The organism is Micromonospora sp. NPDC005686 (genome assembly GCF_042871665.1).
Lineage (GTDB): Bacteria > Actinomycetota > Actinomycetes > Mycobacteriales > Micromonosporaceae > Micromonospora.
This window is the reverse complement of the sequence record NZ_JBIAIY010000008.1, coordinates 111,894-167,610: the sequence shown is the minus strand read 5'-3', so window position 1 is coordinate 167,610 and position 55,717 is coordinate 111,894. Positions and strand designations below refer to the sequence as shown.

56 protein-coding genes (2 of these 56 only partly in view) are annotated in these 55,717 nt (G+C 72.4%); 39 read left to right on the top strand and 17 right to left on the bottom strand.

The genetic code is table 11. The annotated features are described in order from the left end of the window. The 3 genes from ACFYON_RS19740 to prfA all read left to right on the top strand — a co-directional run. Positions 1-706, top strand: partial view of a phosphodiester glycosidase family protein gene (locus tag ACFYON_RS19740; protein ID WP_355094752.1) — the final stretch only. 2,741 nt of this gene lie to the left of the window's left edge; the window shows 706 of its 3,447 coding nt (coding positions 2,742-3,447); its start codon lies off the left edge, out of view; the stop codon is at positions 704-706. 332 nt (positions 707-1,038) lie between these two features. Beyond that, on the top strand, positions 1,039-1,263 hold the full coding sequence (gene rpmE / locus ACFYON_RS19735; protein ID WP_354871341.1) for a 50S ribosomal protein L31: 225 nt from the start codon (positions 1,039-1,041) through the stop codon (positions 1,261-1,263). A gap of 87 nt (positions 1,264-1,350) precedes the next feature. Next, positions 1,351-2,439, top strand: a complete 1,089-nt coding sequence (gene prfA / locus ACFYON_RS19730; protein WP_354871338.1) for a peptide chain release factor 1 — start codon at positions 1,351-1,353, stop codon at positions 2,437-2,439. Positions 2,440-2,541: 102 nt separating this feature from the next. On the opposite strand, the gene ACFYON_RS19725 is transcribed toward prfA, so the two are convergent. Next, positions 2,542-4,095, bottom strand: coding sequence for a GGDEF domain-containing protein (locus ACFYON_RS19725; RefSeq protein ID WP_354871335.1), 1,554 nt, complete (start codon positions 4,093-4,095; stop codon positions 2,542-2,544). Positions 4,096-4,168: 73 nt separating this feature from the next. Between ACFYON_RS19725 and prmC the strand changes: the two genes are divergently transcribed. From prmC to ACFYON_RS19705, 4 genes are all read left to right on the top strand, one after another. Then, positions 4,169-5,116, top strand: a complete 948-nt coding sequence (gene prmC / locus ACFYON_RS19720; RefSeq protein ID WP_354871332.1) for a peptide chain release factor N(5)-glutamine methyltransferase — start codon at positions 4,169-4,171, stop codon at positions 5,114-5,116. Continuing rightward, positions 5,116-5,760, top strand: coding sequence for an L-threonylcarbamoyladenylate synthase (locus ACFYON_RS19715; protein WP_387188193.1), 645 nt, complete (start codon positions 5,116-5,118; stop codon positions 5,758-5,760). Before prmC ends, ACFYON_RS19715 begins: the two co-directional genes overlap by 1 nt. Further along, complete coding sequence (locus ACFYON_RS19710; protein WP_354871329.1) at positions 5,761-6,372, top strand: phosphotyrosine protein phosphatase; 612 nt, start codon at positions 5,761-5,763, stop codon at positions 6,370-6,372. Between the two features lie 116 nt (positions 6,373-6,488). Further along, positions 6,489-8,597: a transglycosylase domain-containing protein gene (locus tag ACFYON_RS19705; protein ID WP_354871327.1), complete on the top strand. Its 2,109-nt coding sequence runs from the start codon at positions 6,489-6,491 to the stop codon at positions 8,595-8,597. 10 nt (positions 8,598-8,607) lie between these two features. Here the strand turns inward: ACFYON_RS19705 and ACFYON_RS19700 are convergent, their stop codons facing one another. Continuing rightward, the gene (locus ACFYON_RS19700; protein ID WP_354871325.1) at positions 8,608-9,234 is read right to left on the bottom strand and encodes a TetR/AcrR family transcriptional regulator; all 627 of its coding nucleotides are present in this window, start codon (positions 9,232-9,234) and stop codon (positions 8,608-8,610) included. Between the two features lie 124 nt (positions 9,235-9,358). Between ACFYON_RS19700 and ACFYON_RS19695 the strand changes: the two genes are divergently transcribed. Continuing rightward, on the top strand, positions 9,359-10,138 hold the full coding sequence (locus tag ACFYON_RS19695; RefSeq protein ID WP_354871322.1) for an SDR family oxidoreductase: 780 nt from the start codon (positions 9,359-9,361) through the stop codon (positions 10,136-10,138). A 34-nt stretch (positions 10,139-10,172) separates the two neighbouring features. On the opposite strand, the gene ACFYON_RS19690 is transcribed toward ACFYON_RS19695, so the two are convergent. After that, positions 10,173-11,642: an SDR family oxidoreductase gene (locus tag ACFYON_RS19690; protein ID WP_354871320.1), complete on the bottom strand. Its 1,470-nt coding sequence runs from the start codon at positions 11,640-11,642 to the stop codon at positions 10,173-10,175. A 35-nt stretch (positions 11,643-11,677) separates the two neighbouring features. Here ACFYON_RS19690 and glyA point away from each other — a divergent pair, with 35 nt between their 5' ends. The 14 genes from glyA (at position 11,678) to ACFYON_RS19620 (ending at position 23,922) form a co-directional block, all read left to right on the top strand. Further along, on the top strand, positions 11,678-12,964 hold the full coding sequence (gene glyA, locus ACFYON_RS19685) for a serine hydroxymethyltransferase (protein ID WP_354871318.1): 1,287 nt from the start codon (positions 11,678-11,680) through the stop codon (positions 12,962-12,964). After that, positions 12,961-13,398, top strand: coding sequence for a hypothetical protein (locus ACFYON_RS19680; protein ID WP_354871316.1), 438 nt, complete (start codon positions 12,961-12,963; stop codon positions 13,396-13,398). The genes glyA and ACFYON_RS19680 overlap by 4 nt, the downstream gene beginning before the upstream one ends. Before the next feature lie 159 nt (positions 13,399-13,557). Next, positions 13,558-13,779, top strand: coding sequence for a hypothetical protein (locus ACFYON_RS19675; protein ID WP_354871313.1), 222 nt, complete (start codon positions 13,558-13,560; stop codon positions 13,777-13,779). A gap of 42 nt (positions 13,780-13,821) precedes the next feature. Beyond that, on the top strand, positions 13,822-14,601 hold the full coding sequence (atpB, locus tag ACFYON_RS19670; RefSeq protein WP_043328655.1) for a F0F1 ATP synthase subunit A: 780 nt from the start codon (positions 13,822-13,824) through the stop codon (positions 14,599-14,601). A 93-nt stretch (positions 14,602-14,694) separates the two neighbouring features. Continuing rightward, positions 14,695-14,919 (top strand): ATP synthase F0 subunit C, encoded by a 225-nt coding sequence (atpE, locus tag ACFYON_RS19665; RefSeq protein WP_018789141.1) that lies wholly within the window; start codon positions 14,695-14,697, stop codon positions 14,917-14,919. A gap of 29 nt (positions 14,920-14,948) precedes the next feature. Continuing rightward, positions 14,949-15,476 carry a F0F1 ATP synthase subunit B gene (locus tag ACFYON_RS19660; RefSeq protein WP_354871309.1) on the top strand — a complete coding sequence of 176 codons (528 nt, stop codon included), beginning with the start codon at positions 14,949-14,951 and terminating at the stop codon, positions 15,474-15,476. Beyond that, positions 15,476-16,297: a F0F1 ATP synthase subunit delta gene (locus tag ACFYON_RS19655; protein WP_354871306.1), complete on the top strand. Its 822-nt coding sequence runs from the start codon at positions 15,476-15,478 to the stop codon at positions 16,295-16,297. The genes ACFYON_RS19660 and ACFYON_RS19655 overlap by 1 nt, the downstream gene beginning before the upstream one ends. Before the next feature lie 86 nt (positions 16,298-16,383). Continuing rightward, positions 16,384-18,033 (top strand): F0F1 ATP synthase subunit alpha, encoded by a 1,650-nt coding sequence (atpA, locus tag ACFYON_RS19650; protein WP_354871304.1) that lies wholly within the window; start codon positions 16,384-16,386, stop codon positions 18,031-18,033. 4 nt (positions 18,034-18,037) lie between these two features. Further along, entirely contained in the window at positions 18,038-18,967 is a 930-nt protein-coding gene (locus ACFYON_RS19645; protein WP_354871302.1) for a F0F1 ATP synthase subunit gamma, read from the top strand. After that, positions 18,967-20,412 carry a F0F1 ATP synthase subunit beta gene (gene atpD, locus ACFYON_RS19640; protein ID WP_354871300.1) on the top strand — a complete coding sequence of 482 codons (1,446 nt, stop codon included), beginning with the start codon at positions 18,967-18,969 and terminating at the stop codon, positions 20,410-20,412. The genes ACFYON_RS19645 and atpD overlap by 1 nt, the downstream gene beginning before the upstream one ends. A 216-nt stretch (positions 20,413-20,628) precedes the next feature. Next, entirely contained in the window at positions 20,629-21,774 is a 1,146-nt protein-coding gene (locus tag ACFYON_RS19635; protein ID WP_354871697.1) for an LCP family protein, read from the top strand. 109 nt (positions 21,775-21,883) lie between these two features. Beyond that, entirely contained in the window at positions 21,884-22,162 is a 279-nt protein-coding gene (locus tag ACFYON_RS19630; RefSeq protein WP_354871298.1) for a F0F1 ATP synthase subunit epsilon, read from the top strand. A gap of 12 nt (positions 22,163-22,174) precedes the next feature. Then, entirely contained in the window at positions 22,175-22,630 is a 456-nt protein-coding gene (locus ACFYON_RS19625; RefSeq protein WP_355095242.1) for a DUF2550 domain-containing protein, read from the top strand. 713 nt (positions 22,631-23,343) lie between these two features. After that, complete coding sequence (locus tag ACFYON_RS19620; protein WP_357708294.1) at positions 23,344-23,922, top strand: hypothetical protein; 579 nt, start codon at positions 23,344-23,346, stop codon at positions 23,920-23,922. A gap of 61 nt (positions 23,923-23,983) precedes the next feature. On the opposite strand, the gene ACFYON_RS19615 is transcribed toward ACFYON_RS19620, so the two are convergent. Continuing rightward, a complete protein-coding gene (locus ACFYON_RS19615; protein WP_355096761.1) occupies positions 23,984-24,400 on the bottom strand; it encodes a VOC family protein in 417 nt (138 codons plus the stop codon). Next, positions 24,376-24,948, bottom strand: a complete 573-nt coding sequence (locus tag ACFYON_RS19610; protein WP_354871239.1) for a cob(I)yrinic acid a,c-diamide adenosyltransferase — start codon at positions 24,946-24,948, stop codon at positions 24,376-24,378. Before ACFYON_RS19610 ends, ACFYON_RS19615 begins: the two co-directional genes overlap by 25 nt. Here ACFYON_RS19610 and murA point away from each other — a divergent pair. Beyond that, positions 24,947-26,374 carry a UDP-N-acetylglucosamine 1-carboxyvinyltransferase gene (gene murA, locus ACFYON_RS19605; protein ID WP_354871236.1) on the top strand — a complete coding sequence of 476 codons (1,428 nt, stop codon included), beginning with the start codon at positions 24,947-24,949 and terminating at the stop codon, positions 26,372-26,374. The two genes, ACFYON_RS19610 and murA, sit on opposite strands and share 2 nt — an antisense overlap. Positions 26,375-26,443: 69 nt before the next feature. Next, a complete protein-coding gene (locus ACFYON_RS19600) occupies positions 26,444-27,292 on the top strand; it encodes a 3-hydroxyacyl-CoA dehydrogenase family protein (RefSeq protein ID WP_354871233.1) in 849 nt (282 codons plus the stop codon). 57 nt (positions 27,293-27,349) lie between these two features. Here ACFYON_RS19600 and ACFYON_RS19595 read toward each other — a convergent pair whose 3' ends face one another. From ACFYON_RS19595 to ACFYON_RS19585, 3 genes are read right to left on the bottom strand one after another with little or no spacing between them, the layout of a single operon-like run. Continuing rightward, a complete protein-coding gene (locus ACFYON_RS19595; protein ID WP_387257315.1) occupies positions 27,350-28,159 on the bottom strand; it encodes an alpha/beta hydrolase in 810 nt (269 codons plus the stop codon). A 17-nt stretch (positions 28,160-28,176) separates the two neighbouring features. Beyond that, on the bottom strand, positions 28,177-29,022 hold the full coding sequence (locus ACFYON_RS19590; protein WP_357708298.1) for an ABC transporter permease: 846 nt from the start codon (positions 29,020-29,022) through the stop codon (positions 28,177-28,179). Continuing rightward, a complete protein-coding gene (locus ACFYON_RS19585; RefSeq protein ID WP_354871224.1) occupies positions 29,019-29,867 on the bottom strand; it encodes an ABC transporter ATP-binding protein in 849 nt (282 codons plus the stop codon). The genes ACFYON_RS19590 and ACFYON_RS19585 overlap by 4 nt, the downstream gene beginning before the upstream one ends. A gap of 86 nt (positions 29,868-29,953) precedes the next feature. Here ACFYON_RS19585 and ACFYON_RS19580 point away from each other — a divergent pair, with 86 nt between their 5' ends. The 4 genes from ACFYON_RS19580 (at position 29,954) to ACFYON_RS19565 (ending at position 35,410) form a co-directional block, all read left to right on the top strand. After that, complete coding sequence (locus tag ACFYON_RS19580; RefSeq protein WP_334462759.1) at positions 29,954-30,478, top strand: PadR family transcriptional regulator; 525 nt, start codon at positions 29,954-29,956, stop codon at positions 30,476-30,478. Next, on the top strand, positions 30,475-31,155 hold the full coding sequence (locus ACFYON_RS19575; RefSeq protein WP_354871220.1) for an ABC transporter ATP-binding protein: 681 nt from the start codon (positions 30,475-30,477) through the stop codon (positions 31,153-31,155). The genes ACFYON_RS19580 and ACFYON_RS19575 overlap by 4 nt, the downstream gene beginning before the upstream one ends. Next, positions 31,152-33,305 (top strand): FtsX-like permease family protein, encoded by a 2,154-nt coding sequence (locus ACFYON_RS19570; protein WP_387257313.1) that lies wholly within the window; start codon positions 31,152-31,154, stop codon positions 33,303-33,305. Before ACFYON_RS19575 ends, ACFYON_RS19570 begins: the two co-directional genes overlap by 4 nt. A 101-nt stretch (positions 33,306-33,406) precedes the next feature. After that, a complete protein-coding gene (locus ACFYON_RS19565; RefSeq protein WP_354871216.1) occupies positions 33,407-35,410 on the top strand; it encodes a protein meaA in 2,004 nt (667 codons plus the stop codon). A 15-nt stretch (positions 35,411-35,425) separates the two neighbouring features. On the opposite strand, the gene ACFYON_RS19560 is transcribed toward ACFYON_RS19565, so the two are convergent. Both ACFYON_RS19560 and ACFYON_RS19555 read right to left on the bottom strand, forming a co-directional pair. Beyond that, positions 35,426-35,722 carry a DUF1540 domain-containing protein gene (locus ACFYON_RS19560; RefSeq protein ID WP_354871213.1) on the bottom strand — a complete coding sequence of 99 codons (297 nt, stop codon included), beginning with the start codon at positions 35,720-35,722 and terminating at the stop codon, positions 35,426-35,428. Between the two features lie 60 nt (positions 35,723-35,782). Beyond that, the gene (locus ACFYON_RS19555; RefSeq protein WP_354871211.1) at positions 35,783-36,400 is read right to left on the bottom strand and encodes a DUF4126 domain-containing protein; all 618 of its coding nucleotides are present in this window, start codon (positions 36,398-36,400) and stop codon (positions 35,783-35,785) included. Between the two features lie 71 nt (positions 36,401-36,471). On the opposite strand from ACFYON_RS19555, the gene nucS reads away from it, so the two are divergent. Beyond that, entirely contained in the window at positions 36,472-37,131 is a 660-nt protein-coding gene (gene nucS, locus ACFYON_RS19550) for an endonuclease NucS (RefSeq protein ID WP_354871209.1), read from the top strand. A gap of 9 nt (positions 37,132-37,140) precedes the next feature. Here nucS and ACFYON_RS19545 read toward each other — a convergent pair whose 3' ends face one another. Next, positions 37,141-38,643, bottom strand: coding sequence for an aldehyde dehydrogenase family protein (locus tag ACFYON_RS19545; RefSeq protein WP_355094105.1), 1,503 nt, complete (start codon positions 38,641-38,643; stop codon positions 37,141-37,143). A 215-nt stretch (positions 38,644-38,858) separates the two neighbouring features. Between ACFYON_RS19545 and ACFYON_RS19540 the strand changes: the two genes are divergently transcribed. From ACFYON_RS19540 to ACFYON_RS19510, 7 genes are all read left to right on the top strand, one after another. Next, the gene (locus ACFYON_RS19540; protein ID WP_354871204.1) at positions 38,859-39,305 is read left to right on the top strand and encodes an FHA domain-containing protein; all 447 of its coding nucleotides are present in this window, start codon (positions 38,859-38,861) and stop codon (positions 39,303-39,305) included. Positions 39,306-39,407: 102 nt separating this feature from the next. Beyond that, the gene (locus tag ACFYON_RS19535; protein WP_387189164.1) at positions 39,408-40,472 is read left to right on the top strand and encodes an alpha/beta fold hydrolase; all 1,065 of its coding nucleotides are present in this window, start codon (positions 39,408-39,410) and stop codon (positions 40,470-40,472) included. Positions 40,473-40,595: 123 nt separating this feature from the next. After that, a complete protein-coding gene (locus tag ACFYON_RS19530; RefSeq protein ID WP_355094108.1) occupies positions 40,596-42,386 on the top strand; it encodes a 3-hydroxybutyryl-CoA dehydrogenase in 1,791 nt (596 codons plus the stop codon). A gap of 41 nt (positions 42,387-42,427) precedes the next feature. Continuing rightward, entirely contained in the window at positions 42,428-42,922 is a 495-nt protein-coding gene (locus ACFYON_RS19525; protein ID WP_355094110.1) for a SigE family RNA polymerase sigma factor, read from the top strand. Continuing rightward, entirely contained in the window at positions 42,919-43,974 is a 1,056-nt protein-coding gene (locus ACFYON_RS19520) for a hypothetical protein (RefSeq protein ID WP_355094112.1), read from the top strand. Before ACFYON_RS19525 ends, ACFYON_RS19520 begins: the two co-directional genes overlap by 4 nt. Before the next feature lie 67 nt (positions 43,975-44,041). Continuing rightward, positions 44,042-44,368, top strand: coding sequence for a hypothetical protein (locus ACFYON_RS19515; protein ID WP_354871192.1), 327 nt, complete (start codon positions 44,042-44,044; stop codon positions 44,366-44,368). 67 nt (positions 44,369-44,435) lie between these two features. After that, positions 44,436-45,245: an alpha/beta hydrolase gene (locus ACFYON_RS19510; RefSeq protein ID WP_354871190.1), complete on the top strand. Its 810-nt coding sequence runs from the start codon at positions 44,436-44,438 to the stop codon at positions 45,243-45,245. Positions 45,246-45,249: 4 nt separating this feature from the next. Here ACFYON_RS19510 and ACFYON_RS19505 read toward each other — a convergent pair whose 3' ends face one another. The 5 genes from ACFYON_RS19505 to mce form a co-directional block, all read right to left on the bottom strand. Further along, positions 45,250-46,353, bottom strand: coding sequence for an AI-2E family transporter (locus ACFYON_RS19505; protein WP_354871291.1), 1,104 nt, complete (start codon positions 46,351-46,353; stop codon positions 45,250-45,252). Between the two features lie 370 nt (positions 46,354-46,723). Then, positions 46,724-48,805: a hypothetical protein gene (locus ACFYON_RS19500; RefSeq protein WP_354871187.1), complete on the bottom strand. Its 2,082-nt coding sequence runs from the start codon at positions 48,803-48,805 to the stop codon at positions 46,724-46,726. Between the two features lie 170 nt (positions 48,806-48,975). Beyond that, entirely contained in the window at positions 48,976-50,229 is a 1,254-nt protein-coding gene (locus tag ACFYON_RS19495; protein ID WP_354871185.1) for a DivIVA domain-containing protein, read from the bottom strand. A 263-nt stretch (positions 50,230-50,492) separates the two neighbouring features. Then, a complete protein-coding gene (gene ccrA, locus ACFYON_RS19490; RefSeq protein WP_354871182.1) occupies positions 50,493-51,848 on the bottom strand; it encodes a crotonyl-CoA carboxylase/reductase in 1,356 nt (451 codons plus the stop codon). 275 nt (positions 51,849-52,123) lie between these two features. Further along, on the bottom strand, positions 52,124-52,588 hold the full coding sequence (mce, locus tag ACFYON_RS19485) for a methylmalonyl-CoA epimerase (RefSeq protein ID WP_354871180.1): 465 nt from the start codon (positions 52,586-52,588) through the stop codon (positions 52,124-52,126). Between the two features lie 62 nt (positions 52,589-52,650). On the opposite strand from mce, the gene ACFYON_RS19480 reads away from it, so the two are divergent. Continuing rightward, a complete protein-coding gene (locus ACFYON_RS19480; RefSeq protein WP_354871178.1) occupies positions 52,651-53,844 on the top strand; it encodes an acetyl-CoA C-acetyltransferase in 1,194 nt (397 codons plus the stop codon). 12 nt (positions 53,845-53,856) lie between these two features. Further along, positions 53,857-54,858 (top strand): methylmalonyl Co-A mutase-associated GTPase MeaB, encoded by a 1,002-nt coding sequence (gene meaB / locus ACFYON_RS19475; protein WP_387188182.1) that lies wholly within the window; start codon positions 53,857-53,859, stop codon positions 54,856-54,858. 38 nt (positions 54,859-54,896) lie between these two features. On the opposite strand, the gene ACFYON_RS19470 is transcribed toward meaB, so the two are convergent. Then, positions 54,897-55,541, bottom strand: coding sequence for a helix-turn-helix domain-containing protein (locus ACFYON_RS19470; RefSeq protein ID WP_354871175.1), 645 nt, complete (start codon positions 55,539-55,541; stop codon positions 54,897-54,899). A 143-nt stretch (positions 55,542-55,684) separates the two neighbouring features. Between ACFYON_RS19470 and ACFYON_RS19465 the strand changes: the two genes are divergently transcribed. After that, positions 55,685-55,717, top strand: partial view of an ABC transporter permease gene (locus tag ACFYON_RS19465; RefSeq protein ID WP_354871173.1) — the beginning only. The gene runs 2,106 nt beyond the window's last position; the window shows 33 of its 2,139 coding nt (coding positions 1-33); it begins with the start codon at positions 55,685-55,687; its stop codon lies beyond the right edge, outside the window.

Sequence of the window (55,717 nt, the reverse complement as noted above, 5' to 3'; positions counted from 1 at the left end):
CGACCGCTCGGTGGGTTCGGTGGCGGTGTTCTTCCACCACCCACCGCGCGATCCCAGCCCCGCCAAGGCCAGCCAGCTCGGCGACCGCAAGGAGGCGGCACTCGTGGAGCAGTGGCTGGCCGACTTCCAGCACCGCACGGGCAAGGGCGCCCTGATGGTCAACGGCCACGTCGGCACGTTCCACGCCGACCGGGTGGACGGCGTGCCGTACGTGATCAACGGCAACTCGGGCAAGGACCCGTCCACCCCGGCCGCGCTCGGCGGGTTCACCGGCTGGACCGAGTTCGGCGTGGACCCGGTGACGCCGGGGGAGGCCGAACGGGCCCGCCGTGACCCGCTGGCCGAGGGGCCGACGTGGGTGGCGGCGGAGACGCACGCGCACGTCGACCGGCTCGCCCTGACCGCGCCCGCCGAGGTGCGCCGGGGGACGCCGGTGGAGGTCACGGCCACGCTCACCCAGCCGGGTGGGCGGCAGGTGCCGGTGGCCGCGCCGGTGAGCGCCGACTGGTCCGGGTCACCGAACCTGCACGTCGGTGGCGCCCTGGGCGTACGGCCGTGGCACGTGGCCTGGTTCGACCCGGCCACCGGCAAGCTCACCGCGTTGCGCGCGGGTGCCCAGGTGCTGCTGGCGGTCACTGTGAACGGCGTGAAGGCCGAGGCGACGGTGACCACCGCCGCCGCCGCGGTCCACGCCCCCGCCGCCTGACCCCGGGCCGGGGCTCCGCACCTGGGGGACGGAGCCCCGGCCCTCCCGCCTCCCGGCCCGCCCGGCCGGGTGGCGGTCAACGTCATGATCGTCGGGCTCAGGGCTCGGGCTCGGGTGGGGGGCGAGAGTCGGGTGGGGGAGTGGGCGGGGTGGGGGTGGGAATGCTGAGCGGTGGGCCGGCGTTGGAGGTGGCGGACCTCCTGTGCCGGGTGGAAGACGCCCGTGGCAGACTGGTCAATCGGCCACCGGTTCCGGTTCACGCCCGAGCCCGTCGTGACGACGGGAAGCACCGACGGCGACCCGGCGACCACCGACGAAAGGACCGAGGCGACATGAAGCCCAACATCCACCCGGAGTACGCGACCACCGAGGTCCGCTGCTCCTGCGGCAGCTCCTTCACGACCCGCAGCACCGCCAAGGGCGGCGCGATCAGCGTCGAGACCTGCAGCGCCTGCCACCCGTTCTACACCGGTAAGCAGCGCGTGCTGGACACCGCCGGCCGGGTCGCGAAGTTCCAGCAGAAGTACGCCAAGGTTCAGGCCAAGAAGGCCAAGTAGCTCCGTCGACGACGCCCGTGTCCGGCTCCTGCCGGGCACGGGCGTTCGTCCGTTTGCGCCGCCTTCATCCCAAGGAGCATCCGCAGCATGAGCAGTGAGCGCCTGGCCGCCCTCCTCGACGAGTACGCCGAGCTGGAGCGGCGGCTGGCCGACCCGGCCATCCACGCCGACCAGGGCACCGCACGGCGGGTCGGCCGTCGGTACGCCGAACTGGTGCCGCTGCACAAGGCGGCCGGCGAGCTGGAGCAGGCCCGCGCCGACCTGGCCGCCGCCCGGGAGCTGGTTGCCGAGGACGCGTCGTTCGCCACCGAGGCGGACGCCATCGCCGCCTCCCTGCCGGCCCTTGAGGAACGGCTCGCGGAACTGCTCATCCCGCGCGACCCGCACGACGCCAAGGACGTGATCGTCGAGATCAAGGCCGGTGAGGGCGGCGAGGAGTCCGCGCTGTTCGCCGGGGACCTGCTGCGGATGTACACCAGGTACGCCGAGCGGCACGGCTGGGTCACCGAGGTGATCGACGCGCAGGACTCCGACCTCGGCGGCGTCAAGGACGTCTCGCTGGCGATCAAGAGCAAGGGTGTGCCCGAGGGCGGCAACGGCGTCTGGTCCCGGCTCAAGTGGGAGGGCGGCGTGCACCGGGTGCAGCGCGTACCGGTCACCGAGTCGCAGGGCCGCATCCACACCAGCGCCGCCGGGGTGCTGGTGCTGCCCGAGGCGGAGGATGTGGACGTCACCATCGACCCGAACGAGCTGCGCATCGACGTGTTCCGCTCGTCCGGCCCCGGTGGGCAGTCGGTGAACACCACCGACTCGGCGGTCCGCATCACCCACGTGCCGACCGGCATCGTGGTCTCCTGTCAGAACGAGAAGTCGCAGTTGCAGAACCGGGAGCAGGCCATGCGCATCCTGCGCGCCCGGCTGCTCGCCGCCGCCCAGGAACAGGCGGACGCGGCGGCGTCGGACGCCCGTAAGGCGCAGATCCGCACCGTGGACCGGTCCGAGCGGATCCGCACCTACAACTTCCCGCAGAACCGGATCACCGACCACCGTATCGGCTACACCGCGTACAACCTGGACCTGGCCCTGGCCGGCGAGCTGGACGGGGTGCTCGACGCGCTGGCCGAGGCGGACCGCGCGGCCCGGTTGGCCGGCGAGACCGAGCTGTCCCGCCGCTGACCGCACGCGGTCGCCGCCAGGGCCTCGCCGTCCGCGCGAGGCCGGCGTGCGATCCGCGCGGGTCGCGGCGTCCGCGCGGAGGGCCGCAGGAGCGGCACGGCCTCAGCTCGCCCGCAACCGCGCCTTGGCGCGCAGCATCTCCCGGTCGGCCAGCTCGAACGCGGTGCCGAGCGCCTCCCGGACGCTCACCGTGGTGCTGCCGTCGACCTCGGCGAAGCCGATGGTCACCCCGACCGGCGTGCCCGGCACCAGGGACTCCCAGTCCTCGGTGTGGACGGCCGCCTCGATCCGGCGGGCCACCTCGACCGCCTCCGACATGACCGTGTCGGGCAGCACCACCACGAACTCGTCGCCGCCGTAGCGGGCCACGAAGTCGCCCCGCCGCATCACCCGGTTGATCACCCCGGCCACCCGTTGCAGCACCAGGTCACCGGAGTGGTGGCCGTGGCGGGTGTTCACCGCCTTGAACCCGTCGAGGTCGCAGACGCCGATCACGACCCGCTCGCCCCGGGACACCACGGCGCCCAGGTAGCGCTCCAGCCGGCGCCGGTTGGGCAGGCCGGTGAGCGGGTCGGTGAGCGCCTCGCCCTCGTACCGGGCCGCCTCGCGGCGCATCTCCTCGTGGTCGATCCGGGCGGCGATGCCGTCGATGTAGACGTCCCGCAGCCGGTCGCTGCGCTGTGCCGCCAGCCGGAACGCGTGCCGGTCGGCCCGGTGCGCGCCCGCGTGGTCACCGGCCCGGGCCAGCGCCACGCTGCGCAGCCGGGGCGCCTCGGCCGCGCCGAGCGTCTCGGCGGAGACCCGGAGCGAGTCCAGCCGGGTGACCGCCTCGATCGGGCGGCCGTCGGCCACCGCGAGGCAGACCTGACCGAGCTGGCGCAGGTCGCGGGCGCGGGCGCTGTCGGCGCCGTGGCCGAGCAGCCGGTTCGGGTCGGCGTCTCCGGCGGACTCCACCCGGTCGCCGAGCGCGGCCCGGCGGGCGGCGGCGTAGCCGTACGCGGCCAGGCTGCTCGGGCGCAGGTTGCCGGCCCGCCCGCCGCGCAGGAACCGGGCCAGGTCGCCGGCCACGTCGCGCAGTACCCGCAGGCAGCCGTCGCTGTCGCCGTTGTGGTCGAGCGCCACCGCGTTGCGCAGCCGGATGCCCGGCGCGGCGAACGTCTCCTCCGGGATGCCGGCGCTCAGCCCGACCTCCCGGGCGCGCTCGATCGCGCCGAGAGCGTGGCCGTGGAAGCTGAGGTACGAGTACGCCATCGCCAGGTCGTGCCAGCCCCAGGCGGTGTCCCGGTCCGGGGTGTCGTCGGCGCCGAGCGCGCGGGCGGCCCGGACCAGGTGCGTCACGCACCTGTCGAGTGCGCCCTGGTGGTGGGCGGCGAGCGCGGCCAGCGCGTGGAGGTGCCCGTGCAGGTAGGGCTCGGCCAGATCGCGTACGGCGGCGGAGGCGTCCTCGATGGCCCGGGTGAACTCCGCGGTCCGGCCGAGGTTGATCAACGCGGACAGGCGTTGCACGAGCGCGTCGGCGCGGGCGTACGGATCGGCTGTGGTGCGGATGACGCGGTCGAGCAGGGCGCACGCCTCCGCGGACCGGCTGGCTTCCTGGAGGGACCGAGCGCGTCGGAGAGCGTCAACCTGGTCCTCGACCTGGTCGAGCCAGCCCACTCGCGACCTCCCTGCGGTGTGTGCCCGGACGCACCCGTTCGTGAGGTGGGCCGCGACGCCTCATGATTATTGCGTGACAGCACTCCCGCAACACCCGTCCGAAGGGACAGAACGCGAACGTCCGTCGCTGGTGATCAACCGGGTGGCGCGTGCGCTCGCCGCGGCGGGCGTCGAGGCGCCCCGCGCCGAGGCCGAGCAGCTGGCCGCGTACGTCCTCGACGTGCCGCGGGGCCGGCTGGCGCTCGCCGACGGCTTCACTCCGGCGCAGCGTGACCGCCTGGACGAGCTGGTCGGGCGGCGGGTGACCCGGGAGCCGTTGCAGCACCTGCTCGGCCGGGCCGGTTTCCGGCACCTGGAGCTGGCGGTCGGGCCGGGCGTCTTCGTGCCCCGTCCGGAGACCGAGCTGCTGGCCGGCTGGGGGATCGAGCGGGCCCGGGAGCACGCCGCGCCGCTCGTGGTCGACCTGTGCAGCGGTTCCGGCGCGATCGCCCTCGCCGTCGCGCAGGAGGTGCCCGCGGCCCGGGTGGTGGCGGTGGAGCGGTCCCCGGCCGCGCTGGCCTGGCTGCGGCGCAACGCGGCGGACCGGGCCGCCGCCGGGGACCGGCCGGTCGAGGTGGTGGCCGCCGACGTGACCGACCCGGAGCTGCTGGCCGGCCTGGCCGGGCGGGTCGACGTGCTGCTCTGCAACCCGCCGTACGTGCCGAGGTCGGTGACGGTGCCGCCGGAGGTGGCCGGGCACGACCCGGACGAGGCCGTGTTCGGGGGCGCGGACGGGCTGGACGTGATCCGCCCGGTGGTACGCCGGGCCGCCGCGCTGCTGCGCCAGGGCGGCGTGATCGGCGTCGAGCACGACGACACGCACGCCGAGGAGGTGCCGGCGCTGCTGCGCGGTGACGGCCGCTACGACCGGGTCGAGGAGCACCGGGACCTGGCCGGGCGGCCCCGCTGGGCGAGCGCGTCCCGGCGGGCGGACGGCACCCACCCCGACCCCGGCCGGGCGTGGCAGACTGACTCCTCGTGATGCTCTACGACTGTCGGTCGCTCGCCGACCGGGACCGCGGCATCGCCGCTGCCATCGAGGCCGTCAAGAACGGGGAACTCGTCGTCCTGCCGACCGACACGGTCTACGGCGTCGGGGCGGACGCCTTCACCCCGTACGCGGTGAAGGCCCTGGCGGACACCAAGGGGGGCGCCCGGCAGGCGCCCCCGGTGCTCATCGGCTCCCGGCACACGCTCGACGGCCTGGTCTTCTCGCTGCCCGGCGTGGCCCGCGACCTGGTCGAGGCGTTCTGGCCGGGTGCGCTGACCATCGTGGTGGAGCACTCGCCGAGCCTGGCCTGGGACCTGGGCGACAACAGCGGCACGGTGGCGGTGCGGATGCCGCTGCACCCGGTGGCGCTGGAGGTGCTGCGGGAGACCGGGCCGATGGCGGTCGCGTCGGCGAACAAGGTCGGTCAGCCGGCCGCACTCACCGCCGAGGAGGCGCGCGACCAGCTCGGCTACGGCGTCCGGGCGTACCTGGAGGCCGGGCCGGCGGTCGACCCCGTGCCGAGCACCATCGTCGACCTGACCGGCGACGTGCCGCGGGTGCTGCGCCAAGGCGCGGTGACGCTGGCGAAGCTGCGGGAGGTCGTGCCGGACATCCTCGACGAGCGGGGGATCTGAGTGCCGCCCTTCACCGTCCTGCACGTCTGCATGGGCAACATCTGCCGGTCGCCGATGGCCGAGCGGCTGCTGCTGCTCGCGGTCCGGGAGCGACTGGCCCGCCTCGACGTCGACCCGGCCGGGTCGGACGCGCTGGTGCACAGCCACAGCGCCGGCACCGGCGGCTGGCACGCGGGGGAGGAGATGAACCCGCCCGCCGCCCGGCAGGTGGCCTCGCGCGGTGGTGACACCGAGGGGTTCGCCGCCCGGCGGCTGCGCTCCGACCTGATCGACGCCGCCGACCTGGTGCTCACCGCCACGGCCGACCAGCAGGAGTACGTGGTGGCGTTGCGGCCGGACGCCGCCGCGCGCACGTTCGTCCTCGGTGAGTTCGGCCGCCTGCTCGGCGGGCTGGACCGTTCTGCCCTGCCGCCGGCCGAGCCGACGCCGGACGCGGTCCACGCGCGCGGCATCGCCCTCGTCGCGGCCGCCGACGCGGTCCGGCAGAACGCCTCCGCGCTGCCCACCGACGATCTGGACGACCCGTGGGGCCGGGGCGACCAGTGCTTCAGCCGGGTCGCGGACGAGATCGAGGAGACGGTGCAGCCGCTGGCTGCCGTCCTGCTGCCCTGATCGCGGTTCATCCTTTCCCGCGAACTTTCTGCGCATTTCGCGGAAGGTGGCGGCGAAAGCGGCCATTCCGGTCATTCTGAACGGGTCCGTACGGCCGGCTCCTGCGGGGAGAGCTGATGAACCGGGCCTATCTCGACAAACTGTTCACTGTTGTGCTCGCTGGCGTGCTCGCCGGACTGGCCCTGGCCGCCGCCGCGCTGCCGGCCGCGCTGGTCTTCGGGCTGGGCGTGAAGAACCTGATGCCGTACACCGCGTTGCCGGAGGCGCTCAAGACGCCGCAGCCGGCGCAGCGCTCCAACCTGTACGCGAGCGACGGGCGGACGCTGATCACCTCGTTCTACGTCGAGGACCGGGTGGACGTGCCGGTCGGCGAGGTGGCGCCGGTGATGCGCGACGCCATCGTGGCCGCCGAGGACGTGCGCTTCTACGAGCACCACGGCGTCGACGTGCGCGGCGTGGCGCGGGCGTTCACCGCCAACCGACGCGAGGGCACCCGCCAGGGCGCCTCCACGCTGACCATGCAGTACGTGCGCAACGCGCTCGCCGGTGACACCCGGCTGACCGAGGAGCAGCGTGCCGCCGCCACCGAGATCACCGTCGGGCGCAAGATCCGCGAGATGCGGTACGCGCTGGCGCTGGAACGGCAGGTCGGCAAGGACGAGATCCTCGGGCGCTACCTGAACATCGCGTACTTCGGCGCCGGGGCGTACGGGATCGCCGCCGCCAGCAAGCGCTACTTCTCCACCACGCCGGACCGGCTCACCCTGGCCCAGGCCGCGCTGCTCGCCGGGCTGGTCCGCTCCCCGGCCGACGACCCGATCAACAGCGACGCCGACTCGGCGCTGCAACGCCGGGCGTACGTGCTGGACCGGATGGTGGAGACCGGCCGGGTCGGCGCGGCCGATGCCGAGGCGGCGAAGGCGGAGGAGCTGGCCCTCCAGCCGAACACCACCCCCAACGACTGCGCCGCGGTGTCCGCCGAGCACAACGACTGGGGCTTCTTCTGCGACTGGTTCACCCAGTGGTGGAACGCCCAGCCGGCGTTCGGCGAGACCGCCGACGAACGGCAGCGCACGTTGCGCCGTGGCGGCTGGAAGATCGTGTCCTCGCTCGACCCGGACGTGCAGGCCAAGGCGAGCGAGCAGGTGCGGGAGATCTACCCGGAGACGATCGCGCGCGCGGCGCCGACCGCGGTGGTGCAACCGGGCACCGGCCGGGTGCTGGCCATGGCGGTGAACCGCACGTACGGCACGGCCGCCAACCCGGACGGGCAGAAGAACTACCCGAACACGGTCAACCAGCTCGTGGCCGGCGGTGGCGACATCACCGGCTACCAGGCGGGCTCGACGTTCAAGCTGTTCGCGCTGCTGGCCGCGCTGGAGTCCGGGCTGCCGCTGGACACCGAGTTCGACGCCCCGCGCGTCTACGTGACGGGGTACCCGGTCGGCGCCGGCCCGGCGAGCTGCGGCGGCCGGTGGTGCCCGGAGAACGCCAACGCCTCCTGGATGGACGGCGACCGGGACATGTGGGATGCGTTCGGCCGCTCGGTGAACACGTACTTCGCCTGGCTGACCGAGCGCGTCGGCGCGGACCGGGTGGTCGAGATGGCCCAGCGGCTGGGCATCGCGTTCCGCGCTCCGGCGGACGCCCGGATGGCCCGCGAGGGCGCCAAGAGTTGGGGGCCGTTCACGCTCGGCGTCTCCGCCACCACGCCGCTGGACCTGGCCGGCGCGTACGCCACCGTGGCCGCTGAGGGCAACTGGTGCCGGCCCACGCCGGTCACCTCGATCACCGACCCGTCCGGCCGGAAGATCGCGGCCGGGAACACCGACTGCCGGCAGGTGCTGGACACCGAGGTCGCCCGCGCGGCGGCCGACGCCGGCCGCTGCCCGGTCGGCGACCAGTCGATGTACCGGCGCTGCGACGGGGGCACGGCCGAGGAGCTGGCCCCGGGCCTGCGCCGGCCGGTGGCGGGCAAGACCGGCAGCTCGGAGCGCAACGCCACGGAGACGGTCGTGGCGTTCACCCCGCAGCTCTCGGTGGCGACGATCGCCGCGAACCCGGACGACCCCCGGGACGCGGTCGGCGGCGGAGTGCAAAAGCGGCAGATCGCCGCGGTGGGACGCATCCTCGCGTGGTCGCTGCGCGACGAGCCGGTACGCGACTTCGTCCCGCCCGGCCAGGCGGTCGCCTTCCAGCACACCAGCCCTCGCACCGGCAACTGAGAGACGTCCGTCAGCTTGTCGATCTGCCGTACCGCGCGACCATGGTCCGGACGGCTTCGTCCACTACTGCGGTCGTGCGATCGGGAGTCACCGTCCAGTCCGGGAGGACCAGGCTCGGCCAGAACAGGTAATTGGAGATCATGCCGAGGAAGTGCGTGGCGGCCATCTCCGGGTCGGCGATGTCGGCGACTCCCGCGTCGTGCTCGGCCGAGAGGTAGATCCGGACGGACTCGAAGTACGGCAGTTTGCCCTGTGCGAAATGCGCTCTGGCCAGTTCGGGAAAGCGGGGCATCTCGGCGATCACGATGCGGAACAGGTCGGTCATCTCCGGCCGGCTCAACAGCGTCGCGTAGTGCCGCCCGAGAACCGTCAAGCCGGCCGTCAGGTCACCGGCGGGCGGCACGTCGGCGACGTCGTTCCGGGCCCACGAGTCGATGACGATGGCATCGAACAATGCCGCCTTCGTCGGAAACTGCTTGAACAGCGTCGCTTTCGACACGCCGGCACTGGCGGCGACACGCGCCAGCGAGGCCCGGTCGTAGCCCAACTCCAGGAAGAGCTCGGTGGCGGCCTGCACGATCAGCGCGCGCTTCTCCTCCGCCACGCGCTGGTGATAGGCCGACGGTGCTGGGGTCATGCGCCCATCGTAGCGAGGTGAGTGGGTTGACTCACCATGTGCGGGGGCGTAGCGTCGGCATGGTGAGTCGATCGACTCACCACCTGTTTCCCGGGTTGTCGTCTCGTACGTACCGGAGGATCCGATGTCCCGATTCGCCAATCAGACCGTTCTTGTGACCGGCGGCACCGGCGGGCAGGGGGCCAGCCACGTTCGCGCCCTGCACGCCGAAGGCGCCAACGTCGCCATCGGTGCGATCGACGCCGGGCGCGGCGCCGACCTCGCCGCCGAGCTGGGTCACCGGGCCCGTTCCGTCTCCCTGGACGTCTCCCGGGAGGAGTCGTGGGCCGCCGCCGTCGCGGAGACCGAGAAGGCATTCGGTGCGCTCACGATCCTGGTGAACAACGCCGGGGTGCAGAACCCGCCGGCCCTCATCGAGTCCACCGACCAGGCCACGTGGGCTCGCATCCTCGACGTCAACCTCACCGGCACCTTCCTCGGCATCAAGGCGGCCGCCCCGGCGCTGCGACGCGCGGGAGGAGGATCGATCGTCAACATCGGCTCCACGATGGGCCTCGGCGGTACCGCCTTCTACGCGCCCTACGTCGCCGGCAAGTGGGCGGTACGAGGACTCACCCGGACCGCCGCCCTCGAGCTGGGCCGCGACAACATCCGCGTCAACGCGATCCACCCCGGCGTGGTCGCCACTCCGTTCATCACCGAGCCGGCGGCCGGCAGCGACGCCCCGATCGCCGACTTCTACTCGCCCGAGCCGTTCGCCGTCCCGCGACTCGGGCAGCCCGCCGACATCACCGCGCTGCTGTTGTTCCTCACGTCGCCGGACGCGGCCTTCATCACCGGCGCCGAGTACGTCATCGACGGAGGGCTGCTCCTCGGCCCCGCACTGCAGAAGGACGCCGCATGAATCCGGCAGGCCGGCCCACCGTGCCCGGCGTTCCTCACCGACCGGCCGGGTGCTCGGCGCCCCGGGCGATGTTGCGGGCCATGCCGCCGAAGACCACGGCGTGGAACGGGGCCACCGAGGCCCAGTAGAGGTGGCCGGGCAGCCCGCGCGGGAGGAACACGGCCCGCTGGACGTAGCGGCTGCGGCCGTCCCCGTCCGCCTCGGCGCGCATCTCCAGCCAGGCCCGGCCGGGCAGCCGCATCTCGGCGCGCAGCCGCAGCAGCTCACCCGGGACGATCTCCTCGACCCGCCAGAAGTCCAGCGCCTCGCCGACCTGGAGCCGGTGCGGGTCGCGCCGCCCCCGGCGCAGCCCGACGCCGCCGACCAGCCGGTCCATCCAGCCGCGCACCGACCAGGCCAGCGGGAACGAGTACCAGCCGTGCTCGCCGCCGACACCCTCGATGACCCGCCACAGCGCCGCCGGCGGCGCGTCCACCGTCCGCTGCCGCACATCGGTGTACGCCGTGCCACCGGACCAGTGCGGGTCCGACGGCAGCGGCTCGGCGGGGGCGTCCGGCCCGCTCGCGTTCGACCAGCGCGTCTCCACCTGCGCGTCGCGCACCTTGGTCAGCGCCAGCGCGACCGCCTGGTCGAAGCCGGTCAGCCCGCCCGGCGGGTCCGGCACGTACTCGGCGATGTCGTGCTCGTGCGCCACCGCCTCGTGCACCAGGCTCTCCACCAGCGGCCGGGCGATCGCGTTCGGGACCGGGGTGATCAGGCCGACCCAGTGCGAGGAGAGCGACGGGGTGAGCGGGCGCACCGGCAGGATGACCCGGGGCCGCAGTCCGGCCACCCGGGCGTACCGCTGCATCATCTCGGTGAAGGTCAGCACGTCCGGGCCGCCGATGTCGAAGGCCCGGTTCACCCCGGCCGGCAGGTGCGCGCAGCCGACCAGGTAACGCAGCACGTCCCGGACCGCGATCGGCTGGATCCGGTTGCGCACCCAGCGCGGGGTGACCATCGCCGGCAGCCGCTCGGTCAGGTAGCGCAGCATCTCGAACGAGGCCGAGCCGGACCCGATGATCACGGCGGCGCGCAGCACCGCCGTCGGCACGCCGCTGTCCAGCAGGATCCGCGCGACCTCCGCCCGGGAGCGCAGGTGCGCCGAGGGCAGGCCGTCTCGCTCCGTCGGCTCCGGCCCGCCGAGATACACGATCCGGCGTACGCCGGCGGCACGCGCCGCCGCGGCGAAGTTCGTCGCCGCCTCCCGGTCGGCCGCCTCGAAACCGCGCTGACCCAGCGAGTGGACCAGGTAGTACGCCACCTCCACGCCGGCGAACGCGGCCGGCAGCGTCTCCGGGCGGCGCAGGTCACCCTCGACGACCTCCGCGTCGGCCGCCCAGGGCACGTCCCGCAGCCGCCCGGCGGTACGCGCCAGGCAGCGTACGGTGTGCCCCTCGGCCAGCAGCCGGGGCGCGAGGCGCCCGCCGATGTAGCCGGTCGCACCGGTGACGAGGCATCTCACGGCATCCAGTCTGCGGCTCCGTAGACTCCTTCGCTGTGGAGAACGCGAGGGACACCTTCTGGGGGCCGGACTTCCAGCAGCTCAGTACCGTCGACCCGGAGATCGCCGAGGTGGTGCTGGGGGAACTGGACCGGCTGCGCGGCGGACTGCAACTGATCGCCAGCGAGAACCTCACCTCGCCCGCGGTGCTGGCCGCGCTGGGCTCCACGCTCACCAACAAGTACGCCGAGGGCTACCCGGGCCGGCGCTACTACGGCGGCTGCGCCGAGGTGGACCGGGCCGAGGAACTGGCCGTGTCCCGGGCGAAGGACCTGTTCGACGCCGAGCACGCGAACGTCCAGCCGCACTCCGGGGCGAGCGCCAACCTGGCCGCGTACGCCGCCCTGATCCAGCCAGGGGACACGGTGCTGGCCATGGACCTGCCGCACGGCGGGCACCTGACGCACGGCAGCCGGGTGAACTTCTCCGGCAAGTGGTTCCACCCGGTCGGCTACACCGTCCGGCCGGACACCGGGATGATCGACTACGACGAGGTACGCGACCTGGCCCGGGCACACCGGCCGAAGATGATCATCTGCGGTGCGACGGCGTACCCGCGCCTGATCGACTTCGGCCGCTTCCGGGAGATCGCCGACGAGGTCGACGCGTACCTGATGGTGGACGCCGCGCACTTCATCGGCCTGGTCGCCGGCGGGGCGATCCCGTCCCCGGTGCCGTACGCCGACGTGGTCACCGCGACCACCCACAAGGTGCTGCGCGGCCCGCGCGGCGGCATGATCCTCTGCCGCGAGCCGCTCGCGGCCCGGATCGACAAGGCGGTCTTCCCGTTCACCCAGGGCGGCCCGCTGATGCACGCCGTCGCCGCCAAGGCGGTGGCGCTGCGCGAGGCCGCGCAGCCCGAGTTCCGCACGTACGCCGCCCAGGTCGTCGCCAACTCCCGCGCGCTCGCCGACGGGCTGGCCGCGGAGGGGCTGCCGCCGGTCTCCGGCGGCACGGACACCCACCTGGCGCTGCTGGACCTGCGGGAGACCGGCGTGACCGGCGCCGAGGCCGAGGCCCGCTGCGAGGCCGCCGGCATCACGCTCAACAAGAACGCGATCCCGTACGACCCGCAGCCGCCGTCGGTGGCCTCCGGCATCCGGGTGGGGACGCCGAGCGTCACCACCCAGGGCATGCGCGAGGGGGAGATGCGCCGGATCGCGGGGCTGATCGCGCGCGCGGTACGCACCGATCCGGAGGCCCTCGGTGGCGCCGACGCGCTGACCGAGGTGGCCCGCGAGGTCGCCGAACTGGTCGCCGCCTTCCCGGCGTACCCCCGATGACCGCGCCACGGGCGGGCGAGCCCGGCGCGATCCGGGCCCGGCTGACCCACCTGCGGCTGCCGCTACTGGCGTGCGCGGCGCTCGCCGTGGTGGGGGTGCCGGTGGCGGCGCTGCTGCGCGGGCCGACCGGGGCGGCGGGGTTCGCGGCCGGCGTGGCGCTGGTGATCGTCAGCTACCTGATCTCCAGCCTCTCGGTGGCCTGGGCGGACGCCATCCACCCTCGGATGATCATGTCGGTGGGACTGGTCACCTACGCCACCAAGATCGTGATCCTGGGCGTGGTGATGGCCGCCGTGGCGGCCACCGGATGGCCCGGCCTGCCGGACATGGGCGTGGCGATCATCGCGGCGGTCGTGGTGTGGACCGGAGCGCACCTGACCTGGGCGATGAGGTCCCCGCTGCCCACCTTCCAGCGCCGTGACGACATCGAGTGACTTCGCCGAATTCTGTCCGGTACGGCGGGTCCCCTCACGGGCGCGACAGGAGTAACGTGGCGCCAGGTTGACGCGCCCGCAGTACGGCCCGCACGCTGCCCGCAGTGTGGGGGGTGCCGCACATCCCCGCGCGCCCCTGCTGATATTGTTCGCCACGTCATGGCCGATGACCCCCACTCCCGCAAGTCCGACGAGCACTCGTCGGAGGGTGCGGCAGGCGCCGTCGTGGGTTACCTTCTCGCCGGCATTCTGATGTGGGGTGGCCTCGGCTGGTTGGCAGAGCGGTTCTTCGGTCTGCCAGCCGGCATCGGGGTCGCCGTCGGCATGATGCTCGGCGCGGCCGGGGCGATCTACCTGATCATGAAGAGGCTCAGTGCCTGAGTTCCGGCACACGCGGGTCTGTTGAGTGCGGAGGATGACACGGTGAGCGGACAGCTGGTCGTCGCCCAGGACCTTCCCTGGCCCCCCAGCGTCGGGGATTTCTACCCGCCGGACGTGGCCGGCCCCTGGGTCACCAAGTTCAGCATCATGATCTGGATCGCCGTCGCGTTGCTGATCATCTTCTTCGTGGCCGCGTACCGGAAGCCGAAGCTGGTGCCGGGCAAGGGCCAGTGGGCGGCGGAGGCGGTCTACGGGCTGGTCCGGGACAACATCGCCCGGGAGCAGATGGGCAACGCGGGCATCCGCTTCGCGCCCTACCTCACCGTGCTGTTCAGCTTCATCCTGCTGACCAACATCTTCAGCATCGTCCCCGGCCTGCAGATCTCGCCGAACTCGCACATCGCGTTCCCGATCGTGCTCGCCGCCATCTCGTACGTCATGTACAACTACGTCGGCGTTCGCAAGCACGGCCTCGGCAAGTACCTCAAGCAGAGCCTCATCCTGCCCGGCGTGCCGTGGCCGATGCACTTCCTGCTGATTCCGATCGAGTTCCTGCAGAACTTCGTCGTCCGGCCGGTCACCCTGGCACTGCGGCTCTTCGCCAACATGTTCGCCGGCCACCTGCTCCTGCTGGTCTTCACCGTCGGCGGCTTCGTGATGCTCGGGTCGAGCAGCGTCTTCGTCCAGGCGACCTCGGTCTTCTCGTTCGCGATGGCGATCGTGATGGCCTTCTTCGAGGCGCTGGTGGCGGTGCTGCAGGCATACGTCTTCGTCACGCTGAGCGCCAACTACATCGGCACGTCGCTGGCCGACGAGCACTGAGATCCGGCTCGGCGGGCACCCGGCCCGGCCAAGCATCTGGTACCGACCGCGTACACGTGAGCCCTCACGTGTGAACTAGGAGGAATACCCGCAATGAACGTTCTTGCCGAGATCGGTGGCAACGTCAACACCATCGGCTACGGCCTCGCCGCCATCGGCCCCGGTATCGGTGTGGCCCTGGTCTTCGCGGCCTACATCCAGTCGAGCGCTCGCCAGCCCGAGTCGGCCGGCTACAACCGCACCTGGCTGGTGCTGGGCTTCGCCCTGGTCGAGGCGCTGGCGCTGTTCGGCCTGGTGCTCGCCTTCGCCGTTAGCTGACGCGAGCTCCCCCGACCCGGAGGTCTGACATGTATCTCGCCGCCGAAGGCGCGCACAATCCGATCCTGCCGATCTGGCAGGAGATGGTCGTCGGAACGATCTCCTTCGCCCTGCTCGTCTTCGTCCTGCTGAAGTTCGTCATGCCCCGCATGGAGGCGATGTACCAGGCGCGGGTCGACGCGATCGAGGGCGGCATCAAGCGCGCCGAGGCGGCCCAGGCCGAGGCGAACCAGCTCCTCGAGCAGTACCGGGCCCAGCTCGCGGAGGCGCGTACCGACGCCGCCAAGATCCGCGACGACGCGCGGGCCGACGCCGACGGCATCCGGCAGGACATCCTCGCCAAGGCGCGTGAGGAGTCCGACCGGATCATCGCCGCCGGCAAGGAGCAGCTCTCCGCGGAGCGGGCCACCATCGTGCGCGAGCTGCGCACCGAGGTGGGCACCATCGCTGTGGACCTGGCCAGCAAGATCGTCGGTGAGTCGCTCGCCGACGAGGCGCGTCGCAAGGGCACCGTCGACCGGTTCCTGAGCGGTCTCGAGAGCACGGGGGCCCGCTGATGCAGGCCGCCAGCCGGGAGTCGTACCGGGCCGGGGCCGAGCGCCTCGACGCGTACGTCCGCGGCGCGGAGCCGTCGGCGGTGACTGCCACCGCCGACGACATCCTCTCCGTCGCCGACCTGCTGCGGCGCGAGCCGCGGCTGCGCCGGGCGCTCTCCGACCCGGCCCGGGCCGGGTCCGACCGCTCCGGTCTGCTCGGTGACATGCTGCGCGGCCGGATCGGCGCGGAAGCGTTCGACCTGCTCGCGTCGCTGGTGTCCGGCCGCTGGTCGAACTCGTCCGAGCTGCTCGACGGCGTCGAGCGCCTCGGCGTGGAGGCGCTGCTGGCCAGCGCCGACCTCTCCGGCGACCTGGGCGAGGTCGAGGACGAGCTGTTCCGCTTCGGGCAGGTCGTCTCCGGCTCCGCCGAGCTGTCCAACACGCTCTCCGACCCGATGGCCTCGGTGGAGCGGCGGGCCGAACTGGCCCGGCAGCTACTCGCCGGCAAGGCCCAGCCGGTCACCGTCCGCCTCGTGGAGGCCGCGCTCGCCGGCTTCGGGGGACGCTCCTTCACCGGTGCGCTCACCCGGCTGGTCGAGCTGGCCGCCGACCGGCGGGACCGTCAGGTCGCGTACGTGACCGTGGCGTCCCCGCTGACCGAGGAGGAGGAGCGACGCCTCGGTGCCCGCCTCTCGGAGATGTACGGTCGGGAGGTCTCCGTCAAGCAGACGGTCGACCCCGACGTGCTCGGGGGGGCACGCGTACGGGTCGGCTCCGACCTGTACGACGGCACCGTCCTGCGCCGCCTCAACGAGACCCGCAACGCGCTCGCGAAGCGCTGACCAGCGTCTTTTGCAGCCCTGATTCGACGCCATCGGACCGGTCGGTACTAGGTATCCCGGGCCCCTGAACTTTAAGGAAGCAGAGGATGGCCGAGCTGACCATCTCGACGGAGGAGATCCGCGGCGCCCTGGAGCGCTACGTCTCCTCCTACACGGCCGACGTCTCCCGCGAGGAGGTCGGCACCGTCGCCGACGCCGGTGACGGCATCGCACACGTCGAGGGGCTGCCCTCGACCATGACCAACGAGCTCCTGGAGTTCGAGGACGGCACGCTCGGTGTGGCGCTGAACCTCGACGTCCGGGAGATCGGTGTCGTCGTCCTCGGTGACTTCGGCGGGATCGAAGAGGGTCAGCGCGTCAAGCGCACCGGCCGGGTGCTCTCGGTGCCGATCGGTGACGCGTTCCTCGGTCGCGTGGTCAACGCGCTCGGCGAGCCGATCGACGGCCTCGGTGACATCGCCAACGAGGGCTACCGCGAGCTGGAGCTGCAGGCCCCGAACGTGATGTCCCGCAAGTCGGTCGACGAGCCGCTGCAGACCGGCATCAAGGCCATCGACGCGATGACCCCGATCGGCCGCGGCCAGCGCCAGTTGATCATCGGCGACCGGAAGACGGGCAAGACCACCGTCGCCCTGGACACCATCCTCAACCAGCGCGAGAACTGGCGCTCCGGCGACCCGAAGAAGCAGGTCCGCTGCATCTACGTCGCGATCGGCCAGAAGGCCTCCACCATCGCCTCCATCAAGGGGACGCTGGAGGAGGCGGGCGCGATGGAGTACACCACCATCGTCGCCTCCCCGGCCTCCGACCCGGCCGGCTTCAAGTACCTCGCGCCCTACACCGGCTCGTCCATCGGGCAGCACTGGATGTACGGCGGCAAGCACGTCCTGATCGTCTTCGACGACCTGAGCAAGCAGGCCGAGGCGTACCGCGCCGTGTCGCTGCTGCTGCGCCGCCCGCCGGGCCGTGAGGCCTACCCGGGTGACGTCTTCTACCTGCACTCGCGCCTGCTGGAGCGCTGCGCCAAGCTCTCCGACGAGCTGGGTGGCGGCTCGATGACCGGTCTGCCGATCATCGAGACCAAGGCGAACGACATCTCGGCGTTCATCCCGACCAACGTCATCTCCATCACCGACGGCCAGATCTTCCTGGAGACCGACCTGTTCAACCAGGGCGTCCGGCCGGCCATCAACGTCGGCACCTCGGTCTCCCGGGTCGGTGGCGCCGCGCAGGTGAAGCCGATGAAGAAGGTCGCCGGCTCGCTGCGGCTCAACCTGGCCCAGTACCGCGAGCTGGAGGCGTTCGCCGCCTTCGCCTCCGACCTGGACCGGGCCTCCCGGGCCCAGCTGGACCGCGGTTCCCGGCTGGTCGAGCTGCTCAAGCAGCCGAACTACTCGCCGTACCCGGTGCAGGAGCAGGTCGTCTCCGTCTGGGCCGGCACCGAGGGCAAGCTGGACGACGTCCCGGTCGGTGAGGTCCGCCGCTTCGAGTCGGAGTTCCTGCAGTACCTCCGGCACAAGCACGAGGGCGTCCTGGCCTCGATCGCGGACCACAAGTGGGGCGACGACATCATCTCCTCGCTCGACTCGGCGATCACCGAGTTCAAGCAGCTCTTCCTGGGCAAGGAGGACGAGGTCCGGATCAACGAGGCGCCGGCGAAGCCGCTGGAGGGTGAGCAGTCCCGCGAGACGGTGACCCGCCTGCGCGACGGCGCCGACCGCCCGGCCGAGAGCTGATCCGATGGCCGCCCAGGTACGCGTTCTCCGGCAGCGGATCCGTTCCGCCAAGGGGATGAAGAAGATCACCAAGGCGATGGAGCTCGTCGCGACGAGCCGCATCGCCAAGGCCCAGGCCAAGGTGGCGGCCTCGCTGCCGTACGCCGAGGCGATCACCGGCGTGCTGACGGCGCTGGCCTCGAACGCGCGGATCGACCACCCGTTGCTCACCTCGCGCGAGCGGGTGCGGCGGGCGGGCGTCCTGCTGGTCACGGCCGACCGGGGTCTGGCCGGTGGATACAGCTCGAACGCGATCCGGACCGCCGAGTCGCTCATCGCCCGGCTGCGCGCCGACGGCAAGGAGCCGGTGCTCTACGTCATCGGCCGCAAGGGCGTGGCGTACTACCGGTTCCGCAGCCGGGAGATCGCCGGAAGCTGGACCGGCTTCTCGGAGCAGCCGACGTTCGCCGACGCCCGCGAGGTCGGTGACACGCTGATCAAGGCGTTCACCGCCGGCGCGGACGACACGGACGGGGACGCCGGCGCCGACGGGATCCTCGGCGTGGACGAACTGCACATCGTCTACACCGAGTTCAAGTCCCTGATGACGCAGAACCCGGTGACCCGGATCATCGGCCCGATGCAGGTCGAGGACCGGCCGCGGTCCGAGGGCGCGCTGCCGGCGTACGAGTTCGAGCCGGAGCCGGAGTCGCTGCTCGACGCTCTGCTGCCGAAGTACATCAACACGCGGATCTTCGCGGCGTTGCTGGAGTCGGCGGCCAGCGAGTCGGCCGCCCGCCGGCGGGCGATGAAGAGCGCCACGGACAACGCCGAAGAGATGATCGAGAAGTACACGCGCGAGATGAACTCGGCCCGTCAGGCCGGGATCACCCAGGAGATCAGTGAGATCGTCGGCGGCGCGAACGCGCTGGCCGCATCGGGAAGTGAAGTGTGATGACTGTATCCGCAGTTGAGACCAAGACGGCCACGGGTCGCGTGGTCCGGGTCATCGGCCCGGTCGTCGACGCCGAGTTCCCGCGCGACGCCATGCCGGGGCTGTTCAACGCTCTGCACGTCGACGTGACGCTCTCCGGTGGCGAGAAGACGCTGACCCTGGAGGTCGCCCAGCACCTGGGCGACAACCTGATCCGCGCCATCTCGATGCAGCCGACCGACGGCCTGGTCCGCGGCACCGACGTGCGCGACACCGGGGCGCCGATCAGCGTGCCGGTGGGCGACGCGGTCAAGGGCCACGTGTTCAACGCGATCGGCGAGTGCCTCAACCTCACCGAGGGTGAGACCATCGAGGCCGACGACCGGTGGGGCATCCACCGCAAGGCCCCGGCCTTCGCCGACCTGGAGCCGAAGACCGAGATGCTGGAGACCGGCATCAAGGTCATCGACCTGCTCGCCCCGTACGTCAAGGGCGGCAAGATCGGCCTGTTCGGCGGTGCCGGCGTGGGCAAGACGGTGCTCATCCAGGAGATGATCACCCGGGTGGCCCGGAACTTCGGTGGTACCTCGGTCTTCGCCGGCGTGGGTGAGCGCACCCGCGAGGGCAACGACCTCATCGCCGAGATGACCGAGTCGGGCGTCATCGACAAGACCGCCCTGGTGTACGGCCAGATGGACGAGCCGCCGGGCACCCGGCTGCGGGTCGCGCTGTCCGCGCTCACCATGGCGGAGTACTTCCGTGACGTGAAGAAGCAGGAGGTGCTGCTCTTCATCGACAACATCTTCCGCTTCACCCAGGCCGGTTCCGAGGTCTCCACGCTGCTCGGCCGCATGCCGAGCGCGGTGGGTTACCAGCCGACCCTGGCCGACGAGATGGGCCAGCTCCAGGAGCGGATCACCTCCGTCCGGGGCCAGGCCATCACCTCGATGCAGGCGATCTACGTGCCCGCCGACGACTACACCGACCCGGCGCCGGCCACCACGTTCGCCCACCTCGACGCGACCACCAACCTGGAGCGGTCGATCTCCGACAAGGGCATCTACCCGGCCGTGGACCCGCTGGCGTCCTCGTCCCGGATCCTCGCCCCGGAGTTCGTCGGCGAGGAGCACTTCGCCGTCGCGACCGAGGTGAAGCGGATCCTGCAGCGCTACAAGGACCTGCAGGACATCATCGCCATCCTCGGTATCGAGGAGCTCTCCGAGGAGGACAAGCTCACCGTCGGCCGCGCCCGCCGGATCGAGCGGTTCCTCTCGCAGAACACGTACGCGGCGGAGCAGTTCACCGGCGTCCCCGGCTCGACGGTCCCGATCTCCGAGACCATCGACGCCTTCCGCCGGATCAGCGAGGGGGAGTTCGACCACTTCCCGGAGCAGGCGTTCTTCATGTGCGGCGGCCTGGAGGACCTCAAGGCCAAGGCCAAGGAGCTGATGGGCGAGGAGGGCTGAGAGCCCGCTCACATCCCACGAGGGCCGTCCCGGCGAAAGCCGGGGGGGCCCTCGCCTGTTCGGGGCGCCGCTCTATCAGATGCCCGGTTCTCCGGCAAGCGGTTCACCGGATCACGCGCTACCGTTTCTGACACGACTTCACATCCCGGCCGTTGCTCTCTGCAACGAAACGGATCCCCGTGCCCGTCTTCCTACCCGAGGGCGCGACGATTGGAGATGCTCGTGGGCGGTAAGGGCGGCACGGATCGCGGCAAGCGGTCCATGTGGCGCGGCGTGCCCCGGTGGGCCCGCGTCTGCACCATCCTCGGCATCGTCATGGTGGTGCTCAGCGGCTCCGTGCTGGTCGGCTCACGTGCCCTTGTCGCCCGCTACGAGGGATCGGTGGGCAAGGCGGACCTCTTCGGTGACCAGGCCGCCGGCGCCAACGAGAAGAAGAGCGACATCAAGGGCCCGCTCAACGTCCTGCTGGTCGGCGTGGACCCGCGGACGTCGACCGCCCGGCCGCTGGCCGACTCGATCATGGTGCTGCACGTGCCCGCCACCATGGACCGCGGATATCTCTTCTCCCTCCCGCGCGACCTGCGCGTGGACATCCCGGCCTTCCCCAAGGCCGAGTACGCGGGCGCCAACGACCGGCTCAACGCGGCCATGTCGCACGGCAGCAACGTGCCCGGGCAGAACCCCAGCACCGCGCAGGGCTTCGAGCTGCTCGCCAACACCGTGCAGGAGGTCACCGGCATCAAGCGCTTCGACGCCGGCGCGATCATCAACTTCAGCGGGTTCAAGAAGATCGTCGACGCCATGGGCGGTGTCGACATGTACATCGAGCGGGAGGTGCGCTCCGAGCACCTCCAGCCGGACGGCACACCCCGCGAGCTGCGGCCCGGCGGCGGGGGTTACCTCGGGCCGCAGGCGGTGTACGAGAAGGGCAGCGCCCACCTCAAGGGCTGGCAGGCGCTGGACTACGTCCGGCAGCGCTACCCCAAGAACGGCGTGCCGGACGGCGACTACGGCCGGCAGCGGCACCAGCAGCAGTTCGTCAAGGCGATGGCGAGCCAGGCGTTCAGCGCCGACGTGGTGACCAACCCGGTCAAGCTGGACCGGGTGCTGCGTGCGGCCGGCAAGTCGCTGGTGTTCAACGGGCGCGGCAACAGTGTGGTGGACTTCGGGCTGGCGCTGAAGGACATCCGCCCCGACGCGATCGAGACGATCAAACTGCCGGCCGGGTCGGTCGGCACCGGCAGCAACTACCGGGGCGAGCAGCTGCTCGAACCGGCGGAGGACTTCTTCACCGCGCTGCGTACCGAACAGCTCGACGCCTTCCTGCTGGAGCACCCCGACTTCATTCAGAAGACCAAGTAGCCTGAGCGGGTGCGGGGCCGAGGTGGTAGGGCTCTCACCACCCGCGTTGGGTGGGCTGCGGGGGCGCGACTAGACTTTCGGCAATCCGCCGCCGCAGCAAGGAGACAGCGTGGCAAAGCAGCTTCACGTCGAGCTCGTAGCCGTCGAGGAGAAGGTCTGGACCGGCGAGGCCGAGATGGTCGTCGCTCGGACGACCGAGGGTGAGCTCGGTGTGCTGCCAGGGCACGCACCCCTGCTCGGCCAGCTCGCCGAGCCCAGCCAGGTACGCATCAAGCAGGCCGGTGGCCAGCAGATCGCGTACGACGTGGCCGGCGGCTTCCTGTCGGTGACCGGTGAGGGCGTCACAGTCCTGGCCGAGAGCGCAACCCCCGCCACCCCGGCCCGCTGAGCCGATCCGCCGATGGAGATCGTCGAAGGGATCGGAATCGGCGTCGCGGTAGTCGTCGTCGCGCTTCTGGTCCTCTTCATCCGGCGGGCCCTGTTCACCCGTACCGGTGGCATCATCCGGCTGAGCGTCCGGGTCAACACGATCCTCGACGGTCGTGGCTGGTCACCCGGGTTCGGTCGCTTCGTGGGCGACGAGCTCCGCTGGTATCGCATGTTCAGCTTCGCGCTGCGCCCCAAGCGGGTGCTCTCGCGCAAGGGGCTGGCGGTCGAGCGCCGCCGGCTGCCCGAGGGGCAGGAGTGCATGTCGATGCCCGCCGAGTGGGTGATCCTGCGCTGTACCTGCCACCACGCCCCGATCGAGATCGCCATGGCGCGATCCACGGTCACCGGATTCCTGTCCTGGCTCGAGGCCGCCCCACCTGGGGCGGCCTCGCCGCGTCTGGCCTCCCAGGACTGGCCCGCCGCCTGACTCCCGCTCCCCGTCACGGGTCGCGACGAATGCCCTAGCTGCCGCCGATCGTGGACTTCTGGAACCCAGGATGCCCGCTTCGCGCCCTTCGCGAGGCACCACAACTTCAAGATCGCCGAGACGTCCCTCGCGGCACCCGCGATCTTGCACTTCGGGACCCCGCAAACCGCGCAGACAGGGCACGCGGAGGACTCAAGCTGCAAGATCGCGGGTGACCCGAAGCGCTCGCTCCCGCTCCGGGCCAGCCCTGCCCTGGGTGGGTTGATCATGAGGTTGGCGGCGTTTGTTGTCCGGTTTGTCGCCGCTAGCTTCATGATCGACGCGGGCGGGCGGGCTGCCGTGGGGGTGCGAGGGCGCTTCGAGGTGCGCGAGCCGGCATCGCGAGCCCGTGTGGGCGGTGTGTCCGGTTCGGGGGTGGTGGGCGGCACTCTGGTGGCGGAATCGTGGGCGGGTGGGTGGCGTTGTAACCGGGTGAACGACCGAGCACCACGACGACGTGACGGCCCGCGCTGCTCCCCGGTGGTGTGTAGCCCTCCTCGGGAATGATGCCGGGTGGTGGGTCGTTGGACATGTCTCCGGCGCCGCGACGTGGCATCCCCTTGCCCCGCGAGCGGCCGGTTCCCCCCGAAGACCTTTTGAGCGCCTGACGGTGCTCGCACCCGCGCCGATCCCCCGTCGGTGTGGGCGTCGATCCCCCGAATGGAGCCCTCATCATGAACACGATTCTGCGGAAGAGCGTTCTGGGTATTGCTGGTCTGGCTTTCACCGGTGGCGTGTTCGCCGGTCCGGTGGCCGCTCACGCGGCCGACACCACCGCCCACGCCGCGAAGCCGGTGAGCGTGAGCGTGCAGGGCGACAAGCTGATCCCGCACGGTGTGCAGGGCGAGCAGTCGCGCATCGACCTGAACGACGAGCAGACCGCGAATGTGAAGGCGATCATCGCGGCGACGAAGAAGGCCGGCATGGACGAGCGTGCCGCGGTCGTGTCGATCGCCACGGCGTTGCAGGAGTCGAAGCTGGAGAACCTGGGCCACCTCGGCGACCGTAACGACCATGACTCGCAGGGCCTGTTCCAGCAGCGGCCGTCCAGTGGTTGGGGCACGGTGGAGCAGATCACCGACCCCGAGTACTCGACCACGGCGTTCCTGAAGGGTCTCAAGCAGGTCGACGGCTGGCGGGACATGCCGCTGACCAAGGCCGCCCAGACCGTCCAGGTGTCGGCCTACCCGGACCACTACGCCCAGTGGGAGCAGCAGGCCGCCGACCTCGTCGCCCAGCACTGGACCAAGTAAGACCAACAAGCAAGACACAGCGTGAAGGCCGGCACCCCGAACCAACGGGGTGCCGGCCTTCTCACGTCTTCGCGACCAGCTCGACCTCGTACCCCTGCCCGTCGGTGAGGTAGGCGGCGTAGCTGTCCGGGCCGCCCGCGTGCGGGTGCCGGTCCGGGAACAACAGCGTCCAGCCGTACCCGGAGGCGGCATTGACCAGCCGCTCGACGGCGGCCGGTGGGCCGGCGTGGAAGGCCAGGTGGTTCAGGCCGGGCGCGCGCCTGTCGTGGGCGCGGCCGGTGAGCGCGGGTGACTCCTCCAGCACGATGTACGTCGCGCCGAGCCGCCAGGACCGGCCGGCGGGCCAGTCCTGGTAGAGCGTCCAGCCCAGCTCGCCGAGAAGCCAGCCCCAGGAACGACTGGCCGCCGCCAGATCGGGTACCCAGACCTCCACGTGATGGAGGCCGCCGATGGTCAGCGCTTCCCGCCCGGCACCCATAGCACGTCGCCGTCCGGATTTGCCGTTCTCGTCAGGATAAAGAGCAAATCGGAGAGTCGGTTGAGATACTTTGCCGGGAGGGGACTGGTCCGATCGGGGTCGTGTGCGACCAGTGCCCATGCCGCACGCTCGGCGCGCCGGGCGGTCGTCCGTGCCACGTGCAGCAGTGCCGCACCAGCGGTGCCGCCGGGGAGGATGAAGGAGTCGAGCTTGCTCAGGCGCGCGTTGTACTCGTCGCACCAGCCCTCAAGGCGCTCGACGTACTCCTCGGTCACCCGCAGCGGCGGGTACTTCGGGTCCGGCTCCACCGGCGTCGCCAGGTCCGCGCCGACGTCGAACATGTCGTTCTGCACGGACTGCAGCACGGCCCGCAGCTCGTCGGAGAGCTGCCCCAGGGCGAGCGCGACGCCGATCGAGGCGTTGCACTCGTCCACGTCCGCGTACGCGGCGATGCGCGGATCGGTCTTCGGCACCTGCTCGTTGTTGCTCAGCCTGGTCATGCCGGCGTCGCCGGCCTTGGTGTAGATGCGCGTGAGGTGGACGGCCATGACGCACAGCCTACGGATACCGGACCTGACGATCCCGGCCCGGCCGAGCCCGAGCCCGGTGGGGCCGGGGGACGCGGGAGATTCGGCGCTCAACGACGTCGACGTCATCCGGGTACGCGGTGACGCCCGGCTCGCCGGTGCCGTGCACGTGGTGGGTGCGAAGAACTCCGCGCTGAAGCTGATGGCCGCCGCGTTGCTCGCGCCCGGCCGCAGCCTGATCACCAACGTGCCCCGGATCACCGACATCGCGATCATGGGCGAGGTGCTGCGGCGGCTCGGCTGCGGCGTACGTTTCGGCCCGGACGACCCGGTCGACCCGATGGTGGCCCACGGCGGTGTGGAGCGGTCCCGCTCGGTGCTCATCGACGTGCCGGAACGGCCGGGCGCGGAGGCCGACTACGACCTGGTGCGGCGGCTGCGCGCGTCGATCTGCGTGCTCGGTCCGCTGCTGGCCCGCCGGGGGTACGTCCGGGTCGCCCACCCGGGCGGCGACGCCATCGGCTCGCGCGGCCTGGACATGCACATCGCCGGGCTGGCCCGGATGGGCGCGGAGATCTCCGGTGAGCACGGCTTCGTCATCGCCGAGGCGCCGGACGGGCTGCACGGCGCCGACATCGTGCTGGACTTCCCGAGCGTGGGCGCGACCGAGAACCTGGTCATGGCGGCGGTGCTGGCCCGGGGCGCCACGACGATCGACAACGCGGCCCGGGAGCCGGAGATCGTCGACATCTGCACCATGCTGAACCGGATGGGCGCCCGGATCTCCGGCGCCGGCACGTCGACGCTGCACATCGTCGGCGTACCCGAGTTGCGCCCGGTCCGGCACGCCACGGTGGGGGACCGGATCGTGGCCGGCACCTGGGCGTTCGCCGCCGCGATGACCCGCGGCGACGTGACGGTGACCGGCCTGGACCCGGCGTACCTGGAGGTCGCGCTGGACAAGCTGGTCGCGGCCGGCGGCCTGGTCGAGACGCGAGGCGACGCCTTCCGGGTACGGATGGACGACCGCCCCCGGGCGGTCGACGTGGTCACGTTGCCCTACCCGGGTTTCGCCACCGATCTGCTGCCGATGGCGATCGGGCTGGCGGCGGTCAGCGAGGGCGGCTCGCTGATCACCGAGAACATCTTCGATGGCCGGTTCATGTTCGCCAACGAGATGATGCGGCTGGGCGCGGAGATCCGTACCGACGGTCACCACGCCCTGGTGTGCGGCCGGGAGCGGCTGTCCGGCGCCCCGGTACGCGCCACCGACATCCGGGCCGGCGCCGGCCTGATCATCGCCGGGCTCTGCGCCGACGGGCTCACCGAGGTCTCGCACGTGCACCACGTCGACCGGGGCTACCCGGACTTCGTGGCCGACCTGCGCGCGCTCGGCGTCGAGGTGGAACGCGGCACCGCGCCGGAGGAGCCGGACCTGGCCATCTGACGGCCGACGCTTATCCCTCGTTAAGTAGGGTTCTGGCAGACGTTGCAGAACACGGCGAGGGAGAAGCAGATGGCGGGTCGACTCGCGGTCGTCGGTGCCGGGCTGATGGGCTCGGGCATCGCCCAGGTGGCGGCGCAGGCGGGCTGGCAGGTGACGCTGCGCGACATCGACGACGCGGCCACGAAGCGCGGCGTGGACGGCATCCGGAAGTCGCTGACGAAGTTCGCCGAGAAGGGCAAGATCGAGGCGTCCGACGTCGAGGCGACGCTGGGCCGGATCACCCCGACCACCGACCTGGAGGCCGCCGCCGACGCGGACATCGTGGTCGAGGCGGTCTTCGAGAAGATCGAGATCAAGCACGAGGTGTTCCGCGCGCTGGACAAGATCTGCAAGGCGGACGCGGTGCTCGCCACCAACACCTCCGCCATCCCGGTGACCCAGATCGCCACCGCGACCGAGCGTCCGGAGTCGGTCGTCGGCACGCACTTCTTCTCGCCGGTGCCGATGATGAAGCTCTGTGAGCTGGTGCGCGGCTACAAGACCAGCGACGCGACGATGGACGCCGCCAAGTCGTTCGCCGAGGAGATCGGCAAGACCGTGGTGGTGGTCAACCGGGACATCGCCGGTTTCGTCACCACCCGGCTGATCTGCGCGCTGGCGATGGAGGCGGTCAAGCTCGTCGAGGCCGGCGTGATCTCCGCAGAGGACCTGGACACCGCCTGCAAGCTGGGCTTCGGCCACGCCATGGGCCCGCTCGCCACCGTCGACCTGACCGGCGTGGACGTGCTGCTCAACGCCACCCGCAACATCTACACGGACACCGCCGACGAGAAGTTCTTCCCGCCGGAGCTGCTCCAGCGCATGGCCACCGCCGGTGACCTGGGCCGCAAGACCGGCCAGGGCTTCTACTCGTACTGATCGGCCCGTCCCGCCCCCGGCCCGCGCGGCCGGGGGCGGTTCACGTCCGGGCCTGGTTCACGTCCGGGGCGGGCTGAGCGCGGCGCCGATCAGCGCGAACGCGTCCGGGATGACGGTGCCCCAGTAGCCGAAGTTGTGCCGCCCGTCGGCCCAGGCGGCGCGTACCGGCTCCTCGGGCAGCGCCCGGGCCAGGGCGCGGACATCGGAGAGGAAGTTGTCCTGCCGCCCGCACCACAGCCCGACCGGGGTGCCGCGCAGCTTCTCCACGCCGGTGAAGACCGCGTCGCCGGGGCTCACCGCGGGGGAGAAGGCCGCCGCCATCCGCAGCCACTTCGGGTACGTCTCGGCCAGCAGCAACGCGCCGAAGCCCCCCATCGACCAGCCCCACACGGCCAGCCGGCTGCTGTCGAACCCGCGCCGGGCGCACCAGGTGGGTACCTCCTCGCGCACCATCCGCTGCGGGTCGTCGTTACCGGCGGCCCGCCAGGACAGCCGCCCGCCGGTGGCGCCGGCGAGCGCGAACGGCGGGGCGCCCCGGCGTACCACGTCGGTGAGGAAGCGGGCCAGCCCGAACCGGCCGTAGTCGCGCGGGGTGGCCGACGCGCCGTGCAGCACCAGGCAGACGGGCAGGCCGCGGCCGTCGCCGTACCCGTCGGGCACCGCCGTCCAGAAGTCCACCTCGCGCCCGCGCGCGGCGGACGCGATGCGGATCAGCCGCTCGTCGCCGGGCGGCGCGTCCGGCAGGGCCGGGGCCGGTCCCGGGCGGGGGCCGGCCAGTTGCCGGGCGGCCAGGCCGCCGACCAGGCCGACCCCGGCGAGCCCGGCGGCGGCGGTGAGCACCGCTCGCCGGGTCAGCGTGTGTGCCATGCCGGCGAGTGTGCCACTCAGCCGTCGCGCTTGGTGGTCCAGCGGAACGTGGTCAGGCAGAGCACCAGGCCGATGACGCACCAGGCGCCCAGCACCAGCGCGACCGTGCCCAGCTCGAACGACCCGCCGGGCTCCCGGGCGCCGAAGCTGTCCGGCAGGAAGACCGAGCGCAGCCCCTGGCACATCCACTTGAGCGGGAAGATCGCCGCTACCTGCTGCATCCAGGTGGGCAGGCTGGTGAAGACGAAGAACACGCCGGAGATGAACTGGAGCACGAGCGCGACCGGGGTGACCACCGCCGAGCCGCTGCGGGCGGTGCGGGCCAGGGACGAGATGGCGATGCCGCACAGCGTGCAGGCGGTGACGCCGAGCACGGAGACCCAGCCGAACGTCAGCCACTTGGCGGTGGTCTGCGGCAGGTCCAGGTCGAACATCGCCACCGAGACGGCGAGCAGCAGCACGGTCTCGGCGATGCCGATGGCCACCACCATGATCACCTTGCCGGCGAACCAGACCCACTTCGGCATCGGCGTGCCCCGGTAGCGCTTGAGCACGCCCCGGTCCCGCTCGATCGGGATCCAGATGCCGAGGTTCTGGAAGCTGACGGTCATCAGGCCGGTCGCGATCATGCCGGTGATGAAGTACTGCGTGTAGCTGACCCCGGGCGCGATCTCGTCACTGAAGATCGCCGCGAAGATCAGGATCATGATGATCGGGAAGCCCATCGTGAACACGACGGACTCCCGGCTGCGCAGGAACTGGGTGATCTCCAGCCGCCCCTGGCGCAGCGCCAGCGCGCCCGCGCCGGGCCGCCGGCCGGAGGCGGCGGCGACCGGGGCGGCGGGCTTCGTCGTGGTGCTCATGAGTGTCCGATCATCCGCAGGTAGACGTCTTCCAGGGTCGGCCGGGTCACGGTGAGGCCGGGCACCTCGCCGCCGAAGCGCGCGGCCAGGTCGGCCACCAGCGCCGTCGGCGTCGCGGTCTCCGCCGAGGCCGGCGTCCCGTCCGGGGTACGCCAGGAGACGGTCGCCAGCGACTCCTGCCGGTTGCCCAGCGCGTTCGGCGGCGCGACCTCGATCACCCGGCCGGCGGCGATCACGCCGACCCGGTCGGCGAGCGTCTCGGCCTCGTCCAGGTAGTGGGTGGTGAGCACGATCGTGGTGCCGGCGGCGGACAGGTCGCGGATCAGCTCCCAGAACTCGCGCCGGGCCTCCGGGTCGAAGCCGGTGGTCGGCTCGTCGAGAAAGAGCAGCTCGGGGCGGCCGATGATGCCCAGCGCCACGTCCAGGCGGCGCTTCTGCCCGCCGGAGAGCGTGTGCGTGCGCGCCCTGGCCTTGGCGCCCAGCCCGACCCGCTCGACCACCTTGTCCGGGTCGTCGGCGCCCGGGTAGAAGCCGGAGAAGTGCCGGACCACCTCGATGACGCTGAGCTCGTCGAACTCGCCGGTGCCCTGGAGCACGATGCCGACCCGGGAGCGCCATCCGGCGTCGGGGTGGGCCGGGTCGGCGCCGAGGACGCGCACCTCGCCGGCGTCGCGCTGCCGGTAGCCCTCCAGGATCTCGACGGTGGTGGTCTTGCCGGCGCCGTTGGGACCGAGCAGGGCGAACACCTCGCCCCGGTGGACGTCCAGGTCCACCCCGGCGACGGCGACGTTGCCGCCGTACGCCTTGCGCAGCCCTCGCACGGAAATCGCGAGCTCGTTCTCCATGCCGTCAAGTGTGCGTCGTGCGGTCGCCCGTTCCACTGCCGGGTCAGCTATATACGCGAGGTATACACCCGGTGTAGTCTCTGGTCATGACGGTTCCCCTGACCCTGCTCGGGCTGCTCGAACGCGAACCGAGCCACGGCTACGACCTCAAGCGCGACTACGACACCTTCTTCGGGCGCGGCAAGCCGCTGCCGTACGGGCAGGTCTACTCGACGCTGAGCCGGCTGGCCCGCGACGGCAAGGTGGTGGTCGGCGACGTGGCTCCCGGCGCCGGGCCGGACCGCAAGCGCTACGTCATCACCGACGTGGGTGCCACCGAGGTGGAGCACTGGCTGACCGAGCCGGTCGAGCCGGAACCACACCTGCAGACGCTGTTGTTCACCAAGGTCGTGCTCGCGCTGATGCTCGACCGCCCGGCCGAGGAGTACCTGGACACCCAGCGCGCCGCCCACCTGCGCCGGATGCGCGAACTCACCGAGATCAAACGCAACGGCGAACTCGTCGACGTGATGCTCGCCGACCACGGCCTCTACCACCTGGAGGCCGACCTGCGCTGGATCGAGACGACAGGCGCCCGGCTGGACGCCCTGAGAAAGGCGGTACGCCCATGAGCGCGATGATCGAGGCACGGGACGTCACGTACGCGTTCGGCGAGACACCCGCCCTGCGCGGCGCGAGCCTCGCCGTGGCGGCCGGTGAGGTCGTCGCCGTGATGGGACCGAGCGGCTCCGGCAAGTCGACGTTGCTGCACTGCATGGCCGGGATCCTGCGCCCCGACTCCGGTGAGGTCCGGTTCGACGGGACGCGGATCGACACGCTCGGCGAGGCCGACCGCAGCGCGCTGCGCCGCGACAGCTTCGGCTTCGTCTTCCAGTTCGGCCAGCTCGTGCCGGAACTCACCGCGGCGGAGAACGTGGCGTTGCCGCTGCTGCTGCGCGGTGTCCGCCGCACTCCGGCGCTGCGCGCCGCGCGGGGCTGGTTCGAGCGGCTCGGCCTGGCCGGCCTGGAACACCGCCGCTCGGGCGAGCTGTCCGGCGGGCAGGCCCAGCGGGTCGCGCTGGCCCGCGGCCTGGTCGCCGAGCCCCGGGTGCTGTTCGCCGACGAGCCCACCGGCGCGCTCGACTCGCTCACCGGCGAGGAGGTGATGACGCTGCTGGTGGACGCCGCCCGCGAAAAGGGCACCACAGTCGTCCTGGTGACGCACGAGGCGCGCATCGCCGCGTACGCCGACCGGGAGGTCATGGTGCGGGACGGCCGGGTCAACGCCCCCGCCGGGGTCGCCTCGTGATCGGGCTCGCGCTCCGGCTCGCCGTCGCCGGTGGCCGGGAGGCGCTGCTCCGGCTGGTCGCCATCGCCGCCGCCGTCGCGGTCGGCACCGGGCTGCTGCTCACCACGCTCGCCGGTGTGCACGCCACCGACGCCCAGCTCACCCGCTACGCGTCGATGTACCCGCAGGGGACGGCGGACGGGTCGGCGGATCCGCTGCTCTGGTCGACCCGGAGCGACTTCTTCCGGGGCGACCAGATCGTGCGGATCGACGTCGCCGCCACCGGGCCGGACGCGCCCACGCCTGTCGGCGTGCCCCGCGTGCCCGGACCCGGCGAGTACTACGCCTCTCCGGCGCTGCGCAAGCTGATGGCGACCGCCCCGGCCGACCAGCTCGCCGACCGCTACCCGGGCCGGGACCTCGGCGTCGTCGGCCCGGCGGCGCTGACCTCGCCGGACACCCTGCTCGTCCTCGTCGGCGGCACCCAGGAGCAGGTGGGGAGCCTGGACCAGGTCCGGAAGGTCACCAGCGTCGACGACAACGGCGCTGCCCTGCCGAGGGCGGCGGTCGACCTCATCCTCGGCGTGGTGGCCGGCGGGCTGCTGTTCCCCGTACTCGTCTTCATCGGCACGGCGACCCGGCTCGGCGCCGCCCGCCGGGAGCAGCGGTTCGCGGCCATGCGGCTGGTCGGGGCGACGCCCCGGCAGATCTCGGCGGTAGCGGCCGTCGAGGCCGCGCTCGCGGCGGCGGCCGGTGCGGCGGCCGGCTTCGCGGTGTTCTTCGCGTTCCGCGGGCAGCTCGCCGGCATCCCGTTCACCGGCATGCCGTTCTTCCCCGAAGACATGGCCATCGGGGCGCCGGAGGCCCTCCTGGTGGCCCTCGGCGTGCCGGCGGGTGCGGCGGCCGCGGCCTGGGTCGCGCTGCGCCGGGTCCGGATCTCCCCGCTCGGTGTCAGCCGCCGGGTCACGCCCCGGCCGCCCCGGGTGTACCGGCTGATCCCGCTCGCGCTCGGCCTGGTCGGGCTGGGCTTCGCCCTGGTGTACCGACCCCCCACGTCGGACGGCCAGGCCGCGCTGTTCCTGCCCGCCCTGCTGCTGGTCATGGTCGGTCTGATCACCGGCGGCCCGTGGCTGACCATGGTCGGCGCCCGGGCGATGGCCGCCCGGGCCAGCCGGCCGGCCGCGCTGATCGCCGCGCGCCGGCTCGCCGACAACCCGGCCGCCGGGTTCCGGGCGGTGAGCGGCGTGATGCTCGCGCTGTTCGTCACGACCGTGGCTGTGGGCGTGATGGGGACGATCGCGCACGAGCGCGGTCCGGCGCCCCGGGGTTCGCTGGAGGCCGGTCGGCTGTCCCTTTCGTTGGCGGGTGACTCGCCGGTGCCCGGCACGCTGCTGGCCGATCTCGCGGCGATTCCCGGCGTCCGCAACCCGGTGCTCGTCCGGGAGAACCCGGTACGCGGGAACGGCCGCGACTCCGGGGTGATCGCCTGCGCGGCCATCCCGCCCGCCTACGGGCGGTGCGCAGCCGGGGCGAGCGTGGCCGAGGTGCCGCCGGGCCTGATCCCCTGGCGGGAGTCCGCCTCGGCCGACCGGGTCTGGCCGTCGTCCCCCGTGGACCCGGCTGCCCTCGCGGGACTCCCGGCTGATTCGGTGGCGGTCGACGCGGCGGACCCGGTGGCGGTGGAGCGGGTCCGGACGGTCCTCGAAGCCGCGTTCCCGACCTTCTTCGTGGCCCCGAACGTGCCGGGCGACTTCGAGGCCGACTTCGCCGACACCATGCGGGGCTGGCAGCGGCTGGCCGACCTCGTCGTGGTGGCCGGTCTCGCGCTCGCCGGGTGCAGTCTGGCCGTGGCGGTGGCGGCCGGTCTCAGTGAACGGAGGCGGCCGTTCAGCCTGCTGCGGCTCAGTGGTGCCCCGGTGCGGCTGTTGCGCCGCGTGGTGACGCTGGAGAGCGTGGTGCCGCTGCTGACCGTCGCCGTGGTCGCGGTCGGGATGGGACTGGCCGCCGCGCACCTGTTCCTGCGCGCGCAGATGGGCTACGACCTGCGCCTACCGGGGATCGGGTTCGCGGCGGTCATGGCCCTCGGCGTACTGGGCTGCCTCGCGGTGATCGCCGCGACCCTGCCGCTGCTGGAACGGATCACCGGTCCGGAGACCGCCCGCAGCGAGTGACCCGTACGGTGGGCCGGCCGCGCGCCGGCCCACCGGCGCGGGCACCGGGTTGTGTGGTTTTCCACACTCTCTTTTACTGAACGGTAACTTAAACTCCGGCCATGGACGACGCGATGCCGGGACGGCTGCCCGAGCGGGACCGCCCGTGGGTGATGCGCACGTACGCCGGGCACTCCTCCGCCGCGGCCACCAACGCGCTCTTCCGCCGCAACCTGGCGAAGGGCCAGACCGGCCTGTCGGTCGCCTTCGACCTGCCCACCCAGACCGGGTACGACCCGGACCACGAGCTGGCCTCCGGCGAGGTGGGCCGGGTCGGTGTGCCGGTGGCGCACCTGGGCGACGTGCGGGCGCTGTTCGAGGGCATCCCGCTGGCCGAGATGAACACCTCGATGACCATCAACGCCCCGGCGATGTGGCTGCTCGGCCTCTACGGCACCGTCGCCGCCGAGCAGGGCGCGGAGCTGAGCCGCTGCGCCGGCACCACGCAGAACGACATCATCAAGGAGTACCTGTCCCGGGGGACGTACATCTTCCCGCCGGCCGCCTCGCTGCGGCTGACCGCCGACGTGATCGCGTACACGCTGCGCGAGATGCCCCGGTGGAACCCGGTCAACATCTGCTCGTACCACCTCCAGGAGGCCGGCGCGACGCCGGTGCAGGAGGTCGGCTTCGCGCTGGCCACCGCCGTCGCCGTGCTGGACACCGTGCGCGACTCCGGCCAGGTGCCGCCCGAGCGGATGGGCGACGTGGTCCAGCGGATCTCGTTCTTCGTCAACGCCGGGGTGCGCTTCGTCGAGGAGATCGCCAAGATGCGCGCGTTCGGTGCGCTCTGGGACGAGATCACCCGCGACCGTTACGGCGTGACGGAGGAGAAGCAGCGTCGGTTCCGCTACGGAGTCCAGGTCAACTCGCTGGGCCTGACCGAGGCGCAGCCGGAGAACAACATCCAGCGCATCGTGCTGGAGATGCTCGGCGTCACGTTGTCCCGCGACGCGCGCGCCCGCGCCGTGCAGCTACCCGCGTGGAACGAGGCGCTGGGCCTGCCCCGCCCGTGGGACCAGCAGTGGTCGCTGCGCATGCAGCAGGTGCTGGCGTACGAGTCGGACCTGCTGGAGTACCCGGACCTGTTCGCCGGCTCGCACGTGATGACCGCGCTGGTCGACGACATCGTCTCCGGCGCCCGGGTCGAGCTGGAGAAGGTGCTGGAGATGGGCGGCGTGGTCGCCGCCGTCGAGACCGGCTACCTCAAGAGCGCGCTGGTGGGATCGCTCGCCGAGCGGCGCCGCCGGATGGAGTCCGGCTCGGACGTGGTGGTCGGCGTCAACCGGTACACCGAGACCGAGCCGTCGCCGCTGACCGCCGCCGGCGCCGAGGCGATCGAGCAGGTGGACCCGGCCGTCGAGGAGGCGGCCACCGACGGCGTACGCCGGTGGCGGGCCGACCGGGACGCGGCGGCGGTCGAGGCGGCGCTGGACCGGCTGCGCGCCGACGCCGCGACCACGGCGAACCTGATGCCGGCGACGCTCGACTGCGTGCGGGCCGGCGTCACCACCGGCGAGTGGGCGGGCGCGCTGCGCCAGGTGTACGGCGAGTACCGCGCACCGACCGGCCTGGCCGGGGCGGTCGGGGCAGCCGGTGACGCGACCCTCGCCGGGGTGCGGGAGCGGGTCGCCGCGACCGCCCGGGAGCTGGGCAGCGGCCGGCTGCGGCTGCTGGTCGGCAAGCCGGGCCTGGACGGGCACTCCAACGGCGCGGAGCAGATCGCGGTGCGCGCCCGCGACGCCGGCTTCGAGGTGGTCTACCAGGGCATCCGCCTGACCGCCGGGCAGATCGTGGCGGCGGCGGTGGAGGAGGACGTCGACCTGGTCGGGCTCTCCGTGCTCTCCGGCTCGCACCTGGCCGCCGTGCCGGCGGTGCTGGACGGGCTGCGCGCGGCTGGGCGGGGCGACCTGCCGGTGGTGGTGGGCGGGATCATCCCGGCCGCCGACGCCGAGACGCTGCGGGCCGCCGGGGTGGCCCGGGTGTTCACGCCGAAGGACTTCGCGCTCACCGGCATCATCGACGAGCTGGTCACGGTGATCCGCGAGGCCAACGCGCTGGCGTGAGGGGAAGGGCCCCTTTCAGCGGCTCTCGTAGGTCATGCAGTCGGCCATGTCCATGTCGGGGCCGACCGTGATGGCCGGGGCGTGACACTCCAGGTCGGAGTTGTGCCGGCAGTCGTCGCGTGAGCACGCGCCGACCTGGGCGACCAACTGGTCGATGCCGCCGCGCACCGGCATCTCCACGAACGTGTGGCAGTGGGCGTGGTCGCTGCTGCCGATCGTGATGGCGAACGCGTGGCAGTCGTTCGTGTGGTTGTAGGCGCATGAGCGAACGGCGCACTCCTGCACCCGGGGCATCTCCAATGACGCGGTCATCTTCCCGTACCTCCTTGGGTGTCTTGCCCCGATTTTAGAGGTTTCGGGAGCCGGTGCGGGTCAGACGCGGAAGCCGGCCGCGCGGGCCGCCGCGCGCTCCCGACGCCGACTCCGGCGACGGCGGAACAGCCAGGGTACGAAGATCACCAGGGCGGCCAGGAACACCAGCACCAGCACCGGCAGCAGCAGCGCCACCACCGACATGACCACGCTGGTCGCGTCCTCGGCGGTGCTGGCCACCGGCGCGCCCACGCCGGCGGTGGTCGCGTTGATGACCGGCCGGGCCGCGGCTTTGAGCAGGTGCACGCCGAGCGCGATGACCACGCCGGCCACCACCGGCACCCACTGGTGGGACGAGAAGAACGTGTCCGGGTCGCTCACGGTGACCGTCTCCGAGCCGGCGCCCGCGCCGAACGCCAGGCCACCGGCGGTCGGCCGGACCACCGTCTGCACCACGTCGTTGACGTGGTCGACCACCGGAACCTTGTCGGCCACCACCTCGACCACGAGCAGGACCGCGAGGATCAGCACCACCCAGCCGTTGCCGAGCCACTGCCAACCGCTCGGCAACTCGACCAGGTCGGTGTAGCGGGACAGCAGCCCCATCAGCAACAGCGGGATGTAGGCGTTCAGGCCCGCCGAGGCGGCCAGACCGGAACCGGTGAGGACTTCGAGCACGATCTCAATATGACACTGCCGTGCCAGTGGCGCTCGTCGGCGCCCGCCGGGGCCTCCGCTACCCTCGGCGGGTGCGGTTGGTCATTGCGAAGTGCTCGGTGGACTATGTCGGACGGCTCTCGGCCCACCTGCCCCCGGCGACCCGGTTGCTCATGGTGAAGGCGGACGGGTCGGTGTCGATCCACGCCGACGACCGGGCCTACAAGCCGTTGAACTGGATGAGCCCGCCGTGCCGGCTGGAGGAGGCGCCGGGCGTCTGGCGGGTGGTGAACAAGGCCGGCGAGGAGCTGCGTATCACCCTGGAGGAGATCTTCCAGGACACCTCGTACGAGCTGGGCGTGGATCCGGGCCTGCGCAAGGACGGCGTCGAGGCGCACCTGCAGGAGCTGCTGGCCGCGAACCCGGCGACGCTGGGGGAGGGCTTCACGCTGGTCCGGCGCGAGTACATGACCGCGATCGGGCCGGTCGACCTGCTCTGCCGGGACGCGACCGGCGGCGCGGTGGCGGTCGAGGTGAAGCGGCGCGGCGAAATCGACGGCGTGGAGCAGCTCACCCGCTACCTGGAGCTGATGAACCGCGACCCGCTGCTCGCGCCGGTCGCCGGCGTGTTCGCCGCCCAGGAGATCAAGCCGCAGGCGCGGGTGCTCGCCACCGACCGGGGCATCCGCTGCGTGGTGGTCGACTACGACAAGCTGCGCGGCATCGAGCGTGACGAGCTGACGCTGTTCTGAGGCGCGGCCTCAGCGGCCCCGGCCGTACATCAGCTTGGCGATCTTGACGATGCGGGCGATGTCGGCCGGGGTGCGCTCGAACGTCATCGCCGGCAGCAGCGACCGGGCCCGGCGGCGGGTGACCGACTTGGGCTGGCCGAACTCGCGCAGCCCCTCCTCGCCGTGGATGCGGCCGATGCCGGACTCGCCGGTGCCGCCGAACGGCAGCGTCGACATGCCGGCGAAGGTCAGCGCCGAGTTGACCGAGGCCATCCCGGAGCGCAGCCGCCGCGCCACCGCCACCGCCCGCTTCCGGCCGAAGACCGAACCCCCGAGCCCGTACGGCAGCGCGTTGGCCCGCTCGACCGCCTCGTCCACGTCGCGGACGCGGTTGACCACGAGCGTCGGGCCGAACGTCTCCTCCCGTACGGCGGCCGAGTCCTCCGGCACGTCGACGAGCACCGTCGGGTGCACGTACGGCGGCTGGACCGCCTCCGGACCGCCGAGCACCGCCCGGCCGCCCCGGCTGAGCGCGTCGTCGATGTGCCGCCGGATGATGTCGATCTGCGACGGCATGGTGATCGGGCCGAGGTCGCTCCCGTCGGCGCCCACGGTGAGCCGCCCGGCCTTCGCCACCACCTTCTCCACGAAGGCGTCGAAGACCTGGTCGACCGCGTAGACCCGTTCGATGCCGATGCAGGTCTGGCCGGCGTTCGTCATCCCGCCCCACACGCACGCCTCCGCCGCGGCGTCCAGGTCGGCGTCGCTGTCCACGATCATCGCGTCCTTGCCGCCGGCCTCCAGCAGCACCGGCGTGAGCGTCTCCGCGCAGGCGGCCATCACCCGCTTCGCGGTGGCGGTCGAGCCGGTGAAGGCGACCTTGCCGACCCCGGAGCGGCACAGCGCCGCGCCGACCGCGCCGAAGCCGTGCACCACCTGGAACACCGGCTGCTCCGGCACCACCTCGGCGAACCTGTCGACCAGCCACTGACCGGCCGCAGGGGTGTACTCGCTCGGCTTGAACACCACGGCGTTGCCGGCCGCGAGCGCGTACGCGGCGGAGCCGATCGGGGTGAAGACCGGGTAGTTCCACGGGCCGATCACACCGATCACGCCGAACGGCTGGTATTCCAGGTGACCGGTGAACTCGGCGAGGACCAGGCGGGAGCGGACCCGGCGCGGCCCGAGCACCCGCTGGGCGTTGCGGGCCGCCCAGTCGATGTGCTCCAGCGCGGTGAGGATCTCCACCACGGCGTCACCGACCGGCTTGCCGCCCTCGGTGTGCATCAGGTCGGCCAGTTCCTCGATCCGCCGGGCGAGCACGCCGCGCCAGCGCTGGAGGCGGTCGCGCCGCCCGGCGAAGCCGAGCGCGGCCCACCAGTCGCCGGCCGCCCGGGCACGGTCGACGGCGGCGCGCACGTCCGCCTCGGTGGCCAGCGGGAAACTGCCTGCCTCGGCGCCGGTGGCCGGGTTGGTCGACACCAGCCGGCCCTCGGAGATGAGCGGGGCGCCCGGCACATGCACAGCGGTCATGGCCGAAGTCTAGACCTGAGAATTACTCGCCGGTAGGTGCGGAACGCGCCGTACGCTGCGCGGACGATCAGTCGGCGCATCGACGGAGGTGCCGTCCGAAACGGCGAACGGGAGATGACCGCCCGGGGTCGCGGGGGTAACCGCGCGGTGGTGTGAGCCACTACGGTGAGGTGGCAGGCTGACGCCACGGGGCGATGTGGGGTGGAGGACTGTCCATGGAGGAGCATCCTGAGCTGATGCCGTTGCTGACGGTGTCCGGCGGGGCGATGCGCGGGCTCACGTTCCGGGTCGGCCAGGACGCGCAGGTGATCGGGCGGGCGCCGACCGCCGACATCGTGCTCGCCGACCCGCATCTGAGCCGGCGGCACGCGAGCGTCCGGGCCACCCCGGAGGGCGTGCTGCTCACCGACCTCGGCTCGACGAACGGCACCTGGCTCAACGACACCCGGGTCACCGGCAGCGTGGCGATCTCCGACGGTGACGTGGTCCGGCTGGGCCGCACCGACCTGCGCCTCTACGACCCGGGTGTGGCCCGGACCGACCCGGTCGGGATGAGCTTCGGCGCGATGCGCCGCGACCAGCGTCCCACCCTGCCGTTGCCCGTCCCCGGGCCGCGCCAGCCGATCGAGGCGCGCGAGGCGCAGCCGGCCGACGTCGGCTGACGCCGACGGCCGAGCGCCGGGGAGCCGGCGCCCACCTTCGGTAGGCCCGCTGTGTCGGCAGGCCACATGGACCGGGCCGGCCGTCCGTGCCAGCATGCGCGGATGCGCAGCGCACGGCTCACCGTCCAGGCCAACGGCATCACCCAGGCGGTCCGCGTGGCCGGCCCACCGGACGGCGTGCCGGTGCTGCTGGTGCACGGCAACGTCTCCTCCTCCGCCTTCTGGGAACCGCTGCTGGCCCGGCTGCCGGAGACGCTGCGGGCGGTCGCCCCCGACCTGCGCGGCTACGGCGAGACCGACACCGCGCCGGTCGACGCCACCCGAGGGCTCGACGACTTCGCCGACGACGTGGCCGCGCTGCTGGACGCCCCGGAGCTGTTCCGGCCCGGCGCCCGGCCGGTGGTGGCCGGGCACTCGCTGGGCGGCGGCGTGACGATGCGGCTGCTCGTCGACCGCCCCGAACGGATCGCCGGGCTGTTGCTGGAGGCGCCGGTGTCCCCGTACGGCTTCGGCGGCACCCGGGACCTCGACGGCACCCCCGCCACGCCCGACTTCGCCGGCACCGGCGCCGGAGGCGCGAACCCGGACTTCGTGGCCCGGCTCGCCGCCGGTGACCGGAGCGCGGACGGCCCGACCAGCCCGCGCGCGGTGCTGCGCGCCGCGTACGTGGCCGACCCGGCCTCGCTCGGCGACGACGAGGACCTGCTGGTGGAGAGCATGCTGACCACCGCCACCGGGGACGACAACTACCCCGGCACGGCTGTCGCCTCGCCGCACTGGCCGGGGACCGCCGCCGGGCCGCGCGGCGTGCTCAACGCGCTCGCCCCGGCCCACTTCCGGCTCGCCGACGAGCTGGCCGCCGCGCCGGTCAAGCCGCCGGTGACCTGGGTACGCGGCGACGCCGACGTGATCGTCTCGGACACCTCGCTGTTCGACCTGGCGTACCTCGGTCAGCTCGGCATGGTGCCCGGCTGGCCGGGCGAGCGGGAGTGCCCGCCGCAGCCGATGGTGGGGCAGACCCGCGCGGTGCTGGACCGGTACGCGGCGGCCGGCGGGACGTACCGGGAGGTGGTGCTGCCGGGCTGCGGGCACAGCCCGCACCTGGAACGGCCGGCGGAGTTCGTCGCCGAGCTGCTGGCGCTGGCCGGGGAGAACGCCACCGGGTGAGGCGCGGTGCGTGAAATATCCCACCGCGTCTCGACAACACAGCGTCACGTGGCAGACTCCGGCGCATAACCTTAGCGGCCGTTCATGTCGCGGACGGCGGAGTCGAGCCAGGGGAGGCCGGTCGTGGCGCGGGAGTTCACCAGGGTGGGCGTGGTGGGTCTGGGCACCATGGGTGCCGGCATCGTGGAGGTGTTCGCCCGCAACGGCATCGACGTGACAGCCGTCGAGATCTCCGAGGGGGCGCTGGAGCGCGGCCGGGCCACGCTCACCGCCTCCACCGACCGGGCGGTGGCCAAGGGCAAGCTCGCCGAGGCCGAGCGGGACGCGCTGCTGGCGCGGGTCGACTTCCGGGTCGGGCTGGACGCGCTGCACGACGTGGACCTGGTGATCGAGGCGGTGCCCGAGCACCTCGACCTCAAGCAGCGGATCTTCGCCGAGCTGGACCGGGTCTGCAAGCCCGAGGCGATCCTGGCCACGAACACGTCCTCGCTGAGCGTCACCGAGATCTCCGTCGCCACCACCCGGCCCAACCAGGTCATCGGCATCCACTTCTTCAACCCGGCACCGGTGATGAAGCTGGTCGAGGTGGTCCGTACGGTCGTCACCTCGGCCGACGTGGTCGCCGACGTGGAGGCGCTCTGCGAGCGGCTCGGCAAGGTCGACGTGACGATCAGCGACCGGGCCGGCTTCATCGCCAACGCGCTGCTGTTCGGCTACCTGAACCACGCGGTCGGCATGTTCGAGGCCCGCTACGCCACCCGCGAGGACATCGACGCCGCCATGAAGCTCGGCTGCGGCCTGCCGATGGGCCCGCTGGCGCTGATGGACCTGATCGGCCTGGACACCGCGTACGAGATCCTCGACACCATGTACCGGCGCGGCGGCCGGGACCGCCGGCACGCCCCGGCCCCGCTGCTCAAGCAGATGGTCACCGCCGGGCTGCTGGGCCGCAAGTCCGGTCGCGGCTTCTACACCTACGAGCGGCCGGGCTCGCCGAAGGTCGTACCCGACGAGTTCACGCCGCTCGCCGCGGAGGCCGCGATCGCCGACGGCGCCCGCGCCACCGCGAAGGTCGGCGTGGTCGGTTCCGGCACCATGGCCACCGGCATCATCGAGGTGTTCGCGAAGGCCGGGTACGAGGTCATCTCGGTGACCCGGGGCGCGGAGAAGTCCGCCAAGGTCTGCGAGGCGGTCAAGACCTCGCTGAACAAGGGCGTGGTGCGGGGCAAGCTCAGCGAGACCGACCGGGACGACGCGCTCGGCCGGATCACCTGGTCCGCGACGCTGGAGCACCTGGCCGACGTCGACCTGGTGGTCGAGGCAGTGATCGAGGAGCTGAGCGTCAAGAAGGCGCTGTTCGCCAGCCTGGACGAGATCTGCAAGCCCGGCGTCGTGCTCGCCACCACCACCTCGTCGCTGCCGGTGATCGACGTGGCGATGGCGACCCAGCGCCCGGCCGACGTGATCGGCCTGCACTTCTTCAACCCGGCGCCGATCATGCCGCTGGTGGAGATCGTGCAGACCATCCGCACCTCCGCCGAGACGTCGGCCACCGCCCGCGCGGTCTGCGCGAAGCTCGGCAAGACCGGCGTGGTCTGCGGCGACCGGTCCGGCTTCATCGTCAACGCGCTGCTGTTCCCGTACCTGAACGACGCGGTGAGGATGCTGGAGGCCAGCTACTCGACCGCCGACGACATCGACTACGCGATGAAGCTCGGCTGCGGCTACCCGATGGGCCCGTTCGAGCTGCTCGACGTGGTCGGCCTGGACGTCTCGCTGGCCATTCAGCAGGAGCTGTACCTGGAGCTGCGCGAGCCCGGCTTCGCCCCGGCGCCGCTGCTGGAGCACCTGGTCACGGCCGGCTACCTGGGCCGCAAGAGCGGGCGCGGGTTCCGCGACCACACCCGGCGCTGACCGCTGTCAACAGCCGGGCCCGGTGACGGCGTCTTCGAGGTGTGACATTCGAGGAGTACGTCGGCAGCCGCGGCCCGGCTCTGTTGCGTCTGGCCCGGTTGCTGACCGGCGACGCGCACCGCGCCGAGGACCTGACGCAGGACGTGCTGGCGCGGGCGTACGTGCACTGGCGGAAGATCGCCCGCGCCGACCGGCCCGACGTGTACGTGCGGCGGATGCTCGTCAACGCGAACACGTCCTGGTGGCGGCGGCGGTCCAGCCGCGAGCTGGCGGTGGACACGTTCGCCGACCGGCCCGAGCGCGGCGACCTGAGCGGCGAGGCGGCCGACCGGGACGAGATGTGGGGGCTGATCCTCGCCCTCCCGGACCGTCAGCGCGCCGTGCTGGTGCTGCGTTACTACGAGGACCTGGACGACGCCACCATCGCCCAGATCCTCGACTGCTCCCCGGTCACCGTCCGCACCCACGCGATGCGGGCGCTCGCCCACCTCCGGGAGCGCTGCGGCGTCCCGATGACGAAGGGGAGCCGGCCGTGACCGACCTCGACCAGCGGATCGCCTCGGTGCTGCGGGAGCACGCCGAGGGCGAAGTGGACCTCGACCGGCTGACCGCCGGGGCGGTGACGGGTGGCCGCCGTCGGCTACACCGTCGCCGGGCCGTGTTCGGTGGTGGTCTCGCCCTGGTCGCGCTGCTCGGCGGCCTCGCCGTCGTTCCGGGCCTGCCCGGCGTGGACCGGCCGCTCACCGGCCCGGCAGCCCCGGCCGCCCCGGCCGCCGGGGCGGTGCCACCGCTGATGCGGGCCGAGCCGGGAGCGGCGGGCGCGCCGGAGGCCGTCGGCACCGACGCCGGGGTGCTGCACTTCGGCGTCGACCCCACCCGGGCCCGCTACCTGCGTTGGGAGACGTGGCGGAGCGTGGAGAGCATCCGGCTGGACGTCGGCGGCGGGCGGATCGTCACGGTCGAGCTGGCGCGCTCGGCCGAATCGCTACGGCAGTACGCCGCCGATGGGGTGCCCTTCGAGGTCAGCGCGTTCGCCGAGGAGGCGGCGTTCGACGGCCGGACCAGCGGCCTGACCGTCGACGGGCTGCCGATCCGGGTCCGGCAGTGGAAGCCGGTGCCCGGCCTGTACGCGCGGGCGAGCGCGTCGGACCAGCCGGACACGGCGTTGACCGCCGCTGTGGAGGCGTTGCGGCTGACCGAGGCGCGCCGGTGTGGCGCCCCCGTCCGCCCCACGAGCCTGCCGGACGGCGCCCGCGTCGTGGGCTGCCGGGTCGACGCGAGCGGTTTCCCGCGGCTGGTGACCGCCCGGTTCGTCATCACCGGCCCCGTCGACCAGCAGATGGCCGTCTCCTACCGGTACGCGGCCGAGGTGTCGACCTCGACCGCGGGCGCCAACATGGAGATCAACGGGCGGCCCGCCCGCCTCTATCCGGAACAGGGCCGGATCGAGCTGCTGGGTCTGCCGAAGTCGCAGCTGCTCGCCGATTACGGCTGGCCCGAGCAGGGGTTCGACGAGCGCGACGCGGCGCTCGTGCTCGGTGGCGTACAGGTGGCGCCGGACCCGACCCGCCCGGAGACCTGGGACTGAGCGGTCGTCCGCCGGCCGGCTGCCCGACGCGGGCCGGCCCGGTCGGCGGACCGTACGCTTGGTGACCGTGAGCCCTCGTCGCAACCGCCCCCGCCGGGACGACATCGCCGCCGTGGACACCGAGCGTGCCCGCCACGGCGTGCCGACCGTGCAGCAGTGGCGCGACGGCGACTGGCAGGTACGCGGGATCAGCGGCGGCGCATCAGTCAAGACGTACCGTTGTCCCGGCTGTGAGCAGGAGATCCGCCCCGGCGTGGCGCACCTGGTGGCCTGGCCGGCCGACGACCGGGGCGACCTGACCGACCGCCGGCACTGGCACTCCGGCTGCTGGCGGGCCCGGGACCGGCGTGGGCCGAACCTCCAGCGCGGCCGGGGCGCTCCGCGCTACGGCTGAGCGATCTGGATCACCAGGTTCCCGTCCCGGTGGGCGGCGGGGCCGCCGACGCGGGAGACTGGCAGGCGTGAGCACTCCGATTCGCGCGTCGTCGATCCTGCCCGGCCGCCGGGAGGACATCGAGCTGCACACCGCCGATGGGCTGACGCTCGTCGGCGAGCTGGCCCGGCCACTGGACCGCGAACCGGCCGCCACGCTGGTCTGCCTGCATCCGCTGCCCACCCACGGCGGGATGATGGACAGCCACGTGTTCCGCAAGGCGGCCTGGCGGCTGCCCGCGCTGGCCGGCCTGGCCGTGCTCCGGTTCAACACCCGGGGCACCACCAGCGTCCGCGGCACCAGCGAGGGCGCGTTCGACGGCGCGGTCGGTGAGAAGTTCGACGTGGCCGCCGCGATCGAGTACGCCGAGTTCCACGAGCTGCCGAACATCTGGCTGGTCGGGTGGTCGTTCGGCACCGACCTGGCGCTGAAGTACGGCTGTGACCCGGCGGTGGCGGGCGCGATCCTGCTCTCCCCGCCGCTGCGCTTCTCCGCGCCGGAGGACCTGGCGGTCTGGACCGAGTCCGGCAAGCCGCTGACCGCCCTGGTCCCCGAGTTCGACGACTACCTGCGCCCGGAGGAGGCCCGGCAGCGTTTCGCCGCCGTGCCGCAGGCCGAGGTGGTGGGCGTGGACGGCGCCAAGCACCTCTGGGTCGGCGACGCGGAGAAGGTGCTGGACGAGATCGTCCGGCGCGTCGCCCCCGGCGTGCCGCTGCCGCTGCCGACCACCTGGGACGGCCCGATGGAGACCGGTGACGTCAGCGCGTACGCCGACCGTACGGTCGCCGCGTTCGCCGACACCCCGGTGCCCGGTCCGGCTCAGCGACGCGCCGAGTAACGGGTCAGCGCGCGTCCTGGCGGGGCAGCACCACCTCGCGCAGGATCAACTGCAACGCGGCGACGGTGGGGATCGCGATGAGCGCGCCCACCACGCCCAGCAGCGCCGCCCCGAGCAGCGCGGCGAGCAACGCGGCCACCTCGTTCACCGACACCGCCCGGCGCATGATCTTCGGATAGATCAGGTAGTTCTCGACCTGCTGGTAGAGCACGAAGAACACCAGGCAGGCGATGCCCACCGGCAGGTCCGTGGCGAGCCCGACGAGCGTCACCACCACCGCGCCCAGCGTCGCGCCGATCTGCGGGATCAGGTCGGTCACCGCGACCACCACAGCCAGCGCGAACGGGTACGGCAGGCCGACCACCAACGCGAACACGTACGTGGTCAGCCCGGCCAGCACCGCGATGGCGAGCGCGCCGACCATGTACGCGCCGACCCGGGTCAGGATCTCGTCGCCGATCAGCCGGACCCGCTCCCGGCGCGAGCGCGGCGCCAGCGCGTACCCGAGTTCGCGCAGCTTGTCGAAGTACGCCAGGAAGTAGATCGTCAGCACCAGCACGGTGAGCAGGCGGAAGATCGTCCCGAAGACCAGTTGTGCCCCGCCGAGCACACCGCCGAGCGCCCGCCCGATCGTGTCCGCGTTCGCCGCCGCCTGGACCCGCTCCATCACGTCGTACCGGATCACCAGGTCGTTGACTGTGGGGTTGCGGCGCAGCTCCTCGACATAGCCGGGTAGCTGCTGGACGAACTGGCCGGACTGGGTCACCACCGGCGGCACCAGCGCGAGCAGGCCGGCGACGATCAGCAACAGCAGGGTGAGCGTCACCACCGCCACCGCCAGGCCGCGCGGCAGACCCCACTTGCGCAGCCGGACCACCGCCGGGTGCAGGCCGACCGCGAGGAACAGCGCGATCACCACGAGCACCAGGATGCCGGCGGCATTGCGTATGCCCAGGAACAGCGCGTACGCCAGCAGCACGCCGAGCGCGCCGGTGAAGCCGATCAGGAAGGCGCTGCGCCGCAGCGGCCGCCCCGGCACACCGAAGCGCCCGCTCGGCTCGAACTCACCCGGCTCGACGTCGGCGGGTCGCTCGCTGCTCGTGTCGATGCCGGTTCGCGGGTTTCTCGCGGTGCCCGTGGTGTCGCTCGCGGCGGTGCGCGTGGTCTCGCCCGCGGACTCCACCGGGCCGGCGGTGTGCACGTCCGGGGTCTTGTCCTCGTGGGCGGCGGAGCCCTCCTGCGACACCCGTGCCTCCCGGCTCTCCCCACTGCCCGGCGGGCCCCGCCGGTGACGTCCCCGGCCGACGCGCGACCCTCTGCCCGCAGGGTAGTCGCCGCCGCCCCGCCCCGGCCATCCCACCACCGCTGCCCGCAATGCTTGCCGGGTCGGCCGCCGGGCGGCTCGGGGAGGTGGTGCGGTCCGGGCGGGCCGGATGCCGCCGCTTCGGCCGAAGCGGCGGCATCCGAGGCGGTGTGGATCAGTCCTTGTCGACGGTGACGGCGCTGGGCTTGGCGCTGCGCTCGTCGGTGGTCGGCTTGGTGGGGCGTTTGCCGTTCTCGCCGGTGCTGGTGATCTTCGTCGGGGTGGCGCCCCGGCCACCCTCGCCCGGTACGGCGGCGACCGTCGGCTCCCCGTCGACGCCCGCGCCGGCGGGGGAGTCCATGGTGGTCACCGGCTCGCCGACCGGCTTGGCCCTGCCCGCCTCGGCCGGTTCGCCGTCGGCCCGGCCCTCGCCCTTGGCCGGCCCGGCGCCCTTGGGAGCAGCCTTCGTGGCCACCGGCGCACCGCCGCCGACCACGGTGCCGGCCCCAGCCGGGGTGCCGCTGCCCTCCGGCTCGCCGTCGCCGGTCGAGCGGCCGGCGGACGCGGTTGCAGCGAGCTCGTCCGGGTCGACCGGGGTGGCCGCGATCCCTGCCGCGTCGGCGTCGTGCCGCAGGCCTGTGAGCTGCCGTTGCAGGTCGTCGGACTCCTGCCGCGACCTCCAGGTCTCGGTACGCAGGTCGGCCAGCTCCTGCTGGGCCTTGGCGATCTCCAGCATCACCGAGGCGAGCTGCTGCCGCCCGGCGGCCACCTCCTGCTGGGTCGAGGCCAGGTGCTGCTGTGTGGTGGCGAGGTGCTGCTGGGTCGTGGCCGCGTACTCCTCGAACTGGCGGCGTGAGGCCGCGACGTGCTCGTCGGCCTTGCGGCGCTGCGCGGTGGCGTCCGCCTCGGCGCGGCGCAGCAGCTCGGCGGTCTCCAGCTCGGCCTGCTGCCGCATGCTCAGCGCGTCGGCCTCGGCGGCCTGCCGGACGTCGGCGGCGGTGCGCTCGACCTCCTCGCGCCGGGCGGTGTACGCCTGCTCCAGCTCCTCCTGCCGCTTCGCGTGCTCCTTGTCCAGCTCGTCGCGGCGCTTGGCGAACTCCTGCTCGGCGGCGGCCCGGCGCTGGGCCAGCTCCTTCTCCGCGCTGTCCCGCCGCTCGGTGACCTCCTTCTCCACCCCGGCCCGCCACGCGCCCAGTTCCTGCTGGGTCTGAGCGCGGGACTGCTGCACGTACGCCTCGGTCTCGGTGCGCATGCGCTGCACGTACGCTTCGACCTCGGCGCGGTTGCGCTTGCCAGCCTCGGTGGCCTCGGTGGTGAGCCGGCTGGCCTCGGCGCGGGCCCGGCCCCGGGTGGCCTTGGCGGCCTCCTCCGCGTCGTCCACGATCTTCTTGGCCTCGGCCAGCGCCTTGGCGTGCGTGGCCCGGCCGGCCCCGGCGGCGGCGTCGGTGAGCCGCTTGGCCTCCTGCTGGCCCTTGGCGTGCACCTCCTTGGCCGCCTCGCGGAGCTGGTTCGCCTCCTGCTGGGCCTTGGCCAGCACCTCCTTGGCCGCCTCGCGCAGCCGGGCGGCCTCCTGCTGGGCCCGGGAGTGGATCTCCTTGGCGGTGTCGCGGAGCTGGGTGGCCTCCTGCTGGGCCTTCGCCAGCGCGTCCTGGGCGGTGCGGCGCAGCTTCTCGGCCTCGTCCTGGGCGGCCGTACGCAGCTTCACCGACTCGTCCTGCGCGGCCTTGCGCAGCGTCGCCGCCTCGTCCTTGGCGGTCTTGAGCGTGGCCTCGGCCTCGGCCTTTCGGGCAGCGGTGTGCCGCTCCTCCTCGGCGCGGCGGGCGGCCAGCGCGATCTCGAAGTCCTTGAGCGCCTGGGCGGCCTGCTCCCGCGCCTCCTCGACGATGTGCTCGGCGGCGGCGCGGCGGGCCTCGATCTCCTCGTTGGCGGCGCTCAGGATCTCGTCGGCCTGCTCCTCCGCCATCGTGAGGATCTGCTCGACGCGGGGGCCCAGGTGCCGGAACGAGGCCCGGTCCACCACCCCCACCTGCTTGCGTACCTGGGCCAGGTCGCGCTGGAGCACCTCGACCTGGCCGGCCAGCTTGTGGATCTGGGTGTACGCCTGTTCCCGCTCGGTGGTCAACGCCGCGATCTCGTGCTCCGCGCGAGCGACGTAGCGGTCGACCTGCCGTTTCTCGTACCCCCGAAGGGCGGACTCGAAGCTGGGCTCCGTCGTCACGTCCCCGCCGAGCGCGAACAGTTCCTCGCCGTGCGACATGCCCCCATCCTCACACGCAACCGGCTCTGCTGGGGCGATACGGACGCCCCTTCTGGGAGCTACTTCACCCTCCTGGCGAAACGGTCCGCACAAGCATGACGGCGCGGGGTGACACCGGTCACCCGGGTCACCCCGCGCCGTGGCTCATGCCCCCGACAGCGGGTGTTCGATCAGCCGGCCGACTCGGCTGTCACCTTCTGTCCGGAGGCGTCGGCGGCCTTCGGCGTCTCGGTCTTGCCGCCGGCCGGCACGCCCGGCACGATGCCGGCCAGGCCGGAGAGCATCTGCCCGAGCTGCGAGGTGACGGCGTCCTTCTGCCGGGTGAGGTCGTCGACCTCGCGGCGGGCCGCCTGCGTGGTCAGCTCGGCCTCGGTGCGGGCCTCGTTGAGCACCCGCTGCGCCTCGGCGCGCGCCTCGTTGAGCGTCTTGTCGGCGAGCGCCTTGGCCTTGTCCACGGTCTCGTTGGCGGTGCGCTCGGACTCGACACGCCGGGCCTCGGCCCGCTGCTCGATCTCCTTGGCCCGCTCCTGCGCGGCACGGGCCCGCTGCTCGGCCTCGCTCACCAGCTTCTGGGTCTGCGCGACCTGGGTGGCGTGCCGCTCCGACTCCTCGCGCTCGGCCTTCTCGCGCCGCTCGGCGAGCTGGAGCTCCAGGGCCTGGAGGTCCTTGTCGCGCTTGTCGCGCGCGTCGGTGAGCAGCTTGGTCGCCTCGGCCCGCTTCTCCTCGGCCTCGCGGCCGGCCTTGGCCCGCTGCTGGGTGATCTCGCGCTCGGCGGTGGCACGCAGCGTGGCGACCTCGCGCTCGACCGTCGACTTCAGCTCGGCCACCTCGTGCGCGGTGACCGTACGGAGCTGCTTGGTCTCCCGGTCGGCGTCGGCGCGCAGCGTGTCCGCCTCGCGGCGGGCCTGCACGCGGACCTCGGCGGCCTCCCGCTCGGCTGCGGTACGGACGCTGCCGGCCTCGCGCTCGGCGGTGGCCTTCATGGCGGCGGCCTCGGCGCGCGCCTTGTCGGTGATCTCACGCGCCTCGAGGCGGGCGGCGGAGAGAATGCCCTCCGACTCGCGCTTGGCCTCGTTGCGGTGGTCGTTGGCCTGCTCCTCGGCCAGCCGCAGGATCTGCTCGACGCGAGTGCCCAGGCCGGACAGGGTCGGCCGGCTGTTCTCCTCGAGCTGCTTGTTGGTCTCGGTGAGCTTCTGCTCCAGCGCGCTCTGGCGCTGCTCGGCCTGCCGCAGGCGGCGCTGCGCGTCGTTCATCCGCTGTTCGGCCTCGGCGCGGGCCTGCTCGGACTGGCTCAGGGCGGCGGCGAGGCGGCCGATGAAGTCGTCGACCTGGTTGGTGTTGTAGCCACGCAGGCCAACGGTGAAATCGGGCTGTGAGTTCGCGTTATCGAAGAACGCAAGAGGGGAGGACTGCTGCTGGGGCATTGGGACATACTCGCAGACCCCCCAGGGTGGTTCGCAAGAGCGGTCGGCACCTTTCGCGTCCTGTTTACATGGTCAACTCCCACGGCAGGTGAGACCGGACCAACTGGCGATCTTGCCAGCTCCCGGGCGGGTGGGGCGGGTCGGGCGTCCGCGGGGAAGACGGCGCGAAAAGGGCCGCGGGTGGGTACCCGCGGCCCTTTGTGCGTACGCCGGTCGAATGGCGCCCGGATCGGCCGGAAAGGCAATCCGGGGCGACCGTACGGTCAGTGACCGCGGAACCGGTTGATGGCGCTTTCGTGGCGCGAACGCATCTCGGTGTCGCGGACGCCGAGCCCGTCGGCGGGGGCGAGGCACCGGACGCCGACCTTGCCCTGGTGCGCGTTGCGGTGCACCTCGTACGCGGCCTGGCCGGTCTGCTCCAGCGCGTAGGTCTTGGACACGGTCGGGTGCACCTTGCCGAGCGCGACCAGCCGGTTGGCCTGCCACGCCTCGTGGTAGTTGGCGAAGTGGCTGCCGACGATGCGCTTGAGGTGCATCCACAGGTAGCGGTTGTCGTACTGGTGCATGTAGCCGCTGGTCGAGGCGCAGGTGACGATCGTGCCGCCCTTCTTGGCGACGTAGACGCTGGCGCCGAACGTCTCCCGGCCCGGGTGCTCGAAGACGATGTCCGGGTCCTCGCCGCCGGTCAGCTCGCGGATGCGCTCACCGAAGCGACGCCACTCGTCCTGGTCCTGGGTGTGCTCGTCCTTCCAGAACTTGAACCCTTCGGCGGTGCGGTCGATGACCAGCTCGGCGCCCATCTTGCGGCACAGCTCGGCCTTCTCCGGCGAGGAGACCACGCAGACCGGGATCGCGCCGCCGTTGAGGGCCATCTGGGTGGCGTAGCCGCCGAGGCCGCCGGAGGCGCCCCAGATCAGCACGACGTCGCCCTGCTTCATGTTCGCGCCGTGGTGCGAGACGAGCTGCCGGTACGCGGTGGAGTTGACCAGCCCCGGGCTGGCCGCCTCCTCCCAGCTCAGGTGGCGCGGCTTCGGCATCAGCTGGTTGGCCTTGACGATCGCCAGCTCGGCGAGGCCGCCGAAGTTGGTCTCGAAGCCCCAGATCCGCTGCTGCGGGTCGAGCATCGTGTCGTCGTGGCCGGCGGAGTCCTCCAGCTCGACCGACAGGCAGTGCGCGACCACCTCGTCGCCGGCCTTCCACTTGGTCACGCCCGGCCCGGTACGCAGCACCACGCCCGCGGCGTCCGAGCCGACGACGTGGTACGGCAGGTCGTGACGGCGGGTCAGCTCGGAGAGCCGGCCGTAGCGCTGGAGGAACTTGAAGGTGGGCAGCGGCTCGAAGATGCTCGTCCACACCGTGTTGTAGTTGATCGCGCTGGCCATCACCGCGACCAGCGCCTCGCCCGGGCCCAGCTCCGGGACCGGCACCTCCTGCACGTGCAGGGCCTTGCGCGGGTCCTTGTCGCGGGTGGCCATGCCCTCGAACATGCGGGTGTCCTCGGCGCGCACCACCACGCCCCGGTAGCTCTCCGGCACGGGCAGGCCGGCGAGGCCGGCGAGCTCCCGCTCCGGCTGCGACGAACCCTCCGCCGCCATGATCGCTTCGAGGATGTCCTGCACGGTGACCTCCCGTTAATCCGCACCCGCACAACGCGGGCAGGGGTGCTGCCATCGTCGGCGCCGGTGCGACGGGACCGCCATGTCGGCAATCGACACAGTCCGGCACCGGTCGCGCTCCTGTTCGGCGGACGTTACTGAACGGTAGCTAAAGCGGGAAGGTCTCTGTGAAAAACTGCATCCACCGATGCGTGGAGGTGTCCGTGGGAACGCGCAAGCGCGCACACCCGCGCGCGTTCGGATTCCGGGAGGGGGCCGCGGCCGGCCCCCTCCGCGCGTCAGGCGGGCTGGACCAGCTCGATCAGCACGCCGCCGGCGTCCTTCGGGTGCACGAAGTTGACCCGGGAGTTCGAGGTGCCGCGCCGGGGCGCGTCGTAGAGCAGCCGTACGCCGCGCTCGCGCAGCGCCGCGCACGCCACGTCGATGTCCGCCACCGTGTACGCGACCTGCTGGATGCCCGGCCCGCGCTTGTCCAGGAACTTGCCGATCGTGGTGTCCGGGGAGAGCGGGGCGAGCAGTTGCACCATGCCGCCGGAGGCGTCCGGCCCGACCGCGAGCATCGCCTCGCGTACGCCCTGCTCGTCGTTGGTCTCGGTGTGCACGCAGCGCATCCCGAACGTGCGCTGGTAGAAGTCGATCGCGGCGTCCAGGTCGGCCACGGCGACCCCGACGTGGTCGATGCGGCGCAGGCCGATGTCTGTGACAAACTCGGCAGCGGGCTCGACGGGGGAGTTCTCAGCCATGACGCTAGTCTGACCGAACAATCGTTAAGGCGTACAGGTCGGCACCCCCTCGGAGGCAGGCAATGGCTTCGGTGATCGTCAGCGGCGCGCGGACCCCCATGGGGCGCCTGCTGGGCAACCTCAAGGACCTCCCCGCGACCAAGCTCGGTGGCATCGCGATCAAGGCGGCCCTGGAGCGCGCCGGCGTCGCGCCCGAGCAGGTCCAGTACGTGATCATGGGCCAGGTGCTCCAGGCCGGCGCCGGGCAGATCCCGGCCCGGCAGGCGGCCGTCGAGGCCGGCATCCCGATGTCCACCCCGGCGCTGACCATCAACAAGGTCTGCCTCTCCGGGCTGGACGCGATCGCGCTCGCCGACCAGCTCATCCGGGCCGGTGAGTTCGACGTCGTGGTGGCCGGTGGCATGGAGTCCATGACGAACGCCCCGCACCTGCTGCTCGGGCAGCGCTCCGGCTACAAGTACGGCGACGTGACGGTCAAGGACCACATGGCCCTCGACGGCCTCACCGACGCCTGGGACTGCTGCTCGATGGGCGAGTCCACCGAGCGCCACGGCGCGAAGCACGGCATCACCCGCGAGGAGCAGGACGCGTTCTCCGCGGCCAGCCACCAGCGTGCCGCCGCCGCGCAGAAGAACGGCCACTTCGGCGACGAGATCACCCCGGTGGTCATCCCGCAGCGCAAGGGCGACCCGCTGGTGATCAGCGAGGACGAGGGCATCCGCCCGGACACCACCGCCGAGTCGCTGGGCCGGCTGCGACCCGCCTTCACCAAGGACGGCACCATCACCGCCGGCAGCGCCTCGCCGATCTCCGACGGCGCCGCCGCCGTGGTCGTGATGAGCAAGGCCAAGGCCAAGGAGCTGGGTCTGACCTGGCTGGCCGAGATCGGCGCGCACGGCAACGTGGCCGGCCCGGACAACTCCCTGCACTCGCAGCCGTCCAACGCGATCAACCACGCCCTGAAGAAGGGCGGCCTGAGCATCGAGGACCTCGACCTCATCGAGATCAACGAGGCGTTCGCTGCGGTGGGCATCCAGTCCACCCGTGACCTCGGCATCAGCCCCGACAAGGTCAACGTCAACGGCGGCGCGATCGCGCTCGGCCACCCGATCGGCATGTCCGGCGCCCGCCTCGTACTCACGCTCGCGATGGAGCTGAAGCGGCGCGGCGGCGGCACCGGCGCGGCGGCGCTCTGCGGCGGTGGCGGGCAGGGCGACGCGCTGATCATCCACGTGCCGAACGGCGCCGAGAGCTGATTGCTGATACCTGTGAACGATGCACAGAACGCCCCGGCGGCGGCCACCGGCCCGGTGCGCCGCAGCCGGGACGTACCCATGCTGGTGGAACGGGCCCGCGCGGGTGACCCCCGCGCGGTGGCCCGCCTGATCACCCTGGTCGAGTCCGGCGACGAGGTGCTGCCGCAGGTGGCGGCGGCGCTCGCGCCGTACGCCGGGCAGGCCCAGGTGGTCGGCCTGACCGGCTCGCCCGGCGTGGGCAAGTCGACCACCACGAACGAGCTGGTACGGGCGCTGCGGGCGCGCGGGCACCGGGTGGGCGTGCTGGCGATCGACCCGTCCAGCCCGTTCACCGGCGGCGCGATCCTCGGCGACCGGGTCCGGATGCAGGACCACGCGACCGACCCGGGCGTCTACATCCGCTCGATGTCCAGCCGGGGCCACCTGGGCGGGCTCTCCGCGGCCACGCCGCAGGCGGTGCGCGTGCTGGAGGGCGCGGGCTGCGACGTGGTGCTCGTCGAGACGGTCGGCGTCGGGCAGGCCGAGGTGGAGGTGGCCTCGCTGGCCGACACCACGCTCGTGCTGCTCGCGCCGGGCATGGGTGACGCGATCCAGGCGGTCAAGGCCGGCATCCTGGAGATCGCCGACGTGTTCGTGGTCAACAAGGCCGACCGGGACGGCGCGGACGCGACGGTCCGCGACATCCAGGGCATGATCGCGCTCGGCGAGCGCGGTCCGGGGGAGTGGCGCCCGCAGGTGGTGCGGTCGATCGCCGCCCGCGCCGAGGGCATCGACGACATCGCCGCCGCGATCGACAAGCACCGCGACTGGCTGGAGCGCCACGGCGAGCTGCGCCGCCGCCGGGAGGCGCGGGCCGCCGCCGAGATCGAGGCCATCGCGCTGGGCGTGCTGCGTGCCCGGATCGGCTCACTGCGCGACGGTACGCAGCTGCCGACGCTCGCCGCGAAGGTGGCCGAGGGCGCCATCGACCCGTACGCGGCGGCCGACGAGCTGCTGGCCCAGCTCGGTTCCTGAAGGCGCGGCCGCCGGGTTCGGCCGGCCCGCCTCCGGGCTCAGAGTTCCGCGTCGGTGAGCGGGTTGGCGGCTCCGGGCCGGCTGACCGGAGCCGCCAGCATGCCGGCGATGGCGTCGGCGAGGAAGTCGCCGACGTCCAGCCAGCGCGGGTCCTGCCTCTCCTGCTCGGCCCGGGCCTCGACCTCGGCGGTGGCGGTCATGACGATGCGGGCGATCAGCGCCGACCGGCCGGCCACCACTCCCCGGTCGAGGTGCGCCAGGCGCGACGCCAGCGACGCGCGGGCCGGCAGGTCGACGAAGGCCGACTCGAACGCCTCGCGCATCAGCACCCGCAGCGTCGGGTCGTGCAGGGCCTGGGCGAGGAAGCGGGCCCGCCAGCTCGGCCGGGGCAGGCTCGCGAGCACCGCCATGGACGGCTGTACGAGACTGCGCACGTCGCCGAGGACCGAGTCGGGCTGCTCGGGCATCGCCCGGCGGGGTTCGGCGAGGGCGTCCATGTGCCGGGTGACCAGTGCCCGGAGCAGGCCCTCCCGGCCGCCGAAGTAGTAGCGCACCGCCGAGTGGTTGGTGTTGCCGGCCACCTCGGCCACCCGGCGGTCGGAGACCTGGGCGATCCCCTCCTCGGCGAACAGGCGTTCGGCCGCGTCGAGCAGCGCGCCGCGGGCTGCCTCCGACCGTGCCATGACCGCACCCCTCCTCGTGGACCGCGCGACTGTGGCGCAGGCCAAACCTAGTCGTTTCGTGGTCCGGCGCCGGCGTCACCTACACTATGTAAGTCAGTTGACTTACATTCTGGCCCGACGCGGCCGCGAACCCAGTCCGGAGCATGCCTGTGCCGTCCACCACCGACCCGGCGACC

What these genes read in the sequence shown, in the direction of transcription:
- ACFYON_RS19675 (WP_354871313.1), top strand. Translation starts at nt 13,558, where the DNA reads ATGGCCGATGACCCCCACTCCCGCAAGTCCGACGAGCACTCGTCGGAG.
- ACFYON_RS19625 (WP_355095242.1), top strand. Translation starts at nt 22,175, where the DNA reads ATGGAGATCGTCGAAGGGATCGGAATCGGCGTCGCGGTAGTCGTCGTC.
- ACFYON_RS19700 (WP_354871325.1), bottom strand. Translation starts at nt 9,234, where the DNA reads ATGACCCCAGCACCGTCGGCCTATCACCAGCGCGTGGCGGAGGAGAAG.
- ACFYON_RS19595 (WP_387257315.1), bottom strand. Translation starts at nt 28,159, where the DNA reads ATGGCACACACGCTGACCCGGCGAGCGGTGCTCACCGCCGCCGCCGGG.
- ACFYON_RS19655 (WP_354871306.1), top strand. Translation starts at nt 15,476, where the DNA reads ATGCAGGCCGCCAGCCGGGAGTCGTACCGGGCCGGGGCCGAGCGCCTC.
- ACFYON_RS19600 (WP_354871233.1), top strand. Translation starts at nt 26,444, where the DNA reads ATGGCGGGTCGACTCGCGGTCGTCGGTGCCGGGCTGATGGGCTCGGGC.
- ACFYON_RS19545 (WP_355094105.1), bottom strand. Translation starts at nt 38,643, where the DNA reads ATGACCGCTGTGCATGTGCCGGGCGCCCCGCTCATCTCCGAGGGCCGG.
- prfA (WP_354871338.1), top strand. Translation starts at nt 1,351, where the DNA reads ATGAGCAGTGAGCGCCTGGCCGCCCTCCTCGACGAGTACGCCGAGCTG.
- atpA (WP_354871304.1), top strand. Translation starts at nt 16,384, where the DNA reads ATGGCCGAGCTGACCATCTCGACGGAGGAGATCCGCGGCGCCCTGGAG.
- ACFYON_RS19470 (WP_354871175.1), bottom strand. Translation starts at nt 55,541, where the DNA reads ATGGCACGGTCGGAGGCAGCCCGCGGCGCGCTGCTCGACGCGGCCGAA.
- ACFYON_RS19660 (WP_354871309.1), top strand. Translation starts at nt 14,949, where the DNA reads ATGTATCTCGCCGCCGAAGGCGCGCACAATCCGATCCTGCCGATCTGG.
- ACFYON_RS19635 (WP_354871697.1), top strand. Translation starts at nt 20,629, where the DNA reads ATGCTCGTGGGCGGTAAGGGCGGCACGGATCGCGGCAAGCGGTCCATG.
- ACFYON_RS19645 (WP_354871302.1), top strand. Translation starts at nt 18,038, where the DNA reads ATGGCCGCCCAGGTACGCGTTCTCCGGCAGCGGATCCGTTCCGCCAAG.
- ACFYON_RS19540 (WP_354871204.1), top strand. Translation starts at nt 38,859, where the DNA reads ATGGAGGAGCATCCTGAGCTGATGCCGTTGCTGACGGTGTCCGGCGGG.
- ACFYON_RS19680 (WP_354871316.1), top strand. Translation starts at nt 12,961, where the DNA reads ATGACCGCGCCACGGGCGGGCGAGCCCGGCGCGATCCGGGCCCGGCTG.
- ACFYON_RS19575 (WP_354871220.1), top strand. Translation starts at nt 30,475, where the DNA reads ATGAGCGCGATGATCGAGGCACGGGACGTCACGTACGCGTTCGGCGAG.
- ACFYON_RS19615 (WP_355096761.1), bottom strand. Translation starts at nt 24,400, where the DNA reads ATGGGTGCCGGGCGGGAAGCGCTGACCATCGGCGGCCTCCATCACGTG.
- ACFYON_RS19480 (WP_354871178.1), top strand. Translation starts at nt 52,651, where the DNA reads ATGGCTTCGGTGATCGTCAGCGGCGCGCGGACCCCCATGGGGCGCCTG.
- atpD (WP_354871300.1), top strand. Translation starts at nt 18,967, where the DNA reads ATGACTGTATCCGCAGTTGAGACCAAGACGGCCACGGGTCGCGTGGTC.
- ACFYON_RS19610 (WP_354871239.1), bottom strand. Translation starts at nt 24,948, where the DNA reads ATGGCCGTCCACCTCACGCGCATCTACACCAAGGCCGGCGACGCCGGC.
- atpE (WP_018789141.1), top strand. Translation starts at nt 14,695, where the DNA reads ATGAACGTTCTTGCCGAGATCGGTGGCAACGTCAACACCATCGGCTAC.
- ACFYON_RS19580 (WP_334462759.1), top strand. Translation starts at nt 29,954, where the DNA reads ATGACGGTTCCCCTGACCCTGCTCGGGCTGCTCGAACGCGAACCGAGC.
- ACFYON_RS19535 (WP_387189164.1), top strand. Translation starts at nt 39,408, where the DNA reads ATGCGCAGCGCACGGCTCACCGTCCAGGCCAACGGCATCACCCAGGCG.
- ACFYON_RS19715 (WP_387188193.1), top strand. Translation starts at nt 5,116, where the DNA reads ATGCTCTACGACTGTCGGTCGCTCGCCGACCGGGACCGCGGCATCGCC.
- ACFYON_RS19500 (WP_354871187.1), bottom strand. Translation starts at nt 48,805, where the DNA reads ATGTCGCACGGCGAGGAACTGTTCGCGCTCGGCGGGGACGTGACGACG.
- ACFYON_RS19620 (WP_357708294.1), top strand. Translation starts at nt 23,344, where the DNA reads ATGAACACGATTCTGCGGAAGAGCGTTCTGGGTATTGCTGGTCTGGCT.
- ACFYON_RS19590 (WP_357708298.1), bottom strand. Translation starts at nt 29,022, where the DNA reads ATGAGCACCACGACGAAGCCCGCCGCCCCGGTCGCCGCCGCCTCCGGC.
- ACFYON_RS19705 (WP_354871327.1), top strand. Translation starts at nt 6,489, where the DNA reads ATGAACCGGGCCTATCTCGACAAACTGTTCACTGTTGTGCTCGCTGGC.
- ACFYON_RS19560 (WP_354871213.1), bottom strand. Translation starts at nt 35,722, where the DNA reads ATGACCGCGTCATTGGAGATGCCCCGGGTGCAGGAGTGCGCCGTTCGC.
- ACFYON_RS19565 (WP_354871216.1), top strand. Translation starts at nt 33,407, where the DNA reads ATGGACGACGCGATGCCGGGACGGCTGCCCGAGCGGGACCGCCCGTGG.
- mce (WP_354871180.1), bottom strand. Translation starts at nt 52,588, where the DNA reads ATGGCTGAGAACTCCCCCGTCGAGCCCGCTGCCGAGTTTGTCACAGAC.
- ACFYON_RS19695 (WP_354871322.1), top strand. Translation starts at nt 9,359, where the DNA reads ATGTCCCGATTCGCCAATCAGACCGTTCTTGTGACCGGCGGCACCGGC.
- ACFYON_RS19585 (WP_354871224.1), bottom strand. Translation starts at nt 29,867, where the DNA reads ATGGAGAACGAGCTCGCGATTTCCGTGCGAGGGCTGCGCAAGGCGTAC.
- murA (WP_354871236.1), top strand. Translation starts at nt 24,947, where the DNA reads ATGACGCACAGCCTACGGATACCGGACCTGACGATCCCGGCCCGGCCG.
- rpmE (WP_354871341.1), top strand. Translation starts at nt 1,039, where the DNA reads ATGAAGCCCAACATCCACCCGGAGTACGCGACCACCGAGGTCCGCTGC.
- ACFYON_RS19495 (WP_354871185.1), bottom strand. Translation starts at nt 50,229, where the DNA reads ATGCCCCAGCAGCAGTCCTCCCCTCTTGCGTTCTTCGATAACGCGAAC.